Annotated in this window: 36 protein-coding genes, 1 rRNA gene and 2 pseudogenes; 18 read left to right on the forward strand and 21 right to left on the reverse strand. The window is 31.7% G+C overall.

From position 1 onward, the window contains the following. From AC1DY0_RS16480 to AC1DY0_RS16555, 16 genes and pseudogenes are all read right to left on the reverse strand, one after another. Window positions 1-323: cysteine peptidase family C39 domain-containing protein (locus AC1DY0_RS16480; RefSeq protein WP_477189714.1), on the reverse strand; the 323-nt coding region annotated here is incomplete at its 3' end. A 2-nt stretch (window positions 324-325) separates the two neighbouring features. Beyond that, window positions 326-1,909, reverse strand: a complete 1,584-nt coding sequence (locus AC1DY0_RS16485) for a vitamin K epoxide reductase family protein (RefSeq protein ID WP_477189680.1) — start codon at window positions 1,907-1,909, stop codon at window positions 326-328. A 3-nt stretch (window positions 1,910-1,912) separates the two neighbouring features. Further along, entirely contained in the window at window positions 1,913-3,190 is a 1,278-nt protein-coding gene (locus AC1DY0_RS16490; RefSeq protein WP_477189681.1) for a DUF6734 family protein, read from the reverse strand. A gap of 2 nt (window positions 3,191-3,192) precedes the next feature. Beyond that, window positions 3,193-4,035, reverse strand: a complete 843-nt coding sequence (locus tag AC1DY0_RS16495) for a hypothetical protein (RefSeq protein WP_477189682.1) — start codon at window positions 4,033-4,035, stop codon at window positions 3,193-3,195. Window positions 4,036-4,047: 12 nt separating this feature from the next. Then, entirely contained in the window at window positions 4,048-5,322 is a 1,275-nt protein-coding gene (locus tag AC1DY0_RS16500) for a DUF6734 family protein (RefSeq protein WP_477189683.1), read from the reverse strand. A gap of 67 nt (window positions 5,323-5,389) precedes the next feature. After that, window positions 5,390-5,620: a hypothetical protein gene (locus tag AC1DY0_RS16505; RefSeq protein WP_326399770.1), complete on the reverse strand. Its 231-nt coding sequence runs from the start codon at window positions 5,618-5,620 to the stop codon at window positions 5,390-5,392. A gap of 542 nt (window positions 5,621-6,162) precedes the next feature. After that, window positions 6,163-6,378 (reverse strand): DUF6734 family protein, encoded by a 216-nt coding sequence (locus AC1DY0_RS16510; RefSeq protein WP_477189684.1) that lies wholly within the window; start codon window positions 6,376-6,378, stop codon window positions 6,163-6,165. Window positions 6,379-6,481: 103 nt separating this feature from the next. After that, window positions 6,482-6,733 carry a hypothetical protein gene (locus tag AC1DY0_RS16515; protein ID WP_477189685.1) on the reverse strand — a complete coding sequence of 84 codons (252 nt, stop codon included), beginning with the start codon at window positions 6,731-6,733 and terminating at the stop codon, window positions 6,482-6,484. A 203-nt stretch (window positions 6,734-6,936) separates the two neighbouring features. After that, window positions 6,937-8,250 (reverse strand): DUF6734 family protein, encoded by a 1,314-nt coding sequence (locus AC1DY0_RS16520; RefSeq protein ID WP_477189686.1) that lies wholly within the window; start codon window positions 8,248-8,250, stop codon window positions 6,937-6,939. 68 nt (window positions 8,251-8,318) lie between these two features. Then, complete coding sequence (locus AC1DY0_RS16525) at window positions 8,319-8,519, reverse strand: hypothetical protein (protein WP_477189687.1); 201 nt, start codon at window positions 8,517-8,519, stop codon at window positions 8,319-8,321. A gap of 266 nt (window positions 8,520-8,785) precedes the next feature. Beyond that, entirely contained in the window at window positions 8,786-9,628 is an 843-nt protein-coding gene (locus tag AC1DY0_RS16530; protein ID WP_477189688.1) for a hypothetical protein, read from the reverse strand. Window positions 9,629-9,639: 11 nt separating this feature from the next. Further along, window positions 9,640-10,832: pseudogene (locus AC1DY0_RS16535) on the reverse strand (DUF6734 family protein). 143 nt (window positions 10,833-10,975) lie between these two features. Then, window positions 10,976-11,206, reverse strand: coding sequence for a hypothetical protein (locus AC1DY0_RS16540; RefSeq protein WP_477189689.1), 231 nt, complete (start codon window positions 11,204-11,206; stop codon window positions 10,976-10,978). A 704-nt stretch (window positions 11,207-11,910) separates the two neighbouring features. Next, window positions 11,911-12,729 carry a SusE domain-containing protein gene (locus AC1DY0_RS16545; RefSeq protein ID WP_477189690.1) on the reverse strand — a complete coding sequence of 273 codons (819 nt, stop codon included), beginning with the start codon at window positions 12,727-12,729 and terminating at the stop codon, window positions 11,911-11,913. A 21-nt stretch (window positions 12,730-12,750) separates the two neighbouring features. Next, on the reverse strand, window positions 12,751-14,355 hold the full coding sequence (locus AC1DY0_RS16550; RefSeq protein ID WP_477189691.1) for a RagB/SusD family nutrient uptake outer membrane protein: 1,605 nt from the start codon (window positions 14,353-14,355) through the stop codon (window positions 12,751-12,753). A gap of 23 nt (window positions 14,356-14,378) precedes the next feature. Next, complete coding sequence (locus tag AC1DY0_RS16555; protein ID WP_477189692.1) at window positions 14,379-17,354, reverse strand: SusC/RagA family TonB-linked outer membrane protein; 2,976 nt, start codon at window positions 17,352-17,354, stop codon at window positions 14,379-14,381. A gap of 244 nt (window positions 17,355-17,598) precedes the next feature. On the opposite strand from AC1DY0_RS16555, the gene AC1DY0_RS16560 reads away from it, so the two are divergent. The 10 genes from AC1DY0_RS16560 to AC1DY0_RS16605 all read left to right on the forward strand — a co-directional run bounded on the left by AC1DY0_RS16560 (window position 17,599) and on the right by AC1DY0_RS16605 (window position 33,205). Next, window positions 17,599-18,621 carry a LacI family DNA-binding transcriptional regulator gene (locus tag AC1DY0_RS16560; RefSeq protein WP_477189693.1) on the forward strand — a complete coding sequence of 341 codons (1,023 nt, stop codon included), beginning with the start codon at window positions 17,599-17,601 and terminating at the stop codon, window positions 18,619-18,621. Window positions 18,622-19,347: 726 nt separating this feature from the next. Further along, the gene (locus tag AC1DY0_RS16565; protein WP_477189694.1) at window positions 19,348-20,676 is read left to right on the forward strand and encodes an MFS transporter; all 1,329 of its coding nucleotides are present in this window, start codon (window positions 19,348-19,350) and stop codon (window positions 20,674-20,676) included. A gap of 23 nt (window positions 20,677-20,699) precedes the next feature. Continuing rightward, entirely contained in the window at window positions 20,700-21,359 is a 660-nt protein-coding gene (gene pgmB / locus AC1DY0_RS16570) for a beta-phosphoglucomutase (protein WP_477189695.1), read from the forward strand. Window positions 21,360-21,446: 87 nt separating this feature from the next. Next, entirely contained in the window at window positions 21,447-23,741 is a 2,295-nt protein-coding gene (locus tag AC1DY0_RS16575) for a glycoside hydrolase family 65 protein (protein WP_477189696.1), read from the forward strand. 315 nt (window positions 23,742-24,056) lie between these two features. Continuing rightward, a complete protein-coding gene (locus tag AC1DY0_RS16580; protein ID WP_477189697.1) occupies window positions 24,057-25,895 on the forward strand; it encodes a glycoside hydrolase family 13 protein in 1,839 nt (612 codons plus the stop codon). A 129-nt stretch (window positions 25,896-26,024) separates the two neighbouring features. Further along, the gene (locus AC1DY0_RS16585) at window positions 26,025-28,412 is read left to right on the forward strand and encodes a glycoside hydrolase family 31 protein (RefSeq protein ID WP_477189698.1); all 2,388 of its coding nucleotides are present in this window, start codon (window positions 26,025-26,027) and stop codon (window positions 28,410-28,412) included. Next, the gene (locus AC1DY0_RS16590; RefSeq protein ID WP_477189699.1) at window positions 28,409-30,076 is read left to right on the forward strand and encodes an alpha-amylase family glycosyl hydrolase; all 1,668 of its coding nucleotides are present in this window, start codon (window positions 28,409-28,411) and stop codon (window positions 30,074-30,076) included. The genes AC1DY0_RS16585 and AC1DY0_RS16590 overlap by 4 nt, the downstream gene beginning before the upstream one ends. 274 nt (window positions 30,077-30,350) lie before the next feature. Further along, on the forward strand, window positions 30,351-31,037 hold the full coding sequence (locus AC1DY0_RS16595) for a glycerophosphodiester phosphodiesterase (protein ID WP_477189700.1): 687 nt from the start codon (window positions 30,351-30,353) through the stop codon (window positions 31,035-31,037). Between the two features lie 126 nt (window positions 31,038-31,163). Continuing rightward, entirely contained in the window at window positions 31,164-32,372 is a 1,209-nt protein-coding gene (locus tag AC1DY0_RS16600; RefSeq protein ID WP_477189701.1) for a BaiN/RdsA family NAD(P)/FAD-dependent oxidoreductase, read from the forward strand. Window positions 32,373-32,461: 89 nt separating this feature from the next. Beyond that, a complete protein-coding gene (locus AC1DY0_RS16605) occupies window positions 32,462-33,205 on the forward strand; it encodes a hypothetical protein (protein ID WP_477189702.1) in 744 nt (247 codons plus the stop codon). A gap of 10 nt (window positions 33,206-33,215) precedes the next feature. Here AC1DY0_RS16605 and AC1DY0_RS16610 read toward each other — a convergent pair whose 3' ends face one another. Then, the gene (locus AC1DY0_RS16610) at window positions 33,216-33,692 is read right to left on the reverse strand and encodes a TspO/MBR family protein (protein WP_477189703.1); all 477 of its coding nucleotides are present in this window, start codon (window positions 33,690-33,692) and stop codon (window positions 33,216-33,218) included. Window positions 33,693-33,800: 108 nt separating this feature from the next. Here AC1DY0_RS16610 and AC1DY0_RS16615 point away from each other — a divergent pair, with 108 nt between their 5' ends. The 7 genes from AC1DY0_RS16615 (at window position 33,801) to AC1DY0_RS16645 (ending at window position 41,211) form a co-directional block, all read left to right on the forward strand. Further along, window positions 33,801-34,883, forward strand: coding sequence for a diphosphomevalonate decarboxylase (locus AC1DY0_RS16615; protein ID WP_477189704.1), 1,083 nt, complete (start codon window positions 33,801-33,803; stop codon window positions 34,881-34,883). A gap of 43 nt (window positions 34,884-34,926) precedes the next feature. Then, window positions 34,927-35,121 (forward strand): hypothetical protein, encoded by a 195-nt coding sequence (locus AC1DY0_RS16620; protein ID WP_477189705.1) that lies wholly within the window; start codon window positions 34,927-34,929, stop codon window positions 35,119-35,121. Window positions 35,122-35,170: 49 nt separating this feature from the next. After that, window positions 35,171-36,109, forward strand: a complete 939-nt coding sequence (locus AC1DY0_RS16625) for a mevalonate kinase family protein (protein WP_477189706.1) — start codon at window positions 35,171-35,173, stop codon at window positions 36,107-36,109. Between the two features lie 140 nt (window positions 36,110-36,249). Further along, window positions 36,250-37,206 (forward strand): geranylgeranylglycerol-phosphate geranylgeranyltransferase, encoded by a 957-nt coding sequence (locus tag AC1DY0_RS16630; RefSeq protein WP_477189707.1) that lies wholly within the window; start codon window positions 36,250-36,252, stop codon window positions 37,204-37,206. 141 nt (window positions 37,207-37,347) lie between these two features. Further along, window positions 37,348-38,253 carry a pseudouridine synthase gene (locus AC1DY0_RS16635; protein WP_477189708.1) on the forward strand — a complete coding sequence of 302 codons (906 nt, stop codon included), beginning with the start codon at window positions 37,348-37,350 and terminating at the stop codon, window positions 38,251-38,253. 73 nt (window positions 38,254-38,326) lie between these two features. After that, on the forward strand, window positions 38,327-38,689 hold the full coding sequence (locus AC1DY0_RS16640) for a nuclear transport factor 2 family protein (protein WP_477189709.1): 363 nt from the start codon (window positions 38,327-38,329) through the stop codon (window positions 38,687-38,689). Window positions 38,690-38,952: 263 nt separating this feature from the next. Beyond that, entirely contained in the window at window positions 38,953-41,211 is a 2,259-nt protein-coding gene (locus AC1DY0_RS16645) for a glycoside hydrolase family 3 N-terminal domain-containing protein (RefSeq protein WP_477189710.1), read from the forward strand. A gap of 83 nt (window positions 41,212-41,294) precedes the next feature. On the opposite strand, the gene AC1DY0_RS16650 is transcribed toward AC1DY0_RS16645, so the two are convergent. From AC1DY0_RS16650 to AC1DY0_RS16660, 3 genes are all read right to left on the reverse strand, one after another. Then, window positions 41,295-41,903: a DUF937 domain-containing protein gene (locus AC1DY0_RS16650; RefSeq protein ID WP_477189711.1), complete on the reverse strand. Its 609-nt coding sequence runs from the start codon at window positions 41,901-41,903 to the stop codon at window positions 41,295-41,297. 228 nt (window positions 41,904-42,131) lie between these two features. After that, the gene (locus AC1DY0_RS16655) at window positions 42,132-42,563 is read right to left on the reverse strand and encodes a response regulator (RefSeq protein ID WP_477189712.1); all 432 of its coding nucleotides are present in this window, start codon (window positions 42,561-42,563) and stop codon (window positions 42,132-42,134) included. A 22-nt stretch (window positions 42,564-42,585) separates the two neighbouring features. Then, complete coding sequence (locus AC1DY0_RS16660) at window positions 42,586-45,021, reverse strand: MASE1 domain-containing protein (protein ID WP_477189713.1); 2,436 nt, start codon at window positions 45,019-45,021, stop codon at window positions 42,586-42,588. A 288-nt stretch (window positions 45,022-45,309) separates the two neighbouring features. Here AC1DY0_RS16660 and AC1DY0_RS16665 point away from each other — a divergent pair. Continuing rightward, window positions 45,310-45,474: pseudogene (locus AC1DY0_RS16665) on the forward strand (transposase); the annotation flags it as partial. A gap of 146 nt (window positions 45,475-45,620) precedes the next feature. Here AC1DY0_RS16665 and rrf read toward each other — a convergent pair. Then, window positions 45,621-45,730: ribosomal RNA gene (gene rrf / locus AC1DY0_RS16670) — 5S ribosomal RNA — on the reverse strand. Window positions 45,731-45,850 lie beyond the last annotated feature (120 nt).

Raw genomic sequence — 45,850 nt, forward strand, 5'->3', positions numbered from 1 at the left:
TGGCTAGGATCTGATATATAGATTAAGTTTTTCTTGATTTTATAAACAACTACAAAATGTTGGTTGTTCCAATGAATAATACATGGAAGAGGAGATTCATTTTGTAATGTCTCGAAGTTTATTTTTATACCAAGAGTTCGGAATCCTAACGCTTCTGCTGCATCACTTAACCCCAGTAAACTACTCCCTTCACGAGTAGTTTCTGAAAGATTTCTAATGTGTTGTAATTCTATTGTTTTTTTGTAATATTTTGCTACAATGCGCAAACATGTTGGCCCACAATCTTTGGAATCTGGTTGTTTGTAGAAAGGGAAGTTTTTTATTCTCAAAGTACTAGTTTTTTTTCTTCAATTAATTCATCGATGAAATAATTGAGTTCATTAATTTGGTATTCTTTTGGTATGATATGTCCATTAAGAATAATGGCAGGAGTAAAATGAATGGCATTTTCTAAACACCAATTGTATTGGTTTGGGATCATTTTAGTAGAGTATTCAACATGATTATTTTCCCATTTGTATTTCCACTTTTCTAAATCTAGTTTTTCAATATGCCAATCATTTAATGAGGATATAGCTTTATGAACCTCTCCACTCCAATAATAACTGGTGGCTTGTTTGTAAATTAAATTATTTGGATTTTCAGTATTCTCAATATTTATATTAAAAAGTAATTTGATTTTTATTTCATTTGGATTTTTTTTTACCAATTTAACTGCATTTTCATAAGCAGTATGACAATGCCCACAAGAAGCACTTATAATCAAAAATAGAGTTATTGGTGACTCTATTTTGCCTATTATAACGGTTTTCAAATCATTTAACTGGTCTTCGTCTATTTTTTGATTATTTTTTAATAATGCATTGAAAACAAGATAATTTCGTTTTAATTTTTGATATTGTAATTCGGTAATCTCGTACTTATTTATTTTTTGAATTCTATTTTTAAACTCATAACCCCAAAAATAAAATAAGGCAATTATCAATATTCCAGAAAAAAAAGAAATAATTGCTATCGAATTCAATTCTAGGGAGAAATTAAGCGAAATCACTATTATTTGTAATAAAAGCACTACATCTATGCCTAAGCAGAGAAGACACCATTTTTTTACAATAAAGCCTTGATAATAGATTGAGTATAGAATAATTGGAACACTAAAAATTCCAATAATTGAATAAATAAAACTATTTGAATTAAAAGGAGTAAGAACAAAAAACAATGTCAGTGAACTAAAATAAAGTATAGAAATGTCACTTAGACTTGTGTTTTTAAAAACTTTGGCACCATTGGACGACATGACATCTTTACAACTAGTTTTTTCTGTTGCATTGCATATTTTTGAGATGGAATCATTATATAAACCCATTTCTTCTCGCACCAAAAAAAAACTAATAATCAAACCAGTTAGTAAGAGTAAATAATAAGATATTCCTGTAATCAAGTCCTGATTGTTTATTAAAAACAATAGAATTGTTGAGAGTACAAAAACACCACCAATTATTACATTATACTTTTTGTTTGAAGATAATAATTGACTTTCGTTAATTGGATTAGCTTCAATAGCAACAATTATTCCGGTCCAAATTTTTAAATATTCTTCTTTGGAAATTTTTTTTTTGAAACCGTTTGAAAACTCTATAGTTATATTTTTTTTATTTTTTTCTGTAAATACAATCTCCTTTCCTGTGTCCGAATCTACTACCGAAAGAAAAGAATGGGGAATGTTTTCCAGTTCTTCTTTTTCAATTTTTGCAGCAAGATTCTCAATTTCAAAAAAATTAAACGTATCTATTATCGCATACAGACTCGGGAAATTAGGATGAGATTCTAATTGCTTATGGAACCCATCTTCTAGATTGTAATATTGATTTTCTCTTAAATATTTTTTGAGATATGTGAAATTATTCATTTTTTAATTGAAATTTGTAGGTAATAAAATTTGATGGTAGATGCATCTATCCATTACAAAAGAGAATATTTTTTCTTTTAATTCTTCGGTAGTAATATTTTTCATAAAACCTTCGTCTTTAATTATTTCCAAAACGATCATGTTAATACTCATTGGATTTTCAAAATAGTATAGAAGGAAATCCCAATCTTCCATTTTTAATTTATCTTCCATCTTCTTTTGAGGAGAATAATAATATATTTCTATTTCTTCTTCAGTAATTTCATTGAATCGTGTGCTTTCGGATAATTTAAATTCGGTATCCAAAATAATTTCCCAAGAAGTATTCTCCAACCAAGCATACATTTTAGTTAGGAATTCAAAACGAATTTCATCATCTACAATGTCATTCTCAGAACATAGATTGTATTTTATTAAATTCTTATTTAGTTTGTCATATTCTTCCGGGAATTCATACCGCAATCGGTATTTTAGTTGTTCACACATTTCTAGAGACTTTTTGGCATACCCAACAGTATGAATATAAGTCTCTTTTACAGGAACCATATGAAATTTCATAACATTAGTGAATGCTTCATTCATTTCAGATTTTAAAAACTTTATATCTAGATTCTTTTGATTTGCTAACTCAAACCCCAACATTTGTTCATACACCATATTAAAAACTCCAATATCAATCAAATGCAGTTTATCTAAATTAGCATCTATAATTTTAAAAACTTTGTTTTTAAATTCTTTAAAAAAGCCTAAATCATTACCGCCAATTATGCCTGCGTTATATGCATAAACATTTTTTGTTTTTAAGTAAATGGGAAATAAATCCTCTGTAAGATCTTTAAATTTACTAAGTGCTGTTTCCAACACTTCTTTATATTTTGGAAAATTGTATTCTAAGTTTTGAGCAAATAAATCTGCTTTTAATAAATCATCGGAAAGTTTATTCCATATAAAAACATCGGTATCAGCATGAATAAAAGGTTTTTCTTGAAGAGAATAGGTTAGTACTTTTCCAAGTGCCCATAACTCGGCAGGATAATCCTGTAATTCGTTAAGTTCTAAATAAACCTTAGAATATGGGATTTCTAACTTATCAATTAGCAATTCTTTTCCTAGATCGTCAGTGTAGAGTGTAACTTCTCCATAATGCTGTTTGAATTTTAAACAACTGAATAAACAAGAGTAAAAAAAGAGGTTGGTGTTGAGCCAACCTCCATTAAATCGTGCATTCAAATTGTCATTTTCTTTTAAAAAAGGTTTGGACCAAAAGCTTTGAATAATCATTTTTATATTTTTAATCTAGTTTTATTGAAGACTCTTCTTAACTGATTCTCATTATAGTTTAATAATGTTTCAATATTTTCAAAATTCAATAATTTCAGTTCATTCCATACCCCATCATTATCTTGTAAGGGATGGAAATTGCGGATGTATCTATAATTGTTTATATCAAGTGATTTCCATAAATTAAAATAACTGTTAGAGTCAAAATCATTTTTATGTCCCCAATTTGTTATTTTTTGATATACTTCATCTTGACTTCTAGCCCAAGATTGATGGATAAGAATAGCTCCAGATTCGATGGTTTTGTTATATTCGTTTACTCTTCCATAATAGCAAATGGGATTCGTAGTAGCAACCCAACAGTTTTCTACTATAGGTGATATAACCAAAAATCCTTTCTCTAGCTTTTTAAATAAATTTGCAAATTTGACGCATATAGAAAGAGTGTTATGATACTTACTTTTGTCTAAATATATTTCCTCTAATTCATTCATAAATGTGTCAAAATCAAGAAAATATTCATCGCAATCTAATTGAATATACCAATCACATTTTCCCATTTTTTTATATAGAAAATTGCGTTCTTCATTTTCATTTATCATTGGGGGATACAATTCATTATAAAAGGAATCTTCTTCAATTTTTATTTTAAATTCTATGTCAATTGATTTAATCCATTCAAAAAAAGAAAATGGAATTTCAAATTTATTTCCAGACCATGTTAATCGATCCTTATCTATGACTAAAATTATTTCTTGTACTTTTTTATTTTTGTAAACTAATGGTAATGAATATTTCAAGTATTCATAATCGTAAGAAACCAAATAGCCAACTTTTACAACCATCTTTTTTTTAAATTATTTGTTTAGAAAATCAGGTAATAGAATTTCATGTAAAAGGCATTTGTCAAAAACAAACGACAATAATTTTTCCGTTAATTCTTTTTTGGTGTGCTTTGCCGCAATGTCATTATCCAGCATTAATTCTAAACATAGTTCATTGATGGAAATGGATTCTTGGAAATAGAATAAAATGGCGTCCCATTCCTCAAGATTTACTTGTTCTCTTTGTAATGTTTGTGGTGAAATATAATCTATTTTACTAGAATCATTGTCTTCTAAAATTTTAACTGAGGGGTTTAATCTAAATTTCGTTTCGCAAACTACATCCATACAGTTTTCTCTTACATATTTGAAAATAGAAAATAAATATTTTTTTCTTATTTCTGAAATTTCATAATAATCTTTCCATAGTAAATTTTTAGTCCCATTGAATTTTATCTTTTCATATTCTTCAGGGAACTCATACATTAATAGTGCTTCAATCTGTTCGCAAGCATAAATTGATTTTTTTGCAAATCCTATTGCATGAATATACTTGGTGTGAAATGCTGCTAAAGGAAAATTTACTAATGGTGTAAAATTGGAATCAATATTGTTTAAAAATGATTTGGGACTGATTTCTTTTTTATCAGCAATTGCATATCCAAGTTGTTGTTCATAGATCATATTAAAAATACCTACGTCAATTTTATCAAAAAAATGCTCATTTTTATTAATGAATTTTTTAGATCGAGAATATAGTTTTTTAAAAAAAGCCAAGTCAGTACCTCCAATAATCCCAGCGTTAAAAGCTAATATTTTTTTATGTTTGTACAAAGAATTAATTAGTTCTGCAGGTATCCAGTCAAATAAAGTCAAAATTTCTTCTAGTGCTTCTGAATAAATTGGAAAATTTTCTTCTATATTTTGGCAAAATAAGGGTGTATTGATTAATTCTTCTGGGAACTTTTCCCAAATAAAAACATCTGTATCTGCATGAATAAATGGATTGTTTTGAAGATTATAGGCATAAAGTTTAGGAAAGGCCCATAGCTTTTCATTTGTATTATCTAAGTTGTCAAAACAATTTATAAAATTTGAATAAGGGATGCCTAATGTTTTATTTACAATAAATTCTCCTTTAGTATCAGTATAGAGATTTACTTCGCCATATAATTCTTTAAACTTTAAGCAACTTAATGTCATACTGTAGTAAAAATACTTCTCATTTAGCCATCCTCCTTTAAACCGACTGTTCGGATCTTTAGAATTACTTAAAAAAGGTTTTGACCAAAAACTTTGTATTATCATAATTATTTTTTTTAAATTAAAAGAAAAGAGGTTTTTTCAAACCTCTTAAATCTTCTTTCAAATAAGACTAAACTCCAACACAATATAATGAAGGATTTGGTTTATAATAATATAGATTTCTTGGTGTGCAACCAGCAGGAGTTGCTACTTTCGCGCCTTGATTGCTGTAGCTACCGCAAACAATGAACGAGCATGGACTGCCATCAATAAATGACCCATTATATCCACCAGAAATTGTTTTTGCCTCTTCTTTAGATAGTATAGCTCCTTTTACTTTACTTAAAAAATCTTTTTTCATTTTAATAAATTTAAAATTTTTGTCTGCCTACTCATTAGCTTTTCGGCTTCCGCTTTTTAATTTTTTGAGATCATATTTTATAGACATTAATCTCGGGTTTGGTCTCAGGTTGTGCACCCCTATTTAAAATTCTGTTTACTTGCATTTGCAACTGCAAATAATTCAAAATATTAACTTTTTTTATTTATTATGAATGAATCGGTAATCAAAAATATATTATATATCTTATTATTTAACATAAGTAAATTATTAATAAATACTACAACGATGTAGTGTTGATAAAAAAAGGACTACAAATAGTATTTGAGTTTTGTTTTGTCTAATCTTTAAATAAATTGATGTGTAATTTGCTAATTATAAGAGATAAAGGGGCGAAAAAAAGGACGTTATAATTTCCAGTGATGAAAATAACGAAATGGATTAAAAGCAAGATAGGAACCGAACAGAGTAGTTAAGCCTAGTTGTAAAGATAATACTGAAGTATCAAGAGAAAGTTTATTCCTTACAAAAACATATGTATCCGCAAGGATAAAAGTCTTTTTCTAAGGAGAATAAGTAATTACTTTACCCAGTGCCCATAATTTTAATGAATAATCATGTAATTCGTTAAGTTCTAAATGGACCTTAGAATATTGGTTTTCTATTTTATCAATAAGTAATTCTTTGCCAAGACTATCTTTGTAGAGCGCAACTTCTCCATAGTTCTGTTCGAATTTTAAAATAACTGCATAAACAAGGGTAAAAAAAGAAGTTGGCATTTAGCCAACCTCCCTTAAATCTTGTATTCAAATCGTCATTTTCTTTTAAAAAAAAGTATCGACCAAAAACTTTGAATGACTTTCATCTATTTATGATATGGTTTTATTTTGTTACGCAAAGTCTAGAAGAAACTGTATCGTTCTGAACTTGTCCATAAGCTACTTTCCATCCATTAAGAGCAACAGTCGAAGAACAATTGTTAGTCGTATATGAAAAAACTTTGTAGCAAATAGCATAACCACATCCTGATCCGTTTATACCATCTACGGAATAATTATAGCCTCCTGAAATTGTTTTTGCTTCTTCTTTAGAAAGGATTGCTCCTTTTAATCTGTTTAAAAAATCTTTTTTCATTTTAATAAATTTAAAAATTTTACTTTGCCTACTCATTAGCTTTTCGACTTCCGCTTTTTTTAATTTTTAAATCATATTTTATAGACATTAATCTCGGGTTCGGTCTCAGGTTGCGCTACCCTATTTAAAACTCTGTTTACTCATATTTGCAACTACAAATAATTCAGAATTTTAATATTTTATTTTGATCTTTTAAGTAGGTATTAGTTTATTTCACACAGATTGTGTTCTATAATTAAATTTTCTGGAATTAATATTTCTAACATTAGTGCTTTTTCCAAAGTAAAACTTATTAATTTCATTTTAAAATCATTGGGGCTTTCAAATTTTTCTATAAATGAACGGTCAATTACCAATTCGTTGTATAATTCCTTGATTGAAACTGTCTCTTGAAAATATAGAAGGATAGAACTCCACCCGAGCAATTCCTTTCTGTCAATTTCATTAAGTTGTGGGATTAAAAATTCAATAGTTGCATTGTCATTTTCATCAATTTCAATTTTACATTTATTACTGATTTTAAATTTTAGATTAAACAAAGTGTCTAAATCATAATTATCCATAAGCTTATAGTAATTAAACAAAAACTCCAGTCTTTTTGGAGAAATAGAACTCGAACTATATATATTAGTGCCAAAATGATTGTCCAATCTTAGGTTTAGATCTTTATAGAATTGCGGAAAATGATATGCAAGCCTCGCTTCAATTTGTTCTGTTGCAAAAATGGACTTTTTTGCAGAACCGATGCAATGAATGTATTTTGAATAAGTTGGGACTGCGCCAAAATTAATTACTTGTTCAAAATTTGCGTCAACTTTATCAAATAGAAACTGAATTTTTAATTTATTTTTCTCAACTAATGCATAACCTAATTGCTGTTCGAAAATCGTATTAAATATTCCTATATCCATTTTTTCTAAATAAGCGATATTCTCATCAATAAATTGAAATGCCTTTTGTTTCAATTCTTTAAAGAATTCAAAATTTTTGCCTCCAATAACACCAGCATTGTAGGCCAAAATGTTATTGTTTTTTTTATAAGTTTCTTTTATCTCATTTGGAATCCAATTGAAATTTTTCAAAATAAAATTGAAAGTATTAATATAGTTTGGATAATCTATTTCAAAATTTTGAGCGATAATATCAAAATTACTTTCATTATAGTTTAATTTATCCCATAGATAAATATCGTTGTCTAGATGTAGAAATGGTTCTTCTTGCATAGAACAAGAAACCAGTTTTCCAATTGCCCATAACTTTGGATTATAATTATCTAGCGAATTTAGATTTACATGTATCTTATCATAAGGAAGTTGTAATACATCTCTAAACAGCTCTAATCCATAGTTATCTGTATAAAGTTCAATACAATCATAATGCTTTTTTATAGTCAATGCACTTAATGCAAAGCTATAAAAAGCATATTTTTGATGTGACCAACCTCCATTAAATCTTGCATTTTGGTCTTCTGAATAGCATAAAGAGGGTTTAGTCCAAAAACTTTGTATTATTTTCATTTTTTTTTTTCAAAAAGGGAGAGTACTTTAAATATTCTCCCTTTGTTTTTTATATATTATGTTTTTGATTATTTCCTGCAATATTGAAAGTTATTCCAGTACAATGACAAATAGCTGCTACCACACCAAACAGTTGTAGCTTGCTGTAAATAACCTTGAGGGCATTGTGGGGCATTACACGCTTCAATATTATATCCTCCTTGAATTATTTTAGCATCTTTAACACTTAAAATCTCTCCTTTAATTTTACTCAAAAAATCTTTTTTCATTTTAATAAATTTAAAATTCTTCTCTACCTACTCATTAGCTTTTCGGCTTCCGCTTTTTTAATTTTTAAAATCATATTTTATAGACATTAATCTCAGACTCGGTCTTAGGTTGCGCAACCTATCTAAAATTCTGATTATTCGTATTTGCAACTACAAACTATTCGGAATTTTAAAGCGTTTGATTTTTTTTAATTACTGCTATTTATTTCTAAAATCTGGTATTAAAATCTCTTGTAAAGGGCTTAGCCAAAAACTTTGATTTTTTTTTATACTTGTAATTTACTTTTATTGAAGACTCTTCTTAATTGATTCTCATTATAGTTTAATAATGTTTCAATATTTTCAAAATTTAATAACTTTAGTTCATTCCATACTCCATAATTATTTTGTAATGGATGAAAATTGCGGATATATCTGTAATTGTTTTTATCAAGTGATTTCCATAAATTAAAATAACTGTTAGAGTCAAAATCATTTTTATGCCCCCAATTTGTTATTTTTTGAAGTATTTCATTTTGATCTCTAGCCCAAGATTGATGGATAAGAATAGCATCTGATTCAATTGTTTTGTTATATTCGTTAACTCTTCCATAATAGCAAATGGGATTTGTAGTAGCGACCCAACAGTTTTCTATTATAGGAGAAATAACTAAAAATCCTTTATCTAACTTTTTAAATAAATTTGCAAATTTGACACATACAGAAAGAGCGTTGTTATATTTATTTTTGTCTAAATATATTTTCTCTAATTCATTCATAAATTTGTCAAAATCAAGAAAATATTCGTCGCAATCTAATTGAATATACCAATCGCATTTTCCCATTTTTTTATAAAGAAAATTACGTTCTTCATTTTCATTTATCATTGGTGGATTCAATTCATTATAAAAGGAATCTTCTTCAATTTTTATTTTAAATTCTATGTCAATTGATTTAATCCATTCAAAAAAAGATAATGGAATTTCAAATTTGTTTCCAGACCATGTTAATCTATCCTTATCTATGACTAAAATTATTTCTTGTACTTTTTCATTTTGATAAACTAATGGTAATGAATATTTCAAATATTCATAATCGTAAGAAACCAAATAGCCAACTTTTACAACCATTTTTTTTCGAATTATTTGTTTACAAAATCGGGCAATAGAATTTCATGTAATAGGCATTTGTCAAAGACAAAAGACAATAATTTCTCAGTTAATGTTTTTTTGGTGTGTTTTGCAGCAATATCATTATCTAATAGTAATTCAAAACTTAACTCATTGATAGAAATGGGTTCTTGAAAATACAATAAAATAGCATCCCATTCTTCAAGATCTAGTTGTTCTCTTTGTAATGTTTGTGGAGATGCATAATCTATTTTACTAGAATCATTGTCTTCTAAAATTTTTGCTGTGCGATTAATATGAAATTTGACATTGTAAATAACAGAAATGTCATTTTCTCTAACAAAATTAAAAATTGAAAATAAAAACCTTTTTCTTAATTCTGATATTTCGTAGTAATCTTTCCACAATGAATTTTTAATTCCATTGACTTTTATCTTTTCATATTCCTCTGGAAATTCATACATTAATAGTGCTTCTATTTGCTCACATGCATATAAAGATTTTTTTGCAAAACCAATTGCATGAATATACTTGCTATGAAATGCTGCTAAAGGAAAGTTTACTAAAGTTGTAAAATTAGAATCAATATTGTCGAATAATGATTTAGGATGGATTCCTTGTTTATCCGCAATTGCATATCCGAGTTGCTGTTCATAAATCATATTGAAAATACCTACGTCAATTTTTTCAAAATAATGCTCATTTTTATTTATAAATTTTTTAGATCGCGAATATAGTTTCTTAAAAAAAGCCATATCAGTACCTCCAATAATCCCGGCATTAAAAGCCATTATTTTTTTGTGTTTGTATAAAGAATTAATTAGCTCAGTTGGTATCCTGTCAAACAATTTTAGAATTTCTTCTAATGCTTCTGAGTAGATTGGAAAATTTTCTTCTATATTTTGCAAAATAAGGGTGCATTGATTAATTCTTCTGGAAACTTTTCCCAAATAAAAACATCAGTATCTGCATGAATAAATGGATTGTTTTGAAGATTATAGGCATAAAGTTTAGGAATGGCCCATAGCTTTTCATTTGTATTATCTAAGTTGTCAAAACAATTTATAAAATTTGAATAAGGGATGCCTAATGTTTTATTTACAATAAATTCTCCTTTAGTATCAGTATAGAGATTTACTTCGCTATAAAATTCTTTAAATATTAAACAGCTTAATGCCCATACTAAAATAAAAATATTTTTCATTAAGCCATCCGCTTTTAAATCGACTATTGGGGTCTGTTGAATTACTTAAAAATGGTTTCGACCAAAAACTTTGTATTATCATAATTTTATTTTGAAATTAAAAGAAAAGAGGTTTTTTCAAACCTCTAAACCTGTAATAAATACTAAGCTTGACAATATAATGACGGATTTGGCCTATATATATATAATCTTGCAGCTACACAACCTTTTGGGGTCGCTACCGGAGCACCAACATTTGCAAATCCTCCGCAATAAATAAAAGAACATGGTCCAGAGGGATTAAATGAACCATTAACATAACCACCCGAGATCGTCATTGCTTCATCTTTAGATAGAATAGCTCCTTTTACTTTTTTTAAAAAATCTTTTTTCATTTTGATAAATTTGAAATTTTCTTTGCCTACTCATTAGCTTTTCGGCATCCGCTTTTTTAATCTTTTGAATCATATTTTAAAGACATTAATACTGGTTCGGTCTTTGGTCGCGCAACCTTATTTAAAATTCAGGTTATTCGCATTTGCAACTACAAACATTTCGAATATTATATTTTATTTAAATCTAATAGTTATAAAATTATAAAATATATCTTATAATTTAACATAGGTTAAATATTAATAAATACTATAACGATGTAGTGTTGATAAAAAAATTACTACAAAAAATTAATATGGAATTATGCTAAAATCATTGGTTATCTTGTTAGTTTTCAATGTAAAAGAGCAACAATGTGATTGCCGTTTAGGTAATCACATTGTTGCTCTCTAATAATGCTATGAATGTTTTTTTTTAATCTATCACTATTGTTTGCTGTTTTGTGTTGTAATAATTTTAATAGATAGAATCATCACATTGAAATGTTCAGAATTTGATAAAGAGATATAATCATTGCTAGAAAGGAAATACTTCAATACAATTTTATAGCTAGCTAGTTATTTGGGTTGAATTCTTGGGTTTGTTTTAAAAGATAGTTTTTAATATCCTAATAATTCACTAAATAATGAGTTTTTTATAATAAAATAAGGAGCTGTTTTACAACAGCCCCTTATTTTATTAAGTCTTTTATGCAAGTTTGTATTATTTATTCTAGTGTGATTGTTTTGGCAGTATAATCAATAGTCAAAACTCTTTCAGTAGTAGGGCCTGTATATCTAAAGTTACTATCACCATCTCCGGCATTTTCCAATTCTGAATCAATTGTAAAACCATTATCTGAGAAATATGTGTAATTATGTGAGGTACCCCAGTTACCACCACTCGTGAAATCATTTTTTAAAAACTCTCTGAAAGCTTCTCCACTTTTTAATACAATTGCTACTTGATAAGCGTCTGTTCTTCCAATAATTAATGGAAATTCTGTTTCAGCATCACCATCCCACGTCCAACCACCTGGAGTAGCAGCACCAACTAACCAATGAGAAGAAGCTAATGGTACATGGTATGGGGTAGCTTTGATAGTATACGAGTTTGAAATTTGAGGTGTTGAACCAACACCTCCTAAAGTTGATTTCACACGAATATCAATTTCAGATTCTACCTTAGCTGGGAAACCTGCATTAATTAATGCGGAATTAAGTTCTGCAACTGTAAAGTTTTTGAAAGTAGATGTTGAAGTTGCTGCAATAAAAGGAGTTGCAAAATCTGTACCTTTTTTTGCAATTTCTATAGTGTAATTTATTACCGTTGCATCTCCCTCGTAAGTTGCTGGTTCCCAAACTACTGTAGTAGCCAAGTCAGTTTCGTTTTCTTGTGATAATACAATATTAAAATCTGATTTAGGAGAAAGAAGAACAGGTGCTGTTCCTTCTACGATTACGGGTCTGTTTTCAACATCATCCCCAGAGCAAGATATAGCAAGTACGCTTACAAAAGCGATTAAAATTTTATTTAGATTTTTCATTTTTTATAATATTTAATAAGGTTAGTATCCAGGATTTTGTTTTAAAGTTGGGTTTGCTTGAATAGCGGTTGATGGAATTGGCATTAGGTTTCTGTATGATTCTGTTGAAGTGCCGTTTTTTACGCCACCTTTCCATTGCCATATTTTAGATGAACCTGTAAATTTGTCAAAACGAATTAAATCTGTTCTTCTGTGGCATTCCCAAAATAATTCTCGTCCTCTTTCGTCAAGAATAAAATTAAGCGTCAAATCTGTAGATGTAATGGATGATGCACCTGCTCTTGTTCTTAATTTATTGACATACCCTACAGCTGTAGTAATATCTCCGCCAGTTCCTCCTCTTAGAGTTGCTTCTGCATACATTAAGTATGCGTCCGACATTCTAAACATTGGGAAGTCTATATCCGGAATATCATTTCTTTGGGCTGCACTACCATCTGCTTTCTTATTGATGTATTTTGTAATACCATATCCATCAGTAGGGGTTCCTACATTGTTTACTTCAAGAGATTGCCCACTTGTGTAAAAGCTTCCCCTTACATCACCTACTCCATTTTCATCTGGGAATAATTGAACAAATTCTTTTCTTGTTCTTATCCCATTCCATCCACCATCCATTCCTCTGTCACTTGGATTCATAGATCCAACTATAGAAGCGTGCATAATAAAACTCATTCCACCTCCTGTAGCTCTAGTGTAGTTACCGTCGCTTACGATTGGAAAGATAACTTCATCTTGTGCTCCATTGGTATTGTTATCTGCAGAGAATAAATATGCGTACGGGACATCTGCAAAAGAATAACCTGAGGCAATTACATCATTACAAGCAGAAATACATTCTGTGTTTTTGGCTGTACCAATGTAAACTTTGGCATTAAGATAAATTTGAGCTAATAAAAATTTAGCTGCGGTTTTATCTATTCTACCATATTCATTCCCTCTTGAAGCTTTTAAACTAGAATCTAAGTCTTTTAATTCACTTTCCACAAAAGCAAATACTTCGGCTCTTGATTTTTGAACTGGATTGTAAATACCTACTGGATCCGCCTCTGTAGTAATAGGAACATTTCCAAATAAATCCATCAATTGTACGTAATCAAATGCTCTTAAGAAGCGTGCTTCTGCTCTAAATGTTGCTATTTCAGCTTTTAAAGCAGCATCTACTCCTCTTTCAGTTAATTTTTCATCTGTCGTTTGTCTTAAAAACTCATTAGCAATACTAATTTGATAGAATGAGCGAGAATAAGTTCCGTATAAAAACTCATTGACTGGTACCCACGTTTGGGTATTCAAAGTTGGTAAAGTACCGTCTGCCCAAGCGATTATTGCTTCGTCTGTAGTCAATTCTTGAGTCACAAAAAGTAATCTTAAGTAACTGCTAAAATCTCCTCCAATTCCAGAAATATCAGCTTGACCATCTCCATCATTACCTCCAACATACATGCCAGCGTATAATTTTGCTAAAACTTTTTTGTAGGAATCTGGATTTTTATAAAAGTCTTCTGCAAGAAATTCATCATCGTCTTTTGGTGTTACATTCAAGTCATCTGTACAAGAAGTAAGAACCATATTCATTCCTAAAATTACTAGAAATAAATAAGCTATTTTTTTAAATGATATTTTCATTTTATTGTGTTTAAAAATTAGGGTTAGAAATTAGCATTTACACCAAACATAAATGTTCTAGCTCTTGGGTAAACAGATCCATCAACACCAGAAAAGCTTTCAGGATCTATTCCGTTGTATTTACTAAAAACAAGTGCGTTTTGAACTCCTAAAGAGAAACGTAAAGTTGCCAATTTAAGAACTGATTTGTCCATAGTGTATCCTACTGAGATATTATCCAATTTTATAAAAGAAGCATCTTTTATAAAATAATCTGAAGCGTAACGTGATGTCCCATTATCTTCATAAGTGAATCCAGTTTCATAAAAATCAGGGGTAATATTTGCTAAATCAGTATCTCTCCTTAATGCCGCTTGTAAGTACCCTTTGTCAGAACTGATATTGTCAAACACATAATTTCCCAAGCTAGCTCTCCAACTCATAGCAAAATCAAATTTTTTGTAATTGAAAGTACTAAATAATCCAAAAGTATAATCAGCATTTGGTTTGTGAAATCTGTATCTGTCGTTTTGAGTAATTTTTCCATCTCCATCTCTATCTACATAAGCTCCTTGTATTGGTCTTTTGTTGATGTCATATAGTTGTTCGTAGACATAAAATGAGCTAGGATTGAAACCAACTGTATTAATTTTGATTTTATTATTACTCCCTCCAGCAATATTATCACCTGTCATATATCCTTGAAAACCAGGAACTGTTTCGCCTAAACTAGTGATTTCTTGATTAAGGTAAGCCACATTAAAGCCTAAATTCCAGTTTAAGTTGTCTTTTTTAATGATATCGGCATTGATATTAAATTCAATACCATCAGTTCTAACATCACCAATGTTTGCAAAACCTGAGTTTCTTAAATTGGCACCATCAGGATAGGCAATGTCAGCTAAAAGATCTGAAGCTATTTTGTTGAAATAGTTAATACTACCGTTAATTCTATTCTCTAAGAACCCAAAATCTACTCCAACGTTAAACTCTGTTGCAGTTTCCCATTTAATAGTTTCATTAAATCCTTCAGTTCTTGCAACTTGGTAAGCTGTACTGCCAAAAACATAATTAGAATTTACAGTTCCTAATGTTACTCTTCTTAAATAGTCATAAGAAGCAGAAATGTCTTGTTGTCCTGTAGTACCATATCCAATTCTTAATTTTAAAGCAGAAATGGTTTTGTTGTCTTTTAAGAAAGCTTCTTCTCCTATATTCCAAGCAAAGGCAGCTCCTCCAAAATCACCCCAACGGTTTGCTTCAGAAAAACGTGAAGTACCATCTCTTCTGTAATTTATAGTAAGTAAATACCTGCTGTCATATCCAATATTAGCACGTCCAAAGTAAGATTGCAGATTAATATCAGGGTCTGTAGTTACATCTTCCGCAGGATTAGGCTGTCTAGTTTCTCCAGTAGTATATGCTTCCCTTTGAAATAATTGATAGTTGTAACCTCCTGTTAAATCAACTTTAAATTTGCCAAATTCTTTAACATAATTTAAATAAGCATTTAGATTTTTGTTCTGACGTGAGTCTGTATAATCTCTTCGATTACCTAAATTAACCCATTGACCTGAAGAAAAAGTTTTAGGTTGGTAACCGCTAATGCTATTTACACTTGTCTCTTCAAATCCTTGACTGTCAAATCTGTCTATTCCTACTTCTGCAACTGCTCTCAGTTCTTCTAAGAAATGCATTTTATAATCTACTCTAGCATTACCCCATTTTCTTGTAGAAGTAGATCTTCTATTGTTTTGATTTATGCGGGCTACTGGATTTTTTGCAGGTAGAAGAAGTACATCGCCATTTGCGGCTAACCATTCGAAATATCCATCATAACGAGAATCTGCTTGATAAACTGGTTGTGTTGGGTCAAAAGAGATAGCGCTACCAATTACATTACTTTCATCTTGAAATTGATTTTTACCAAATGATAAATTACCGTTAATGTCGATTTTCAAGTGATTATCTAAAAGTACAGGATTTAAAGATAATGAAGTAGTTGTTCTTTCAAAACTTGTGTTTTTTAAAATACCAGGTGTGTTGGTGTTACCAACAGAAAGTCTTGTAGGTAATTTGTCGAATAAAGAACCGCTTACAGATATGTTATTGTCAGTAGTTATTACATCATGAAAGATTTCATCTTGCCAATCAGTATTTGCAGTACCAAGTTTCGCTTTTTGGTTAGCTGTACCATATGTATTTACTAACTCACGAAATTGATCAGCACTTAATACGTCAATCTTTTTGGCAACAGTACTTACTCCAGACTGTGTGTTAAAAGCAACTTTCACACCTCCTTTGGTCCCTTTTTTAGTGGTAATAACAATAACTCCGTTTGCTGCTCTAGATCCATAAATTGCTGATGCTGAAGCGTCTTTTAGTATTGTAAAAGACTCAATATCATTTGGGTCAATAGTAGATAAAATACTTGTTGAGCCATCAGGGACTGCATTGCTTAGGGGTAAGCCGTCAACTACAATTAAAGGTTCGTTCGAAGCATTCAGTGATGATCCTCCTCTAATTCGGATGTTTGCTTTTGCTCCAGGAGCACCTCCTCCAGTAACACTTACGCCAGCTACTCGACCTGTAATTAAGTTTTCTGAAGTAACATTTAATCCTTTATTGAAATCTTTTGTTGATAATACGGTCACCGCACCAGTAGCATCTTTTTTCTTAACAGAACCGTATCCTACTTGTACTACGACTTCTTTTAATTGATTAGAATCTTCTTGAAGTTTAATAGTTAATGAACTTTGAGATCCAACAGTAACTGTCCTAGTTGTATATCCCATATAAGATATGTTTAACACATCTGTAGGTTTTACATTAGACAATTGAAATTTACCGTCAAAACCCGTTGAAGCACCTGAAGCGCTTCCTTCTATTTTTACATTTACTCCTGGAATAGGCTGACCTGATACATTATCAAGTACTATTCCTTCAACTTTGTTTTGGGCTATTGCACAAAACGGAAGTAGGAGTAATAAAAATAACAACTTTCTATAAATTGTTTTCATACTTTTTGTTTAAATTAATTGTTTTTTTTGGTTAAGTTTTGTTTAAGTTTTTTTACTTCGAATTTCAAAATTAAGAATTAATTAACACGCCCGACATGACCGAAATTATACGGTGTTACGAAAACGTGATAGTGTTGAAAACTTTGCTTTTTATATTTATTTTTATGCGAATATTTACAATAAATAAAAAATTATGTTACCTTTATTAAGAAATGATTAGTACAATATAGTAATGCCACATTTTATGAAGAAAAAAATAACTCTAAAGCAAATTGCTAAAGAATTGGATGTTTCAATTTCCACTGTTTCAAAATCTCTTAGAAATAGTCCGGAAATAGGTGAAGAAACAAGATTAAAAGTTCAAGCATTTGCCAAATTTTATCATTACAAACCCAATAATATTGCCCTTAGTCTTAAAAACCGAAAAACCAAAACGATCGGTATTATTATCCCAGAAATTGTACACCATTTTTTTTCCACCGTTATCAATGGTATCGAGCAAATAGCCAATGAAAATGGATACAGTGTAGTTATCTGTTTGTCCGATGATTCTTTTGATAAAGAAGTATTAAACATGGAACTTTTGGCCAATGGAAGTATAGATGGTTTCATTATGTCATTGTCTAAAGAGACTCAATTCAAAGGAGATTTTCATCATATTACAGAAGTAATAAATCAAGGGATGCCTGTTGTAATGTTTGATAGAGTTACTAATGAAGTATTGTGTGATAAAGTAATTATTGATGACAAACAAGCCGCATATGAAGCTGTGCAAAGCTTGATCGATAAAGGACGAAAAAAAATTGCTTTGGTCACTACAGTTGATTATGTAAGTGTTGGTAAATTGAGAACCGATGGGTATGTCAAAGCGTTGCTTGATAATAATTTACCTTTTGATGAGAGCTTAATTATTAAAATTGAAGATATTGATACTTGTGAAATTATTATAGGTAAATTACTGGAAGACGAGGCTATTGATGCAGTTTTTGCAGTAAATGAAATTTTTGCCGTAACCTGTATCAAAACGGCTAATAAAATTGGATTGAATGTGCCGAAAGACCTTGCTGTAATCGCTTTTACTGATGGTATGATTTCTAAATATTCAACTCCAACTATTACTACAGTGAGTCAAAGTGGTGTAAAAATGGGAAATCGTGCAGCCAAAATTATTATTGATCGATTAGAGTCTGAAGATGAATCTGAAGATGAAAATTACATAACTGAGGTGATTGAAACCTATTTGGTAGAAAGAGAGTCTACAAATTAAATTTTTAGAAAATCGAAAGCATTGTTTTTAATTACTTAATTTAATCACGATGTAATTAATTACTTTTGGAATCGAATACTAAAATATAAATCGAATGGATTAAACTCTGTTCGATTTTTTTGTTTTGTCAATTCTAAAATAATTTGCAAAAAAAATACGTACTTTATTAATTACTACAACCTTGTAGTTGGAAAAAATGATTATTTTCAGGTTTTATTGAATATAAACAAAAAAGATTTTTATATATTTACTCCCCGTTTATAGCTTTTCTTTTACTTCGAAAAATAAGATGAGTTTTTTTATAACGAAAATTTAATTGTATTTTATTTATTCCAATGCAATTAAATTTTAAAAAAAGAATTCATAAATAGTATAATGATTTAATGAATTTTTACAAGTGTATAGTTAATGAATTTTAAGAAAGTTTATCTATAATGATGGATAAACCGATTTAGCTATTCCATATTATTATCAAAGTATTTTTTATAAAAACAATTAAATTCAGGAACGATTATTTTTAGTCATTTTTGAAATTAATAAATCTTAATTATTTTAAATGAATAATGGAAAGATTTGTTTCGATATGAAAATTATTTGATTGTAATAATTTGAACCAAACTTCATTTTGTATTGTTTGTAATTTTCATTATCAATTTTAGTTGATATAATCAAAAAACTATAGGGCAAACAGTGTGTTTGTCTGATAAATATGTAAATTTTTTAATAATGGAAAAACCGAAATTAAGTTTTTGGCAAATATGGAATTTAAGTTTTGGATTCTTAGGGGTTCAAATAGGCTATTCTTTGCAAAATGGAAATACAAGTAGAATATTAGAAGCCTTAGGGGCTGATGTTCATAGTATAGGTTATTTTTGGTTGGCAGCGCCTTTGGCAGGTTTGATTGTCCAGCCTATTATTGGTCTTTCGAGTGATAAAACGTGGACCAAATTAGGACGACGTATTCCGTTTATATTTTTTGGAGCGATTGTTTCTGCAATGGCAATGTTCTTTATGCCAAATGCAGAGTATTTTACATATCTGTTGCCTCCGTTGGTTTTTGGAGCTGTAATGTTGTTGTTGATGGATACGTCATTTAATGTTACGATGCAGCCATTTAGAGCTCTTGTGGGTGATATGGTAAATGATGAACAGCGTAATCTTGGGTATTCACTTCAAAGTGCTTTAATCAATTTTGGAGCTGTTTTTGGATCATTATTGCCTTGGATTTTAGTTAAAATTGGAATGTCTAATGTGCCTGCTGCTGGTGAAAAAGTAGCAGAATCAGTAATCTGGTCTTTTTATATTGGAGGAACAATATTATTGGGAACCGTGCTTTGGACTGTTTTAAGAACCAAAGAATATGCTCCAAAGGAACACGCTGAGTACAATAAAATTGATCTAAATGCTCCTGAAAAAATGGAAAAAACAAGCATTTTTACATTGATTGGAGATGCTCCAAAAATCTTTTGGCAGTTGGGAGTTGTTCAGTTTTTCTCCTGGTTTGCCTTGTTCTTAATGTGGGTTTACACTACAAGAGCAATTGCTAATCAAGTTTGGGGGCATGGAGTTGCTCTAGATGCAAAATCAATTGGTTTTAACGAAGCTGGAGATTGGACGGGAGTAATGTTTGCATTCTATAGTGGAGTAGCAGCTTTGTTCTCTTTGCTTATTCCTTCGATTGCTAAATCAATTGGAAGAAAAAAGACATACAGTTTTTCACTTGTATTGGGTGGATTAGGATTGATTTCTATGTTTTTAGTTGAGGACAAAAATATGTTATTACTTTCTATCTCAGGGGTAGGATTGGCTTGGGCCGCAATTTTGGCGATGCCTTATGCAATGTTATCTGGTTCATTGCCAGCAGATAAAATGGGAGTTTATATGGGACTTTTTAATGCAACAATAACAATTCCTCAAATTGCAGCAGGTGTATTAGGTAGTACTTTGATAGCACTTTTTGGAGGTAATCCAATGGCGATTATTGTAATTGCTGGAGTTTCCATGTTAATTGCAGGTTCAGCTGTATTTTTTGTTAAAGAAAAAGTACAACTATAAAATAAATAATAAGCAGAATTATAATGAAAAAGAGAAAAGGATTTATTTTTGATTTAGATGGTGTAATTGTGGACACTGCCAAATATCATTTTTTAGCGTGGAAAAAAATTGCCAATGAATTAGGAATTGACTTCACATTAGAACATAATGAATTATTAAAAGGTGTGAGCCGAGTTCGCTCCTTGGATATAATTTTAGAATTAGGAAAAGTTGAGGCATCACAAGAAGATAAAGACAAATGGTTAATTCAAAAGAATGAAGACTATCTGTCCTATTTAGTTGATATGGATGAAAGTGAGATTTTGCCAGGGGTAATGCCTGTTTTGCAATTTTTAAAAGAAAATAATCAGCCTATTGCATTGGGTTCAGCTAGTAAGAATGCTAGACCTATTCTTGAAAAAACGGGAACTCTTGCTTTTTTTGACGCCATCGTTGACGGAAATGATGTTGTGAATGCAAAGCCAGATCCAGAAGTTTTTCTTCATGCTGCGCGCTTGTTGAACATAACCAATGAAGATTCAATAGTTTTTGAAGATTCGGTAGCTGGTGTGCAAGCTGCAAATGTTGCCAAAATGATGAGCATTGGTATTGGTGAAGAAGAAACACTGAATGAAGCTCAGTACATTTTTAAAGACTTTACAAAGATTGATTCCACTTTCTTGGAATCTTTAATAAACAAATAACCAACCAAAAATAAGGTTAAAGAGGAATGAAGCAATGAGGTGTTTTATTCTCAAGCTTCAAACCTTATCCTTAAATTAAAACAGAAAATGAATCAAGATTATATAAAACCAGATAACTGGTCTATCATTGAAGAAGGATTTGATAGAGAGAGTGTAAAATCATCTGAAAGTCTCTTTAGTATTGGAAACGGTGCAATGGGACAAAGAGCAAACTTTGAAGAAAATTATTCAGGAGAAACTTTTCAAGGAAGTTATATTGCGGGAATTTATTATCCAGACAAAACTAAAGTGGGTTGGTGGAAAAATGGATACCCTAAATATTTCGCTAAAGTTTTGAATGCTCCAAACTGGATTGGAATTAATATTGAAATCAATGGTGAGGATTTTGATTTGAATACGTGTACTGAAGTTAAAAACTTTCGTCGTGAATTGAATATGAAAGAAGGTTGGTACCATCGTTCTTTTCAGGCTACGTTGAAAAACGGAACTGAAGTAGCGGTTGATATTCGTCGTTTCCTTTCATTGGATTTAGACGAAGTTGGAGTGATCAACTATGAAATCACGCCTTTGAATAAAGATGCAAAAATTATTTACAAACCATATATTGACGCTGGTGTAACCAATGAAGACGCTAACTGGGAAGAAAAATTCTGGGAACCATTAGACGTTAAAAAATCAGGGAATGAAGCTTTTGTTACAGCTCAAACTTTTAAAACGCATTTTAAAGTAACAACCTTCATGCAAAACACCATTTGGGCAAGAGGGGAAAAACAAAATATGTCTCCAACTTCTGTAGATACAATAGCGGATAAAATTTTATTTTACTATGATGTTATTGTTGCAAAAGGAGAAAAATCAGCAATCCAAAAAATTGGAGGGTATACTGTTTCATTAAATCATACCGATACAATTTCGGCAGCTGAAAATGTTATTCAAGCTGCTTTAGCAAAAGGATACGATCAATTATTACAAGATCAAATTGATGCTTGGGCTAAAATTTGGGAAATGTCAGACATCACTATTGAAGGAGATGTAAAAGCACAACAAGGAATTCGTTTTAATATTTTCCAATTGAATCAAACCTACTTAGGAAAAGATTCTCGTTTGAATATTGGACCAAAAGGATTCACTGGAGAAAAATACGGTGGATCAACTTATTGGGATACTGAGGCGTATTGTATTCCATTTTATATGGCGACAAAAGACCAACAAGTTGCGCGTAATTTATTGACATATCGTTACAATCAATTGGACAAAGCTATTGAAAATGCCGAAGTAAATTTGGGTTTCAAAAATGGAGCAGCTTTGTATCCTATGGTTACTATGAATGGTGAAGAATGTCATAACGAATGGGAAATCACCCACGAAGAAATCCATAGAAATGGTGCCATAGCTTTTGCTATTTATAATTACCACCGTTTTACTGGCGATTACTCTTATATTCCAGAAAAAGGATTGGAAGTTTTAATTGGTATTGCCCGTTTTTGGCACCAAAGAGCTTCATTCTCTAAAAACAAAAATCAATATATGATTTTAGGAGTAACTGGGCCAAACGAATACGAAAACAACATCAACAATAATTTCTATACCAATTATATTGCTAAATGGTGTATTGATTATGCTTATGAGCAAATTCAAAAAGTTTCATTGGAATATCCTTCAGACCATAAACGTATTATGGAAAAAGTAAAACTTTCTGAAACTGAATTGCAAGAATGGAATAAAGTAGCAGGTAATATGTATTTCCCAAGATCAGAAGAAATGGGGATTTACTTGCAACAAGATGGTTTCTTGGACAAAGATTTAGTTAGAGTAAAAGATTTAGACCGTTCACAAAGACCAATCAACCAAAAATGGTCTTGGGATCGTGTTTTACGTTCGCCTTATATCAAACAAGCCGATGTATTGCAGTGTTTTTACTTCTTTGAAGATCATTTTGCTAAAGATGAATTGGAACGTAATTTTGATTTCTACGAATCATTTACGGTACATGAAAGTTCACTTTCTCCTTGTGTACACTCAATTCAAGCTGCTTTGTTAGACAAAATGGATATGGCGTATGCCTTTTATTTAAGAACTTCTCGTTTGGATCTTGACGATTATAACAAAGAGGTTGAAGAAGGTTGTCACATTACATCTATGGCTGGAACTTGGATGAGTATCGTTGAAGGATTTGGTGGAATGAGAGTAAAAAATGATGCACTTCATTTCTCTCCAAAAATTCCAAAAGAATGGGGAGGCTATTCTTTTAAAATTAATTTCAGAAACCAAATTTTGAAAATTGCGGTAGATCATAAGGAAACCAAATTATCCCTTGAAGGAAACAAAGAGTTAACTGTTTATGTAAACGGCACAGCAGTTTTGGTTCAGCCAAAAATCTAAAAATAAATCAATAACAAACCCTTTCCAAGTTTTACTTCGAAAGGGTTTTAATTATAGACATATCACTAACTTTTAGCTATAAATCGGAATTCGATTAATTTTTAGGAGCGGTAATATCAGGTATTTTTGGTTATATGATTCCTGCTCTCCGCTGCAATCTCTCTCGTAGAAAAACGAGAGAGGATTTTCACTGCGATCAGGGCTAAAAGGAGATATAGTGATTTTTGGCTATTATTTAAAAATACAATTGAACATAGGTTATTAGTGAGCTGTTGGTTGCTAATAATAATTCTAATAAAATCAATTTTCACATTTATGAAGAAAATAATCATTCTATTATTTTTTATCTCAACATCAATTTTCGCACAAATTGACAGAGTTGAGCCTCCTTTTTGGTATGCAGGAATGTACAATCCGGAATTGCAGATTATGTTTTACGGCAAAAATATTGCAGAAAATGAAGTGACGGTATCCAATAATATTGTCATTAAAGATGTCAAAAAGACCGAAAACCCAAATTATCTATTTGTTACAATTGATACTAAAAATGTGACAGCGCAAGATTTTATTTTTTCATTTTCCAAAAATAAAAAAGTAGCTCTTACCAAAAAATACAGTTTAAAACAAAGAAGAGAAAATTCTGCCTCAAGAAAAAGTTACGATGCATCCGATTTGATTTATCTAGTGATGTCCGACCGTTTTGCTAATGGAAATCCTAAAAATGACAGCGACAAATCAGTTACTGAAAAAGGAGACAGATCACTTCCTGGCGGGAGACACGGTGGAGATATCGCTGGTATGATCCAACATTTGGATTATATAAAAGAATTGGGAGCTACAGCACTTTGGCCAACACCACTTTGTGAAGATAATGACAAAGCCTATTCATATCATACCTACGGACAATCGGATGTTTATAAAATTGACCCTCGTTTTGGAACAAATGAAGAATATGTAAAACTTTCGACCGAATTGCACAAACGTGACATGAAACTAATTATGGATTACGTGACTAACCATTGGGGTGCCGAACATTGGATGATGAAGGATTTGCCTTCTCAAGAATGGTTTCATCAATTTCCGAATTTCACACAAACCAATTACAGAATGACCACTCAGTTTGACACAAATGCATCCCAAATTGATGCAAAAACGTGTATGGACGGTTGGTTTGTAAAATCAATGCCTGATTTGAATCAGTCCAATCCGTTGGTGAATACTTATTTAAAACAAAACGCCATTTGGTGGATTGAATACGCAGATTTAGATGGTTTTCGTGTAGATACTTATTCTTATTGCGATAAAAAAGGAATCGCTGAATGGACAAAAGCAATAACCGATGAATATCCAAATTTTAATATCGTTGGGGAAGTTTGGATGCATGATCAGGCGCAAATGGCATATTGGCAAAAAGACAGTAAAATTGCGGCTATACAAAACTATAATTCGTATTTGCCGTCCGTTATGGATTTTACATTTACTGAAACTCTAGCCAAAGTATTTAATGAAGATAACGGTAAGTGGAATGAAGGAATGGTAAATGTTTACGAGAATTTCACCAATGACTTTTTATATCCAAATATCAATAGTATTATGACTTTTGTTGAAAATCATGATACGAATCGTTTCAATGAAATTTACCAAAAAGATCTATCAAAATATAAAATGGCGATGACTTTGTTGGCAACAGTTCGCGGAATTCCACAGATTTATTATGGCTCTGAGATTGGAATGGCAGGAAGTAAAGACAAAGATGGTGATGCTGCAATTAGACAGGATTTTCCTGGAGGATGGGCTGGAGACAGTAATAATGCTTTCGCAAAAGCAGGTAGAACTACTGAACAACAACAATTTTTTGACTTTTCAGCTCAATTGTTCAATTGGAGAAAATCGAATGATGCCGTGCATTTTGGAAAAATGAAGCATTATATTCCAGAAAATAATGTGTATGTATATTTCAGATATACCGATTCAAAATCGGTTATGGTAGTCATCAATAACAATAAAGAATCTAAAAATTTTTCAACCGGTCGTTTTCAAGAAAGTATTACCAATTATAAAACTGGGAATGACGTGCTTTCCGGAAAGGCTATTGATTTGAAAAATGATATTTCCATCGAAGGAAAATCGGTTCTGCTTTTGGAATTGAAGTAAAATTTAAAATAAATTAACCATTAAGAGATTAAGGTTCATTTAGAAAAGCTTTGCCATTCATTTTTAATCAAATTACAGACAAAGCTTAATAACCTTAATATCTTAATGGTTTAAAAAAATAAAATAGCTATGAAAAAAATAGTTCTATTTCTTTTAATTTCAAGTTTTTCTTTTGCGCAAAACGCAAACAGGAAATTTGAAAGTTATAAATTGGTCAAAAATACTTTGGAGATTAAAACATCTGATGGACAGTATTTTATTAAACCCTATTCAGATAAAATAATTGAAACTACTTTTTTGCCTTCTGGTGAAAATTTGAATTCCAATTCACATGCAGTTGTTTTAACTCCTGAGAAAACAGTTTTTAAATTAAAGCAAACACAAAACGAGTTAGTGTATTCTTCTAATGGAATTAATGTTTCTGTTCAAAAAAAGCCATTTCAGATCAGCTATTTGTACAAAAATAAGCCATTGATTTCTGAGAAAAACGGATATGTAAAGAGAGAGAATTCCAGCAAAGAACAACCTAAAGAAACTTTAGAGTTTAATTTGGATGGAACTGAAGCGCTTTACGGTGCAGGGGCTCGGGCATTAGGCATGAACCGTCGCGGGAATCGTTTGGAATTGTATAACCAAGCAGATTATGGATATGGAACGCATTCGAAAAAGATGAATTTCTCAATTCCGCTGGTAATGTCATCCAAAATTTATGCAGTTCATTTTGATAACGGTGCCATTGGTTGGTTGGATTTGGACAGTAAAAAAGATAACACATTAGTTTATGAAACCATCTCGGGCAGAAAAACCTATCAGGTAATTGCCGGTGATACTTGGACTGATTTGACTTCGAATTACACAGCATTGACTGGAAGACAACCTCTTGTTCCTCGCTGGGCTTTGGGTAATTTTTCAAGTCGATTTGGATATCATTCCCAAGAAGAAGTAGCCAAAACTATCGACAAATATTTGAAAGACGAAATCCCTGTAGATGCAATAATTCTTGATTTGTATTGGTTTGGTAAAACAGTTCAAGGAACAATGGGCAACTTGGATTGGGACAAAGATAATTTCTCCGATCCAAAGAAAATGATAACTGATTTGAACAGCAAAGGAGTTAAAACAGTTTTGATTACGGAGCCTTTTATTCTAACCACTTCAAGCAAATGGCAAGAAGCAGTTGATAAAAAAGTATTGGCCACAGACAATGCTGGAAATCCATTTAAATATGATTTTTATTTTGGAAATACAGGACTTGTAGATGTTTTTAAACCCGAGGGAAGAACTTGGTTTTGGAACATTTACAAAGATTTAATCAACCAAGGAGTTGGTGGTTGGTGGGGAGATTTGGGAGAACCCGAAGTATTCCCATCAGCAGCATTTACGGCACAAGGAAAAGCTGATGAAGTGCATAATATTTATGGACACTCTTGGGCAAAAATGATTCACGAAGGTTATAAAAATGACTTTCCAAATGTGCGTCCTTTTATTCTAATGCGCGCCGGATATTCGGGGTCGCAAAGTTACGGTATGATTCCATGGTCTGGTGATGTGAGCCGTTCTTGGGAAGGCTTACAATCGCAACCCGAAATTGCATTGCAAATGGGAATGCAGGGAATGGGCTATATGCACTCGGATTTAGGAGGATTTGCAGGAGATTATTTTGATAATGAATTGTACATTCGTTGGTTGCAGTATGGTGTTTTTCAGCCTGTTTATCGCCCACATGCACAGGAAGACGTGCCTTCAGAACCAGTGAATAAAGACATTGTGACTAAGGCAAAAGCCAAAAAACAAATAGAACTACGCTACCAAATGTTACCGTATAATTACACATTGGCTTTTGAAAATAATAACACAGGATTGCCATTGATGCGTCCCTTGTTTTTTGAAGAACCTACAAACGAAAAGTTACTGAATTCTTGTGATTCCTATTTGTGGGGGAATGATTTTTTAGTGACTCCAATTACCAAAGCAGGAGTTACGAACACGACTGTCTATTTCCCGAAAAGTAACAATTGGTATGATTTTTATACCGATGTGAAACATGAGGCAGGAGCTACGGAGAGTATAGCGGTTTCGGCAGAAAATATCCCGGTTTTTGTTCGTGGAGGTGCTTTTATTCCCATGATTAAAACAATTCAAAACACAACAAAATATTCGTTAGCTAATTTTGATTTGCATTTTTATTTTGATGAAAAAGTAACTTCAAGTACTGGAAAATTATACAATGATGATGGAGTAACACCTAATGATTTCGAAAAAGGGGCTTACGAAATATTGAATTTTTCAAGTAATGTTACCCCTAAAGAAATTACGCTAAAAATGAATACTACTGTTGGGAAATCGTTTGCCAGCGCAGATAAAAACATTGCTTTATTGGTTCACAATATCAGTGTAAGACCGACTAAAATTAACATTAATGGTGCAAATGTTGATTTTAAAATTAATGACAATACGCTTGAGATTCCTGTAGTATTGAAAAAAGGATTAGATAACGAAATTAAAATTCAATTATGATAAATAGAAAAGTAATAGTATTGCTGTTTGTTTTATTGGCAACAACCTTTGTTTCTGCACAAGCAAAAAAGGATTCGAAAATGAAAACAGAAAAAACACCCTTTGTTTGGGAAGGCGCCAATCTGTATTTTTTGCTGACAGACCGTTTTAATAATGCAGATAAATCTAATGACATAAATTTTGGCAGAACCAAAACTCCCGGAAAACTTCGTGGTTTTGAAGGTGGTGATCTCAAAGGAATTATTCAAAAAATAGACGAAGGTTATTTTACAAAACTAGGAATCAATGTGATTTGGTTTACTCCTGTTGTTGAGCAAATTCACGATGGAGTAGATGAAGGAACGGGCTTGAGCTATGGATTTCATGGTTATTGGGCAAGAGACTGGACGGCATTGGACCCGAACTTTGGAACCAAAAAAGATTTAGTCGAATTGGTTAAAAAAGCGCATGCCAAAGGAATTCGTATTATGCTTGATGGTGTAATCAACCATACGGGACCAGTTACCGACGTAGATACGGTTTGGCCGGAAGGCTGGGTTCGCACAGGACCTAAATGTCAATACAATAATTTTGAGAATACAACTGCATGTACATTAGTTGCCAATTTACCTGATGTAAAAACGGAAAGTAAAGAAGAAGTGGCATTACCTCCTTTTTTGGTCGAAAAATGGAAAGCCGAAGGAAGATATGATAAAGAAGTGGCTTCATTGGATGCTTTTTTTAAAAGAACAGGCTATCCAAGAACTCCAAGATATTATATCATAAAATGGTTGACAGATTATATTACCGAGTTTGGAATCGATGGATACAGAGCCGATACCGTTAAACATACAGACGAAAGTGTTTGGGCCGATTTCAAAACGCAATGTGATTATTCATTTGCCAATTGGAAAAAAAACAATCCAACCAAAGTTTTGGATAACAATACTTTTTATACAATTGCAGAAGTTTATAATTACAATATCAGTAACGGAAAGTTATTCGATTTTGGCGATAAAAAAGTGAATTATTACGAGAATGGTTTTACAGCGATGATTAATTTTGAATTCAAAAGTGATGCTCAAAAAGACTATGTTAGCTTATTTTCAAAGTATTCTGTTTTGCTGAACGGTCAATTGAAAGGGAACAGTGTTTTGAATTATTTGTCTTCTCATGATGACGGTGGTCCATTTGATGCCAAGCGTACCAAAAGTATCGAAAGCGGAACAAAACTGTTATTGACTCCTGGTATTTCACAAGTATATTACGGTGATGAATCGGCTCGTTCCCTTGTTGTAGAAGGAACTCAAGGCGATGCAACATTGCGTTCAATGATGAATTGGAATGCTGTAAATACAAATGTCGAAACTCAAAAAGTACTGTTACATTGGCAAAAACTAGGTCAGTTCAGAAGAAACCATCCATCGGTTGGAGCTGGTGTGAATGCCGAAATTTCGACTAAACCGTATGTGTGTTCCAGAACTTTCATCAAAGGAAAATATTCAGATACAGTCGTAATCGGATTGGATTTGGTTACAGGTAAAAAAGAAATCCCTGTAGATTCTGCCTTCAAGGAAGGAACCAAAGTTAGGGATGCTTATTCCGGTAAAATGGCAAGTGTTTTGAATGGAAAAGTTACTGTTGACAGTGAGTTTGATATCGTTCTGTTGGAATTAAAGAAATAAATTTTAGAGCAGAATGATTTTGCTTTTTTGTAAACATAGATCTCGCTTTTCGTTACAATCTCTCTCGCAGAAAAAACGAGAGAGGATTTTCACTTCAAACGAAGTTCACTGAACTCCTATAAAAATAAAAGTATAGTGAAGTAATCGGGGCTAAAGGGAAAGATTTTGCTTTTTTGTAATGATTTTAAAAAGAAAAAAAACAATTATCGAACACAACACAAGATTTTTTAATTGCCTCCAGCTTTAGCTGGAGGTTTTTTATATTTGTATAACTATGGACAAAATTCTTAAAATAGGACATCGCGGTGCCAAAGGATATGAGCCTGAAAACACCTTGGTTTCGTTTGAAAAAGCAATAGAAATGGGAGCAGACGGAATCGAATTGGATGTACATCTTAGCTTAGACGGTCATTTGATCGTAATCCACGACGAAACTATAGATAGAACTACGAACGGAAAGGGAGTTGTGAATCAATTGGCATTGCAGGAGCTAAAGTCCTTTAAAATCAATGAGAAACATGCGATTCCAACATTGGAAGAGGTTTTGGATTTGGTAAATCAAAGGTGTTTTGTAAATATTGAATTGAAAGACCAAGGTACTGCCGAGAAAGTGGTTCAATTAATAGAACATTATATTTCAGAAAAAAATTGGAATCACACTCATTTTCTTGTATCCAGTTTTGACTGGAATGCACTTCAGCAAGTTCGTTTTTTAAACGAAAATATCCGAATTGGAGTCTTAACAGAAACCGATTTGGATCTAGCCATTTTTTTCGCCCAATTCATGAAGGCAGAAGCTTTACATCCCGATTTTCAATTATTGACGAATGAATATACCGCTAAAATCCAGGAGAAAGGGATTCAGGTTTTTCCTTGGACAGTAAATGAAATTGAGGCTATCGAAAGAATGAAATCATTCAAAGTGGATGGTATAATCACAGATTTTCTGGATTTGCTTTAAAGAAGTTAGAACACTTATTCTTTAAAAAACGAATGCTTACATTTGCATTCTAAATTATTTGTTGTTTTGCCTTTAAACGAATGCAACAAATGATAAACTCATTCCAATCTATTTCTTTGCAAAACCATGAATCAAAATTTTGACATACTCGTTGTTGGCGGTGGAGCTGCCGGTTTTTTTACGGCCATCAATATCGTAGAAAAAAATCCAAAAACTAAAGTAGCCATTCTCGAAAGAGGAGCCGAAGTGTTAGGAAAAGTCCGTGTTTCTGGAGGAGGGCGTTGTAATGTGACCCATGCCTGTTTTGAGCCTAATGAATTGGTGAAATTTTACCCACGTGGCGAAAAAGAATTACGTGGTCCTTTTCATCAATTTTGTTCGGGTGATACGATAGAATGGTTTGAAAAGCATGGAGTGGAGTTGAAAATTGAAGAGGATGGGAGAATGTTTCCAGTTTCGAATTCTTCACAAACTATTATTGATTGTTTTGTGAAAGCAACTCAAAAGCTCGGGATTTCGGTACTAACAGGTCAAAGTGTTCAGTCCATTTTCAAAAAAGACAATTTTTGGAAAGTAGAAACGCAACATGAAAATTTTATCGCCGAGAAATTGGTTCTTGCGACAGGAAGCAATCCCAAAATTTGGGAGATGCTTCAACAACAAGGTCATGCAATTGTGAGTCCAGTTCCATCTTTATTTACTTTCAATATAAAAGATCACCGAATCAAAGAATTGCCTGGCGTAGCGGCTCAAGTTACCGTAAAGGTAAAAGATACCAAATTGGTTTCTACCGGCCCTTTGTTAATCACACATTGGGGAATGAGTGGACCTGCAATCTTGAAATTATCAGCTTGGGGTGCGCGGATATTATTCGATAAAAATTATCAGTTTACCATTAACGTGAATTGGCTAAACGATGTTGATGCCGAAGATGCTGAGAAAATTTTAAAAACACTAAAACAAGAACATGCGAAAAAAGCGGTTTCCAAAAAATCACCGTTCGACTTTCCGAATCGTCTTTGGGAAAGTTTAGTTTTAGCATCAAATATTGAAGTCGAAACCAAATGGGCCGATTTGTCCAAAATACAATTGCAAAACTTAGTAAATCAATTGAGAAACAGTACTTTTCAAGTTAATGGGAAAAGCACTTTTAAGGAAGAGTTTGTAACTGCAGGCGGAATCGATTTAAAAGAAATCAACTTCAAAACTATGGAGAGTAAGCTAAATGAAAATCTTTATTTCGCAGGTGAAATCGTGAATATCGATGCTATTACAGGTGGATTTAATTTTCAAAATGCCTGGACTAGCGGCTTTATTGTAGCGAATGCTATATAGGCAAAGAATTAATTAACAAAAATTTACATCACCTATAAGTTTTTCTTTGGGAGTATTAGAATATATTTACTTTCAAAAAATTCTTACTTATGAAAGTAAAGTTACTTTTAATATTGTCCTTATTTGCATATCAATTTAGTTTTTCACAAACCGAAAAATTTCTTAAAGGAATAGTTTCTTCAGAGAATTTCTTATTGCAGAACGTGGATGTCATCAATAAAACTTCTCAAAAAAGCACCAAAACGAACGATAAAGGGGAATTTTTAATTACTGTTGAAGCTAATGATAGTCTGCTTTTTTATGCTAAAAATTATTATTTAAAAAGGCTGAAAGTAACTAAAGAAGAGATTGGACAGAACAATTTGCAAGTTGTAATGATAAAAAGACCCGAAGAGTTAGACGAGGTTGTAGTTGAAAAAACACATAGCATAAAACTTAGTCATGACAAAAAATACGAGCAAAGTAAACGAGATGGTTATGCTACAGAAAAATTTGACAATAGAGAAGGATTTCAAGCTATGAGACAAGGTACGTTTGTTAATGGGTTAAATTTTGTTACAATTGGCAAAAAGCTTTTAGATTTATTCAGAAAAGAAAAAGAGCCAGAAAAAGATGTTCTGTCGGAAATTGAATTTGCTACATTGGCAAAAAATACCTGCGATCAAAAATTCTTTACGGAAAATTTAAAATTAAAACCAGATCAAATTGATCTTTTTCTACAGTTTTGTGATGCAGATCCTAAATCGAAGAAACTAATTGAACATCATAATATACTCAGTATGATGGATTTTTTATCAGCTAAAAATATTGAATTTCAAAAGTTGAAAAACTGACCAGTCCCCATTATTTATTCAACCACCAAATACTTCCGTTCAAAACTGCCGCAAAACCAATCCAAAGCAAATAAGGGATAAATAAATAACCCGAAATCTTGTTGATTTTGGCAAATTGAAGATAGGTTTCATAAACCATCAGCCATAAGATAATTATTTCCAAACCGGCTAACATTGGATTTTTTAGACCAAAAAACAAATAAGACCACAAAGCATTTAATGCCAATTGGATTGCGAAAAATTGCAATGCTTTTTTAACGGTTTCTTTTTCAAAATCAATTCTGTTCCAAACTAGTCCCGCTGCGATTCCCATCATAATATAAAGCATGCTCCAAACTGGGGCAAAAACCCAATTGGGTGGATTGAAGCTCGGCTTTATTAATGTTGGATACCAGGTTGTTACAGATGAACGGGTGACTATTCCAGAAAAATAACCCACAACTAGGCAAGTAACAACAATAGATAATATTCGGGTAATCTTATTCATTCCTTTTGTTTTAGAGGAGCCAAAATTACTTAAAACTTTCGAAGGATTATCAAATAAAGGAATAAACGATTTCAGCAAAAAAAGTATCTTTGCCGAAAATTACTATTTATGTTTGAAACTGACGATTTTATCCCATCAAAATATAACCATTCAATAGACCAGGGAACTTTTTCTTGGAGTGCACCAAGTAACATTGCTTTGGTGAAATATTGGGGAAAAAAAGACAAGCAGATTCCAGCTAATCCATCCGTTAGTTTTACGTTGAATAATTGTAAAACGATCACTACTTTGGCTTTCGCTAAAAAACAAAATGACGGCAATTTTTCTTTTGATTTATTATTTGAAGGAAAACCCAAAGAAGACTTCAAACCAAAAATTCAAAAATTCTTTGAACGTGTAGAAATATACTTGCCGTTTCTAAAAGAGTATCATTTTACGATTGACACCGAAAATACTTTTCCCCATAGTTCCGGAATTGCTTCATCGGCATCTGGAATGGCAGCTTTGGCAATGAATTTCATGAGTTTGGAAAAAGCATTAAATCCAGCTATGACAGAAGATTATTTCTATAGTAAGGCTTCTTTTTTGGCGCGATTAGGTTCTGGAAGTGCTTGTAGAAGTGTAAAAGGACAAGTAGTAGTTTGGGGAAATCAAGCGAACATAAAAGGGAGCACGGATTTGTTTGGTGTTGAATATCCGTATAAAATCCACCCTGTTTTTAAAAATTTACAAGACACAATTTTATTGGTTGATAAAGGAGAGAAGCAAGTATCGAGCACTGTAGGTCATGATTTGATGCATGACCACCCATTTGCCGAAAGGCGATTTGCTCAAGCACATGAAAGTTTAGATAAACTGATTCCTGTTTTTGAAAATGGAAATTTTGAAGAATTTATCAGAATTGTTGAAAGCGAGGCTTTGACTTTGCATGCTATGATGATGACATCTTTGCCATATTTCATTTTGATGAAACCAAATACTTTGCAGATTATTAATGCAATTTGGAAGTTTAGAAATGAAACTAAAATCCCGGTTTGTTTTACCTTGGATGCTGGTGCCAATGTGCATGTGTTGTATCCAAATGATGTCAAAGAAAAAGTGTTGCAATTTATTAAATCAGAATTAGTTGGGTATTGCCAAAATGGTCAGTACCTTTGCGACGAAATTGGAAATGGTGCTTTATTAAGTTAATGCTTTTTTTTTTTGTATCTTTAGTTCTTAATTGATTATAATTATGGACTTGAATGCGGAAAAATTAAAATTAATCAAGAAGATAATAAAGACAAAGGATGTTAATCTTCTAAAGAAAATTAGAGCCGTTTTTGAAGACAAAGAAAAAGAGGTTTGGGAGGAATTAACGCCTGAACAGCAGGAAGAAATAAACATCGGGATACAAAATGAAAATCGTGGAGATGTAGTCGATTTTTAAAATAAACAATATAATTGCCAACCCCAAATTGATAATTTAAAAAATACACATGAAAGGACCTTTATTTTACTCAAAAATATTACTCTTTGGAGAATACGGAATTATTCGCGACTCCAAAGGATTGTCAATTCCTTATAATTTTTACAATGGAGCTTTGAAGAAAGATGCTAATCCTTCAGACGAAGCAATACGATCAAATGGTCATTTGAAACGATTTGTAACTTATTTGGAAGAATTACAAAAGGAGCAACCCGATTTGGTGACCTTTGATTTAGAGACTTTAAATAATGATGTTCAAACAGGAATGTATTTTGATTCCAGTATTCCACAAGGATATGGAGTAGGTAGTAGTGGCGCTTTGGTAGCTGCTATTTATGATAAATATGCACAACATAAAATTACAGTTTTAGAGAATTTGACACGTGAAAAATTATTGACTCTTAAAACTATTTTTTCTCAAATGGAAAGCTTTTTCCACGGAAAAAGTTCAGGACTTGATCCATTGAACAGTTATTTGAGTATTCCAATTTTAATAAATTCAAAAGATAATATTGAAGCGACTGGAATTCCGACCCAAAGTTTTGACGGTAAAGGAGCTGTGTTTTTACTAGATTCTGGAATAGTGGGTGAAACAGCCCCAATGGTTAATATTTTTATGGAAAACCTAAAAGACAAAGGCTTCCGTACGATGTTGAAAAACCAATTTGTAAAATATACCGATGCTTGTGTAGAGAATTTTTTGGGTGGAGATATGAAGTCATTATTTGAAAATACCAAAAAATTATCAAAAGTTGTTCTGAATAATTTCAAACCGATGATTCCAGAACAGTTTCATAGTATCTGGCAAAAAGGAATAGATTCAAATGATTATTATCTGAAACTCTGTGGTTCAGGCGGTGGTGGTTATATCTTAGGATTTACGCAAGATTTAGAAAGAGCAAAAGAGTCTTTGAAAGATTTTAAATTGGAAGTTGTTTATCAATTTTAATTTTTTATTTGAAACCGCCATTAAGAAATTTTCTTCATATAAAAAGAAAAAGCGGTTCCTGACATCCAAATTTTAAATGCTTTTTCGGAAGAAAACGAATCAATTTAATAAACGCTACTTATAAACTCTAAACAAACTCCATGTTAAGCAGGCAGCATAAACTATTTGTATTAAAGATTGTGAGTTTGTTCTCTGTAGTTAGAGGTTATAACATTCCTGTTATAGCTTTGGCCCAATATTTATCTGCTATTTTTATATTAGCTCCCGAGAAAAGAGCTTTGTCAATATTGTTGGACTTTCAGCTCTTTATAATTGTATTGGCGTCTAGTTTGACAATTGCTTCTGGTTATATTATCAATAGTTTTTACGACAGTAAGAAGGATTTAATCAACAAACCGAATAAATCTCAACTGGATCGTTTGGTGAGCCAAAAAACCAAACTTCAAGTCTATTTTAGCCTTAATTTTTTCGTGGCTTTAATAGCTTTTTTTGTTTCATTTAGAGCTGTTTTGTTTTTTTCGACTTATATCTTCTTGATTTGGTTTTATTCCCATAAAATTAAAAAGTATCCTTTAATAGGGAATTTGATGGCTGCTTTATTAGCGGTTTTACCTTTTTTTGGAATTCTATTATATTATTATTTAAAAATGCCATTGTATGAAATTGAAAGTAATAGTGGCAAACTTGCTGTTATATTTTCGCATGGAGCCTTTTTATTTCTATTAATTCTGATTCGGGAAATGATTAAGGATTTAGAAAATTTAAAAGGCGATTTGGCTAATGATTATAAAACGATTCCTATTATTTATGGGGAAAAAGTGTCCAAAAAAATAATCACAGGATTGGCGCTATTGACCATTATACCTGTTTATTTTTTAATCAATGTGTATGACGTTGGTTATATGGATATTTACTTTTATTTCGGGTTTATAATTATGATTTTTTTCTTGGTGTATTTGTGGAAATGGGAAACCAAAGAACAATATGTTTTACTTCACAATGTTTTGAAATTTCTAATTGTAGCGGGTGTATTTTGTATAGTTTTGATTAATCCTAGCGTTTTGTGGAACGGGAAAAAAATATTGATGACTATTTAATGTTACTCTGTTTAGGGTAATGTTTTTAATAAATCTTTAGAATGACAACATTCATTTAATTAAGTAGTTAGCTTTTTCTAATTACCAAAAATCGTTTCCCAATGATATAAATAGTATCTTTGCAGCAAATTATAGAATATTATGAACAATAAGGAAGGCAATAATAAAAGAAGTGGTGCTAGACCAACAAGCTCTAGACCAAGTTCCAATAAGCCAAAACCTGCGATGCAAAAAAGGGCACAAGGGCCAAAAAAAGTTAAAACAATTGTAAAAGTTGCCGATACTACTGATAAAGTAGAGAAAAAACCTAATCAAGCGCCTAAAAGACCTAAAGTAAAAGATGAAATTCGTTTGAATAAATACATCTCAAACTCAGGGACTTGTTCTAGACGTGATGCTGATATTTACATTCAATCAGGAAATGTAAAAGTAAACGGTATTCCCGTTACCGAAATGGGTTATATGGTAAAACCAGGAGATGTAGTTAATTTTGATGGTGTAGTTTTAACTCCAGAGAAAAAAGTGTACATCTTATTGAATAAGCCTAAAAATTTCACCACTGCACTTGACGAAGGCCAAGAATATCGTAATGTGTTGGAATTGGTGAAAGGTTCTACCAATGCTAAAATTGGTGCAATAGGTAGAATGGATAAAAATACGACTGGACTTTTGTTGTTTACCAATGATACCGATATGATTCGTAAATTTACTTTGCCGAATCAAAAATCATCCAAAATCTATCAAGTTTCTTTAGATAAAAATTTAAAATTTGAAGATTTAGAGAAAATAAATAAAGGACTTGTTCTTGATGGTCACCGTGTTTATGTTGAAGATGTAAGTTATATTGAAGGTGAAGCCAAAAGTGAAATAGGACTTCAATTAAGATCTGCAAACGTAAAAGTAGTACGTTCTATTTTTGAACATTTCAGTTATGACGTACTTAGAATTGACCGCGTAGCTTTTGCTGGTTTGACCAAGAAAAATTTACCAAGAGGAAATTGGAGATTACTAACAGAACAAGAAATTATTAATTTGAAGAACGTATAATTTTTTAGAAAATAACTTCGCAATCCCTTTCATATCAAAATGTAAAGGGATTTTTTAATTTAAAACAAACAAAATGACAGCAGAAAAATTGCAATCCATTGCTTTTAAATGGTTCGAAGCATTTAACAATCATAACTTGGAACAATTATTATCCCTTTATGATGATGAAGCGGAGCATTTTAGTCCGAAATTAAAAATTCGTAAACCTGAAACGCAAGGGTTGGTAACTGGAAAAGATGCTTTAAGAACTTGGTGGCAAGATGCTTTTGATCGTTTGCCAAGTCTACACTATAAAGTAACTTCTCTAACGGCGAATGCAGACCGTGTTTTTATGGAATACATACGCACTGTTGAGGGTGAAGAAGATATGCTAGTAGCTGAAGTTCTTGTGGTAAAAGAAAATAAAATTGTTGCTTCAAGAGTTTATCATGGATAGTAATTGAAGATGTTTTCACTATTTAAAAGAATCCCATTTCGCTAAAAAAGTGAAATGGGATTTTTTTTGGAAAGCTTTGAAAGTAAAAGAAAAGTTTTGAAGTTATGGCCTAATTATGGAATTACGAAAACGTTAAACCTATGAAAAACAACCAAATTAGTTTCTTAAAAACTAGTTCTTTAATAAATATAATTACTTTTAAAATTCATTAATAATTAGTTAATTATTAAAAAATCTAAGTTTAAAAGATAAATTATAAAAAAATGAAATTAAAAATTGCACTACTGCTAATCTTCAGTTTTCTGGCTTATGGGGTTAGAAGTCAAAACACCAATCCTGAGTTAGATAAGAAAGTAGCAGAATTGCTTTCTAAAATGACTACCGAAGAAAAAATTGGGCAAATGACACAAATTACTGTTACTTCTTTGGAAGCAAAAGGGAAACCAGGAGAATTTGATATGGCAAAATTAAATGAAGCTATTCAAAAATATCATGTTGGTTCTATTTTAAATGTGCCAAATCCAGGAGCACCTACTATTAAAAAATGGAATGAAGTAATTACGGCAATTAGCAATGAAGCCAATAAATCAAGATTAAAAGTACCTGTATTGTATGGAATAGATGCTATTCACGGGTCGAGTTATACTGCTGGTGCTACATTGTTTCCACAACAAATAGGAATGGCAGCGACATTCAATACTGATATTGTAAAAAAGGGAGCCGAAATATCGGCCTATGAAACTAGAGCTTCTTCTATTCCCTGGGTTTTCTCACCAGATTTGGATTTGCCCAGAAATCCAGCTTGGTCAAGAATGTGGGAGTCTTTTGGAGAAGATGTGTATTTATCAAGTCGCATGGGCGAAGCGATGGTAAAAGGTTTTGAAGGGAATGATGTAGGTTCAAAATATAATGTGGCTTCCTGTATGAAACATTATATAGGATATGGAAGCACGACAACTGGAAAAGACAGAACTCCAAGTATTATACCAGAGCGAGTTTTGAGACAATTTGATCTGACCATTTACCAAGCAGCTATTAAAGCGGGTGCCAAAAGTGTAATGGTGAGTTCGGGTGAAATTAATGGGACTCCTGTTCATGCCAGCAAATACTTAATTACTGATGTCTTGAAAAAAGAATTAGGTTTTCAAGGGGTTGTAGTGTCAGATTGGAAAGATATTATTTATCTATACACCAGACATAAAGTAGCCGAAAATAATAGAGATGCAGTGAAATTATCTGTAATGGCTGGAATTGACATGAGTATGGTTCCTGAAGATTATACTTTTTATGTTGATTTGTTGGATTTAGTGAACAAAGGAGAAGTTCCAATGTCAAGAATTGATGACGCGGTAACCAGAATTTTGAAAATGAAATTTGAATTGAATTTGTTTCAAACGACTGTTGCAAACTTGAAAGATTATCCAAAGTTTGGATCTCAAGAATTTGTTGAAGCTGCATACAATGCTGCAGCTGAGTCAATCACTTTGTTAAAAAATAACAATGCTATATTGCCTTTAAATAAAAACGAAAAAGTATTGCTAACAGGTCCTACGGCTAATAGTATGAAGAATTTGAATGGAGGTTGGTCATATAATTGGCAAGGAGAAAATTCAGATACTTATGCAGCAGATAAAATGACTATTCTGGAAGCTTTGCAAAATAAAATAGGCAAAGAAAATGTGTTATATACTCCAGGAGCAGATTTAGCAAACTTCGATGATGCAGAAATTGCAAAAGCAGTTGAAATGGCCAAAGGCATGTCTAAAATTATTCTATGTCTCGGTGAGAAAAATTACACTGAAACGCCTGGAGATATTAGTAATTTATACATTACCACTTCGCAATCTAAACTGGCTCTAGCTTTATCTAAATTGAACATACCAATTGTTTTGGTTTTGAATGAAGGAAGGCCAAGATTGATAAGTGATTTTGAAGGTAACATGGGTGCTGTAGTACAGTGCTATTTGCCAGGAAATGAAGGTGCTAGAGCAATGGTAGATATATTGTATGGAGATGTGAATCCTAGCGGAAGATTGCCGTATAATTATCCTAGATACCCTAATTCATTAGAAAAGTACAATCGCAAATACACAGAAAGTTTAGGGGATGATGAGCAAAATAATGACGCCAAATATGAAAAAAGTTATTCACCTCAATTTGAATTTGGTACAGGTTTATCGTATACAACTTTCGAATATTCAAATCTTAAAATTGATAAAACAGAAATAAGTAATTCAGATGATTTAAAAGTTACTGTTGATGTGAAAAACACAGGAAAAGTAAGTGGAAAAGTATCTGTTTTACTCTATCTTTCGGATAAAGTGGCAAGTATAACTCCAGAAGTTAAAGCATTGAAGCGATTTGAAAAAATTAATCTTGCCTCAGGCGAAAGCAAAACAGTAAGTTTTATTTTGAATCAAGAAGACCTCCAATTTGTAAACAATGATTTGAAATGGATTTCCGAAAAAGGAACTTTTAAAATTCAAATAGAAGGACTTACACAAGAGTTTATATTAAAATAGGTTTAATTAGTTAGGAGAAAAATGGTAACAGTCTTAGGATTGTTGCCATTTTTTATTTAAAAAAAACTTATGAACTTGTCTGCTTAGAATTTGAAAATTTTATTTAAAAAATGAGGTTTTGTATTGGTTTTTATAGATGTATGTGAATCGGTATGTGCATCTTGATATTCAAAATTTGAATATCCTAGAAGTACCCTAATACCTTCTGGAACATTGTTTAGTATTACTTTTTTTTGTGAATTTAAATCGTTTTGGATAATTGCCGTTTTTTGTCTTTCATTTACGAAATGAGATAATATCAGCATGACTGCAAAATTTAGAATAGCCCCCGCTGTTTCGCTTTTAATGCCTACTTCATTTGATATCATTTCGGATATACGTCCTTTTTTTGTGGAGAAAATCAAATTTAAGGGAGTGTAGCCTTCTTGTTCAAAGGAGTAGTTTATAGAGGAAATTTTTCCATTTTCAAATTCTGTGGTTTTGTAAAATTCGGTAAAAGTTATAGAATCAATGATTTTATCGTATAAAATGGTATTGTCCATTATATTCTCGAGGCCAATAAGAACGGTGCAGATACTGGTATCAATAGATTTTCTCAATAATATTTCATTTTCTTCAAATTTTTTGCAAAATATTGAAATTAATGGCGAAGTAATAATGCTTCGTAGTTGAAGAAGTAAAATGGGGGTCATATTTTATCTTTTATCGAACAATTTTATTTGTATTGGTTCTAAATAATCGACAAAACGATTTGTTTTTCCGATTATCTGATAAATATATAAAAAATATAACAAAAGACAAGAAAAATATTTTTTTTTGTAAAAAGAATGTTTTATAGAACAATAAACATTGTTATTGGTCATAGTTTTTATGCCAACTGTTTTTATAAATTAATAATTTGGATGATTTAATGATAAAAATTAATCTTTATATCCTGGGAAATAAGTAGCCATAATGGAAGTAAGTCCTTCCGTAGTAAGAACCTTGTTTTGAAAACCTGAAATAGCAGGGAATTTTGAAGCTTTTTCTTTGTCATCAGGGTTAAGTGAGCTAGTGAGCATTACAATAATAATTTTTCCTTTTTGATTTTCATCCAATTTTGAAAAGGCTTCTGTAAATTCCCATCCATCCATTACAGGCATATTGATATCCAGTAAAATTAGCATAGGTTGAGGAAAGATGCCGTCCGATTTTTCATATTTGCCGGAGTTTGTCAAATAATCTAAAGCTTGACGACCGTTTAGGGCAGTTTCGATATGATCTGTTATTCCTGCTTTTTTGATTAGCATTTTGCTGATGAAATTGGTAGCCGCATCGTCATCGACCAGCAAAACAGAATTTAATTTTTTCATATATAGCTATTGTTTAACTTTGTTAGAAATAAGACGTTACTGTTTTTGTTTTCGGTATAGTAAAGTAAACGATTGTGCCTTGACCAAATGTAGATTCAAGCCAAATTGTACCGCTATGTAGAGCAATGATTTTTTTGCAAATAGCAAGACCGATACCTATTCCAGAATATTCATCCCGATTATTGAGACGTTTGAAAATGACAAAAACCTTTTCTTTATTGTGTTCTTCAATCCCTATACCATTGTCTTCAATTGCAAATTCCCAATTGTCCTCAACTTCTTTTGCAGTGATATTGATGTTTAAAGGAGTCTCTTTTTTTCTAAATTTTATTGCATTTTCTATCAAATTTTGGAATAGCTGAATTAATTCGATAGAATGCCCTTGAACTTTTGGTAAATCTCCAATAGTGATTTGTGTTTCAGATTTTTCAATGACATCCGATAAAATTGAAATTGCATCATTTACGATTTCATTACTATCAATTTCTTTTATTTCTATTTGACTTCCTATTCTGGAATAGTCTAATAGTCCTTTGACTAGTTTTTGCATCCTGTCAGAAGATTCCAAAATGAAATCTAGGTATTGATTGATGTTTTCATTCGCATCTTTTGGAAAATCTGCTTTGATGAGTTCTGAAAAACATTTTAGTGTAATCAATGGTTCCTGTAAATCATGGGAAGTGATATAGGCAAATTGTTCTAACTCTTTATTTTGAATTTGTAATTTTTGGTTTTGATTAGCGATTTCCTTTTCATTTTCCTTCCTTTGTGTAATGTCCTGTGCAATGCCGTCTATATGATGTGTTATTCCATTTTCGTCAAAAATCATTTTAGCACTAAGGGAAATGCAAATTAGTTTTCCTGATTTTGTTTTGAGCAATTTTTCAAAATTTTTCAAGATAAATTGTTCGTTTATAAGTTTAATAACGGCATCGGGCTCCTCCTCATCAGTTTGTAGAACATTTGTTGGTTTTCCTATCAGTTCTTCTGGGCTATAACCTGTAATCTCTTTGACAGAAGGACTTATGTTCCAAAAAATACCATTTGGATCAGTTTGAAAAATCACATCCTGAATATTTTCAAATATGGTTCGATATTTTTCTTCACTTTTTATCAAAGCTTCATCAGCTTTTATCTTTTCAGTGATATTTGTCGAAATAATTGTAGCACCTACAATCTCATTGTTTTGGTTTACAATAGGACTGATTATAAATTCCCAATAACTGTTGGTGATTTCAAAATGTGTTATGGTAGTTATGTGTTCACCTAAAAAAATCTTGTTCAAAACAGATATAGATTCTTCAAGGTCGTCTTTATTAGTGATGCAATCCTGTAATTTCATCCCCAAATTTATATCTATATCATACAGGATTTTCATATTATGGCTATGCTGATTATTAAAGCTTAAGTATTCATAATTTCGACCTATGGAATAAATACTAACATTTTTAGGGCTTTCAAGGGTAGACTCAAGTAAAATTTGATTTTCACGAAGATTTTTTTCACTTGTTTTAATTAAATCTTCAGCTTTTTTTCGCTCAGTAATAATTCCTGCTAAAAAAAGACTGCAAATTGTTATTACACTTAAAAAAAAGTCCAAAAACAGAATAGAATCGTTAATGTGCTCTTCATTAAATGGACCAATTCCTTGAGCCGTTGTTGTAATGGCAAACAATGATATTATAATAATGAAGAGTGTTGTGATTTGAATTCCAAAACGATAGGCAGACCAGAATAATAAGGGTAAGATGAGGTATTTTAAATCATGATATTGAAAAAATACTCCAAAACACAATAAAATTGTTGCCAGCCCATAGATCGTTAATTCGAAGAATTTAAAATTACTCTTATTTAAAGAATCTTTTAAAAACCAGGATAACATAAAAGGAGTAATTAAAATTATACCAATTGAATCACCTAGCCACCAAGTTTTATAGGAGTACCAAAATTGTTCTGTAGAAATTGAACCGTTAAGCGTCAAGCTTATTACTCCAATCAAAGAAGTGATAGTCGAATAAGAGATTGGTCCTATAATAAGTAGTGCTAATATATTTTGTCCATTACTTAATGGATGCTCTTTTTTGCATAATCGAGTTACGATAATTGTTGCTGTGATTGATGCTATTACCGTTCCAATAGAAATAAGAATGCCTATTGGGAGGAGAGCTGAGAAATTTATTTTATCTAAGTCTGCAATGTCTGTATTATGAAATATGTTTGAATAAAGTGAGCCAATAAATATACCTATAAGTGCTTTGCGTCCCCAAATTAATACAGAGGCAAAAGCAAATCCCGCAGCAAGATATATTGGACTAACGGTTCCTGGATCAATTGTTATTAAAAAACTTATTTTCACAAGTATAATATACAATGTGGTAACCGCAAGAACTGAAATTGGTGTTGACTTCAGTATTGAGGGTGTTGAGTATAAGTGAATTAATGAATTAATTGATTTCATTATGTTGTGTTTTCTATTAATGTCAACTACTCAAAATTAATAAGATTTATCGGAACACATTGGTATTGAGGGGGATTATTTTCTAAAAAAAATAATTTATACTTTTAAAATGTAAGATTGTTGGTGTGAATTTATGAAATTTTGATATAAATTTTATAAATCAGTAGCATCTTTTTTGTCAATGTCTTTGTAGAGAATTCTTCCGGTTTTGGAATTCAATAAATATTTGGTGCTGTATGACTTGTTGATTAATGTTTTGATTTTCAATTAAATAATATTCTGCTTAATACCATAACTTTTAATTACAAGTCAATCTTAAACTATTTTGATAACAGAAGTACAAATGCTTCTGCCGAATCTTTCAATGCAAAAATAAAAGCTTTTAGAAGTCAATTTAGAGGAGTGAGAAATATAGATTTTTTCTTGTTCAGATTATCTAATCTTTTTGCATAATCCCCAACTTTTGCACCTGATCCAACTTTTGCACCTGATCCGGTAATTGGCCATAGCTTTAAGATTTTAGTTTTTATAAAATCTGTTCTTTTAAAATTGTTGTAAAACAAAAAACCCTTCATCAAATTGATAAAGGGTTTTGTAAAAAAAGGCAGCGACATACTCTCCCACATAACTGCAGTACCATCTGCGCAGGCGGGCTTAACTACTCTGTTCGGGATGGGAAGAGGTGAGCCCCGCCGCAATAACCACCTTAAGTCGTTACAATTGCTTTGGGCAATCATTTGCAAGTCGTAATTAACTTCGTTCTGTTCGGCTAAAGCCTCGGGTCAGAATTTCGAACTCGTAATTGCAATAATATCTTAACATACTGAGA

The sequence above is a fragment of the Flavobacterium sp. P1_E4 genome (assembly GCF_056405915.1).

Bases quoted from the DNA above. Each gene is read 5' to 3' on its own strand.
- AC1DY0_RS16660 (WP_477189713.1), bottom strand. From the start codon at position 45,021: ATGAAATCAATTAATTCATTAATTCACTTATACTCAACACCCTCAATA.
- AC1DY0_RS16620 (WP_477189705.1), top strand. From the start codon at position 34,927: ATGGACTTGAATGCGGAAAAATTAAAATTAATCAAGAAGATAATAAAG.
- AC1DY0_RS16510 (WP_477189684.1), bottom strand. From the start codon at position 6,378: ATGCCAACTTCTTTTTTTACCCTTGTTTATGCAGTTATTTTAAAATTC.
- AC1DY0_RS16585 (WP_477189698.1), top strand. From the start codon at position 26,025: ATGAAAAAAATAGTTCTATTTCTTTTAATTTCAAGTTTTTCTTTTGCG.
- AC1DY0_RS16645 (WP_477189710.1), top strand. From the start codon at position 38,953: ATGAAATTAAAAATTGCACTACTGCTAATCTTCAGTTTTCTGGCTTAT.
- AC1DY0_RS16485 (WP_477189680.1), bottom strand. From the start codon at position 1,909: ATGAATAATTTCACATATCTCAAAAAATATTTAAGAGAAAATCAATAT.
- AC1DY0_RS16635 (WP_477189708.1), top strand. From the start codon at position 37,348: ATGAACAATAAGGAAGGCAATAATAAAAGAAGTGGTGCTAGACCAACA.
- AC1DY0_RS16495 (WP_477189682.1), bottom strand. From the start codon at position 4,035: ATGGTTGTAAAAGTTGGCTATTTGGTTTCTTACGATTATGAATACTTG.
- AC1DY0_RS16515 (WP_477189685.1), bottom strand. From the start codon at position 6,733: ATGAAAAAAGATTTTTTAAACAGATTAAAAGGAGCAATCCTTTCTAAA.
- AC1DY0_RS16595 (WP_477189700.1), top strand. From the start codon at position 30,351: ATGGACAAAATTCTTAAAATAGGACATCGCGGTGCCAAAGGATATGAG.
- AC1DY0_RS16575 (WP_477189696.1), top strand. From the start codon at position 21,447: ATGAATCAAGATTATATAAAACCAGATAACTGGTCTATCATTGAAGAA.
- AC1DY0_RS16565 (WP_477189694.1), top strand. From the start codon at position 19,348: ATGGAAAAACCGAAATTAAGTTTTTGGCAAATATGGAATTTAAGTTTT.
- AC1DY0_RS16560 (WP_477189693.1), top strand. From the start codon at position 17,599: ATGAAGAAAAAAATAACTCTAAAGCAAATTGCTAAAGAATTGGATGTT.
- AC1DY0_RS16500 (WP_477189683.1), bottom strand. From the start codon at position 5,322: ATGATAATACAAAGTTTTTGGTCAAAACCTTTTTTAAGTAATTCTAAA.
- pgmB (WP_477189695.1), top strand. From the start codon at position 20,700: ATGAAAAAGAGAAAAGGATTTATTTTTGATTTAGATGGTGTAATTGTG.
- AC1DY0_RS16615 (WP_477189704.1), top strand. From the start codon at position 33,801: ATGTTTGAAACTGACGATTTTATCCCATCAAAATATAACCATTCAATA.
- AC1DY0_RS16550 (WP_477189691.1), bottom strand. From the start codon at position 14,355: ATGAAAATATCATTTAAAAAAATAGCTTATTTATTTCTAGTAATTTTA.
- AC1DY0_RS16625 (WP_477189706.1), top strand. From the start codon at position 35,171: ATGAAAGGACCTTTATTTTACTCAAAAATATTACTCTTTGGAGAATAC.
- AC1DY0_RS16505 (WP_326399770.1), bottom strand. From the start codon at position 5,620: ATGAAAAAAGATTTTTTAAGTAAAGTAAAAGGAGCTATACTATCTAAA.
- AC1DY0_RS16640 (WP_477189709.1), top strand. From the start codon at position 38,327: ATGACAGCAGAAAAATTGCAATCCATTGCTTTTAAATGGTTCGAAGCA.
- AC1DY0_RS16580 (WP_477189697.1), top strand. From the start codon at position 24,057: ATGAAGAAAATAATCATTCTATTATTTTTTATCTCAACATCAATTTTC.
- AC1DY0_RS16650 (WP_477189711.1), bottom strand. From the start codon at position 41,903: ATGACCCCCATTTTACTTCTTCAACTACGAAGCATTATTACTTCGCCA.
- AC1DY0_RS16520 (WP_477189686.1), bottom strand. From the start codon at position 8,250: ATGAAAATAATACAAAGTTTTTGGACTAAACCCTCTTTATGCTATTCA.
- AC1DY0_RS16490 (WP_477189681.1), bottom strand. From the start codon at position 3,190: ATGATTATTCAAAGCTTTTGGTCCAAACCTTTTTTAAAAGAAAATGAC.
- AC1DY0_RS16525 (WP_477189687.1), bottom strand. From the start codon at position 8,519: ATGAAAAAAGATTTTTTGAGTAAAATTAAAGGAGAGATTTTAAGTGTT.
- AC1DY0_RS16630 (WP_477189707.1), top strand. From the start codon at position 36,250: ATGTTAAGCAGGCAGCATAAACTATTTGTATTAAAGATTGTGAGTTTG.
- AC1DY0_RS16600 (WP_477189701.1), top strand. From the start codon at position 31,164: ATGAATCAAAATTTTGACATACTCGTTGTTGGCGGTGGAGCTGCCGGT.
- AC1DY0_RS16555 (WP_477189692.1), bottom strand. From the start codon at position 17,354: ATGAAAACAATTTATAGAAAGTTGTTATTTTTATTACTCCTACTTCCG.
- AC1DY0_RS16530 (WP_477189688.1), bottom strand. From the start codon at position 9,628: ATGGTTGTAAAAGTTGGCTATTTGGTTTCTTACGATTATGAATATTTG.
- AC1DY0_RS16545 (WP_477189690.1), bottom strand. From the start codon at position 12,729: ATGAAAAATCTAAATAAAATTTTAATCGCTTTTGTAAGCGTACTTGCT.
- AC1DY0_RS16655 (WP_477189712.1), bottom strand. From the start codon at position 42,563: ATGAAAAAATTAAATTCTGTTTTGCTGGTCGATGACGATGCGGCTACC.
- AC1DY0_RS16605 (WP_477189702.1), top strand. From the start codon at position 32,462: ATGAAAGTAAAGTTACTTTTAATATTGTCCTTATTTGCATATCAATTT.
- AC1DY0_RS16590 (WP_477189699.1), top strand. From the start codon at position 28,409: ATGATAAATAGAAAAGTAATAGTATTGCTGTTTGTTTTATTGGCAACA.
- AC1DY0_RS16540 (WP_477189689.1), bottom strand. From the start codon at position 11,206: ATGAAAAAAGATTTTTTAAAAAAAGTAAAAGGAGCTATTCTATCTAAA.
- AC1DY0_RS16610 (WP_477189703.1), bottom strand. From the start codon at position 33,692: ATGAATAAGATTACCCGAATATTATCTATTGTTGTTACTTGCCTAGTT.